This window comes from Streptomyces sp. NEAU-YJ-81 (assembly GCF_017592595.1).
Taxonomy (GTDB): Bacteria; Actinomycetota; Actinomycetes; order Streptomycetales; family Streptomycetaceae; genus Streptomyces; species Streptomyces hygroscopicus_B.
On sequence record NZ_JAGFNO010000005.1, the window covers coordinates 282217 to 338639 of the forward strand.

General features: G+C 70.7%; 52 protein-coding genes and 1 riboswitch (1 of these 53 running past the window's edge). Of the genes, 24 read left to right on the forward strand and 28 right to left on the reverse strand.

What is annotated here, in order from left to right; all coding sequences use genetic code 11:
- Positions 1-412, forward strand: partial view of a VOC family protein gene (locus J5X86_RS14875; RefSeq protein WP_208517257.1) — the 3' portion only. 503 nt of this gene lie to the left of the window's left edge; only the last 412 of its 915 coding nucleotides appear in the window; its start codon lies off the left edge, out of view; the stop codon is at positions 410-412.
- Between the two features lie 69 nt (positions 413-481).
- On the opposite strand, the gene J5X86_RS14880 is transcribed toward J5X86_RS14875, so the two are convergent.
- The 5 genes from J5X86_RS14880 to J5X86_RS14900 form a co-directional block, all read right to left on the reverse strand.
- The gene (locus J5X86_RS14880) at positions 482-2038 is read right to left on the reverse strand and encodes a HAMP domain-containing sensor histidine kinase (RefSeq protein ID WP_308124556.1); all 1557 of its coding nucleotides are present in this window, start codon (positions 2036-2038) and stop codon (positions 482-484) included.
- Positions 2035-2739, reverse strand: a complete 705-nt coding sequence (locus J5X86_RS14885) for a response regulator transcription factor (RefSeq protein WP_208517258.1) — start codon at positions 2737-2739, stop codon at positions 2035-2037. The genes J5X86_RS14880 and J5X86_RS14885 overlap by 4 nt, the downstream gene beginning before the upstream one ends.
- A gap of 53 nt (positions 2740-2792) precedes the next feature.
- On the reverse strand, positions 2793-3365 hold the full coding sequence (locus J5X86_RS14890) for an ABC transporter permease (protein ID WP_243980367.1): 573 nt from the start codon (positions 3363-3365) through the stop codon (positions 2793-2795).
- Between the two features lie 139 nt (positions 3366-3504).
- Positions 3505-4482, reverse strand: coding sequence for an ABC transporter ATP-binding protein (locus tag J5X86_RS14895; RefSeq protein WP_208517515.1), 978 nt, complete (start codon positions 4480-4482; stop codon positions 3505-3507).
- On the reverse strand, positions 4482-5858 hold the full coding sequence (locus J5X86_RS14900; protein WP_208517259.1) for an MFS transporter: 1377 nt from the start codon (positions 5856-5858) through the stop codon (positions 4482-4484). Before J5X86_RS14900 ends, J5X86_RS14895 begins: the two co-directional genes overlap by 1 nt.
- On the opposite strand from J5X86_RS14900, the gene J5X86_RS14905 reads away from it, so the two are divergent.
- Both J5X86_RS14905 and J5X86_RS14910 read left to right on the forward strand, forming a co-directional pair.
- On the forward strand, positions 5839-6111 hold the full coding sequence (locus tag J5X86_RS14905; protein ID WP_208517261.1) for a hypothetical protein: 273 nt from the start codon (positions 5839-5841) through the stop codon (positions 6109-6111). The genes J5X86_RS14900 and J5X86_RS14905 overlap by 20 nt on opposite strands.
- Positions 6112-6375: 264 nt before the next feature.
- Positions 6376-7689 carry a DHA2 family efflux MFS transporter permease subunit gene (locus J5X86_RS14910; RefSeq protein WP_208517263.1) on the forward strand — a complete coding sequence of 438 codons (1314 nt, stop codon included), beginning with the start codon at positions 6376-6378 and terminating at the stop codon, positions 7687-7689.
- Here J5X86_RS14910 and J5X86_RS50675 read toward each other — a convergent pair.
- The 6 genes from J5X86_RS50675 to J5X86_RS14940 all read right to left on the reverse strand — a co-directional run bounded on the left by J5X86_RS50675 (position 7605) and on the right by J5X86_RS14940 (position 13149).
- Positions 7605-8141 carry a MerR family transcriptional regulator gene (locus J5X86_RS50675; RefSeq protein ID WP_243980369.1) on the reverse strand — a complete coding sequence of 179 codons (537 nt, stop codon included), beginning with the start codon at positions 8139-8141 and terminating at the stop codon, positions 7605-7607. The two genes, J5X86_RS14910 and J5X86_RS50675, sit on opposite strands and share 85 nt — an antisense overlap.
- Before the next feature lie 88 nt (positions 8142-8229).
- The gene (locus J5X86_RS14920) at positions 8230-8694 is read right to left on the reverse strand and encodes an FmdB family zinc ribbon protein (protein ID WP_208517265.1); all 465 of its coding nucleotides are present in this window, start codon (positions 8692-8694) and stop codon (positions 8230-8232) included.
- A 13-nt stretch (positions 8695-8707) separates the two neighbouring features.
- Positions 8708-9997: a hydroxyacid-oxoacid transhydrogenase gene (locus J5X86_RS14925; protein WP_208517266.1), complete on the reverse strand. Its 1290-nt coding sequence runs from the start codon at positions 9995-9997 to the stop codon at positions 8708-8710.
- A 77-nt stretch (positions 9998-10074) separates the two neighbouring features.
- Positions 10075-10884, reverse strand: a complete 810-nt coding sequence (locus J5X86_RS14930) for an N-acyl homoserine lactonase family protein (protein WP_208517267.1) — start codon at positions 10882-10884, stop codon at positions 10075-10077.
- Between the two features lie 88 nt (positions 10885-10972).
- Positions 10973-12325: an MFS transporter gene (locus tag J5X86_RS14935; RefSeq protein ID WP_208517268.1), complete on the reverse strand. Its 1353-nt coding sequence runs from the start codon at positions 12323-12325 to the stop codon at positions 10973-10975.
- A gap of 50 nt (positions 12326-12375) precedes the next feature.
- Positions 12376-13149: an SDR family oxidoreductase gene (locus J5X86_RS14940; protein WP_208517269.1), complete on the reverse strand. Its 774-nt coding sequence runs from the start codon at positions 13147-13149 to the stop codon at positions 12376-12378.
- Between the two features lie 241 nt (positions 13150-13390).
- Here J5X86_RS14940 and J5X86_RS14945 point away from each other — a divergent pair, with 241 nt between their 5' ends.
- Positions 13391-14617, forward strand: coding sequence for an alpha-hydroxy acid oxidase (locus tag J5X86_RS14945; RefSeq protein WP_308124557.1), 1227 nt, complete (start codon positions 13391-13393; stop codon positions 14615-14617).
- 106 nt (positions 14618-14723) lie between these two features.
- Here J5X86_RS14945 and J5X86_RS14950 read toward each other — a convergent pair whose 3' ends face one another.
- A complete protein-coding gene (locus J5X86_RS14950; protein WP_208517270.1) occupies positions 14724-16160 on the reverse strand; it encodes an aldehyde dehydrogenase (NADP(+)) in 1437 nt (478 codons plus the stop codon).
- A gap of 195 nt (positions 16161-16355) precedes the next feature.
- Here J5X86_RS14950 and J5X86_RS14955 point away from each other — a divergent pair, with 195 nt between their 5' ends.
- Both J5X86_RS14955 and J5X86_RS14960 read left to right on the forward strand, forming a co-directional pair.
- The gene (locus J5X86_RS14955) at positions 16356-17465 is read left to right on the forward strand and encodes an alcohol dehydrogenase catalytic domain-containing protein (protein WP_208517272.1); all 1110 of its coding nucleotides are present in this window, start codon (positions 16356-16358) and stop codon (positions 17463-17465) included.
- 37 nt (positions 17466-17502) lie between these two features.
- A complete protein-coding gene (locus J5X86_RS14960) occupies positions 17503-18294 on the forward strand; it encodes a 2-keto-4-pentenoate hydratase (protein WP_208517274.1) in 792 nt (263 codons plus the stop codon).
- A 697-nt stretch (positions 18295-18991) separates the two neighbouring features.
- On the opposite strand, the gene J5X86_RS14965 is transcribed toward J5X86_RS14960, so the two are convergent.
- Positions 18992-19762, reverse strand: coding sequence for an NADPH-dependent F420 reductase (locus J5X86_RS14965; RefSeq protein WP_208517276.1), 771 nt, complete (start codon positions 19760-19762; stop codon positions 18992-18994).
- A gap of 187 nt (positions 19763-19949) precedes the next feature.
- Here J5X86_RS14965 and J5X86_RS14970 point away from each other — a divergent pair, with 187 nt between their 5' ends.
- Entirely contained in the window at positions 19950-20633 is a 684-nt protein-coding gene (locus tag J5X86_RS14970; RefSeq protein ID WP_208517277.1) for a TetR/AcrR family transcriptional regulator, read from the forward strand.
- Between the two features lie 77 nt (positions 20634-20710).
- Entirely contained in the window at positions 20711-21484 is a 774-nt protein-coding gene (locus tag J5X86_RS14975; protein WP_208517279.1) for an IclR family transcriptional regulator, read from the forward strand.
- Positions 21485-21540: 56 nt separating this feature from the next.
- Here J5X86_RS14975 and J5X86_RS14980 read toward each other — a convergent pair whose 3' ends face one another.
- Both J5X86_RS14980 and J5X86_RS14985 read right to left on the reverse strand, forming a co-directional pair.
- Complete coding sequence (locus tag J5X86_RS14980) at positions 21541-22518, reverse strand: aldo/keto reductase (RefSeq protein ID WP_208517280.1); 978 nt, start codon at positions 22516-22518, stop codon at positions 21541-21543.
- Positions 22519-22640: 122 nt separating this feature from the next.
- Positions 22641-23675: a zinc-binding dehydrogenase gene (locus tag J5X86_RS14985; RefSeq protein WP_208517282.1), complete on the reverse strand. Its 1035-nt coding sequence runs from the start codon at positions 23673-23675 to the stop codon at positions 22641-22643.
- Positions 23676-23907: 232 nt separating this feature from the next.
- Here J5X86_RS14985 and J5X86_RS14990 point away from each other — a divergent pair, with 232 nt between their 5' ends.
- Positions 23908-24801 carry a helix-turn-helix transcriptional regulator gene (locus J5X86_RS14990; protein WP_208517284.1) on the forward strand — a complete coding sequence of 298 codons (894 nt, stop codon included), beginning with the start codon at positions 23908-23910 and terminating at the stop codon, positions 24799-24801.
- A gap of 24 nt (positions 24802-24825) precedes the next feature.
- Here the strand turns inward: J5X86_RS14990 and J5X86_RS14995 are convergent, their stop codons facing one another.
- The gene (locus J5X86_RS14995) at positions 24826-25251 is read right to left on the reverse strand and encodes a hypothetical protein (protein ID WP_208517286.1); all 426 of its coding nucleotides are present in this window, start codon (positions 25249-25251) and stop codon (positions 24826-24828) included.
- Positions 25252-25556: 305 nt separating this feature from the next.
- Between J5X86_RS14995 and J5X86_RS15000 the strand changes: the two genes are divergently transcribed.
- The 3 genes from J5X86_RS15000 to J5X86_RS15010 all read left to right on the forward strand — a co-directional run bounded on the left by J5X86_RS15000 (position 25557) and on the right by J5X86_RS15010 (position 29556).
- Entirely contained in the window at positions 25557-26351 is a 795-nt protein-coding gene (locus J5X86_RS15000; RefSeq protein ID WP_093468442.1) for an FHA domain-containing protein, read from the forward strand.
- A 180-nt stretch (positions 26352-26531) separates the two neighbouring features.
- Entirely contained in the window at positions 26532-27314 is a 783-nt protein-coding gene (locus J5X86_RS15005; protein ID WP_243980373.1) for a polysaccharide lyase family 7 protein, read from the forward strand.
- A 349-nt stretch (positions 27315-27663) separates the two neighbouring features.
- Positions 27664-29556: a serine/threonine-protein kinase gene (locus tag J5X86_RS15010; protein WP_208517287.1), complete on the forward strand. Its 1893-nt coding sequence runs from the start codon at positions 27664-27666 to the stop codon at positions 29554-29556.
- On the opposite strand, the gene J5X86_RS15015 is transcribed toward J5X86_RS15010, so the two are convergent.
- The 3 genes from J5X86_RS15015 to J5X86_RS15025 form a co-directional block, all read right to left on the reverse strand.
- Positions 29542-30171 (reverse strand): DUF305 domain-containing protein, encoded by a 630-nt coding sequence (locus J5X86_RS15015; protein ID WP_208517288.1) that lies wholly within the window; start codon positions 30169-30171, stop codon positions 29542-29544. The genes J5X86_RS15010 and J5X86_RS15015 overlap by 15 nt on opposite strands.
- 107 nt (positions 30172-30278) lie before the next feature.
- Positions 30279-31229, reverse strand: coding sequence for a DUF1996 domain-containing protein (locus J5X86_RS15020; protein WP_208517289.1), 951 nt, complete (start codon positions 31227-31229; stop codon positions 30279-30281).
- Positions 31230-31427: 198 nt separating this feature from the next.
- The gene (locus tag J5X86_RS15025; protein ID WP_208517518.1) at positions 31428-31925 is read right to left on the reverse strand and encodes a DUF2165 domain-containing protein; all 498 of its coding nucleotides are present in this window, start codon (positions 31923-31925) and stop codon (positions 31428-31430) included.
- 256 nt (positions 31926-32181) lie between these two features.
- On the opposite strand from J5X86_RS15025, the gene J5X86_RS15030 reads away from it, so the two are divergent.
- From J5X86_RS15030 to J5X86_RS15055, 6 genes are all read left to right on the forward strand, one after another.
- Positions 32182-32658, forward strand: a complete 477-nt coding sequence (locus J5X86_RS15030; protein WP_208517290.1) for a carboxymuconolactone decarboxylase family protein — start codon at positions 32182-32184, stop codon at positions 32656-32658.
- Positions 32659-32701: 43 nt separating this feature from the next.
- The gene (locus J5X86_RS15035) at positions 32702-33625 is read left to right on the forward strand and encodes an RNA polymerase sigma-70 factor (RefSeq protein WP_208517291.1); all 924 of its coding nucleotides are present in this window, start codon (positions 32702-32704) and stop codon (positions 33623-33625) included.
- Positions 33626-33684: 59 nt separating this feature from the next.
- Positions 33685-33899, forward strand: a riboswitch (cobalamin riboswitch).
- A 54-nt stretch (positions 33900-33953) separates the two neighbouring features.
- Positions 33954-35000 carry an ABC transporter substrate-binding protein gene (locus J5X86_RS15040; protein ID WP_208517292.1) on the forward strand — a complete coding sequence of 349 codons (1047 nt, stop codon included), beginning with the start codon at positions 33954-33956 and terminating at the stop codon, positions 34998-35000.
- Positions 34997-36010, forward strand: a complete 1014-nt coding sequence (locus tag J5X86_RS15045; protein ID WP_208517293.1) for an iron ABC transporter permease — start codon at positions 34997-34999, stop codon at positions 36008-36010. The genes J5X86_RS15040 and J5X86_RS15045 overlap by 4 nt, the downstream gene beginning before the upstream one ends.
- A complete protein-coding gene (locus J5X86_RS15050; protein ID WP_208517294.1) occupies positions 36007-36816 on the forward strand; it encodes an ABC transporter ATP-binding protein in 810 nt (269 codons plus the stop codon). Before J5X86_RS15045 ends, J5X86_RS15050 begins: the two co-directional genes overlap by 4 nt.
- Positions 36817-36925: 109 nt before the next feature.
- Positions 36926-37612: a response regulator transcription factor gene (locus tag J5X86_RS15055; RefSeq protein WP_208517295.1), complete on the forward strand. Its 687-nt coding sequence runs from the start codon at positions 36926-36928 to the stop codon at positions 37610-37612.
- 73 nt (positions 37613-37685) lie between these two features.
- Here J5X86_RS15055 and J5X86_RS15060 read toward each other — a convergent pair whose 3' ends face one another.
- Positions 37686-39191 (reverse strand): M1 family metallopeptidase, encoded by a 1506-nt coding sequence (locus J5X86_RS15060; RefSeq protein WP_208517296.1) that lies wholly within the window; start codon positions 39189-39191, stop codon positions 37686-37688.
- A gap of 207 nt (positions 39192-39398) precedes the next feature.
- On the opposite strand from J5X86_RS15060, the gene J5X86_RS15065 reads away from it, so the two are divergent.
- The 3 genes from J5X86_RS15065 (at position 39399) to J5X86_RS15075 (ending at position 42897) form a co-directional block, all read left to right on the forward strand.
- Positions 39399-39884 (forward strand): hypothetical protein, encoded by a 486-nt coding sequence (locus J5X86_RS15065; protein ID WP_208517297.1) that lies wholly within the window; start codon positions 39399-39401, stop codon positions 39882-39884.
- A gap of 97 nt (positions 39885-39981) precedes the next feature.
- On the forward strand, positions 39982-40566 hold the full coding sequence (locus J5X86_RS15070) for a CGNR zinc finger domain-containing protein (RefSeq protein ID WP_208517298.1): 585 nt from the start codon (positions 39982-39984) through the stop codon (positions 40564-40566).
- 327 nt (positions 40567-40893) lie between these two features.
- Positions 40894-42897 carry an acyltransferase family protein gene (locus J5X86_RS15075; RefSeq protein WP_308124558.1) on the forward strand — a complete coding sequence of 668 codons (2004 nt, stop codon included), beginning with the start codon at positions 40894-40896 and terminating at the stop codon, positions 42895-42897.
- 65 nt (positions 42898-42962) lie between these two features.
- On the opposite strand, the gene J5X86_RS15080 is transcribed toward J5X86_RS15075, so the two are convergent.
- The gene (locus J5X86_RS15080) at positions 42963-43487 is read right to left on the reverse strand and encodes a hypothetical protein (RefSeq protein WP_208517299.1); all 525 of its coding nucleotides are present in this window, start codon (positions 43485-43487) and stop codon (positions 42963-42965) included.
- Between the two features lie 196 nt (positions 43488-43683).
- Between J5X86_RS15080 and J5X86_RS15085 the strand changes: the two genes are divergently transcribed.
- The gene (locus J5X86_RS15085; protein ID WP_208517300.1) at positions 43684-44859 is read left to right on the forward strand and encodes an epoxide hydrolase family protein; all 1176 of its coding nucleotides are present in this window, start codon (positions 43684-43686) and stop codon (positions 44857-44859) included.
- Positions 44860-44915: 56 nt separating this feature from the next.
- Here the strand turns inward: J5X86_RS15085 and J5X86_RS15090 are convergent, their stop codons facing one another.
- The 4 genes from J5X86_RS15090 to J5X86_RS15105 are packed head-to-tail and all read right to left on the reverse strand — an operon-like array spanning position 44916 to position 50416.
- Positions 44916-47297, reverse strand: a complete 2382-nt coding sequence (locus J5X86_RS15090) for a bifunctional salicylyl-CoA 5-hydroxylase/oxidoreductase (protein WP_208517301.1) — start codon at positions 47295-47297, stop codon at positions 44916-44918.
- 11 nt (positions 47298-47308) lie between these two features.
- Positions 47309-48991: an AMP-binding protein gene (locus J5X86_RS15095; RefSeq protein ID WP_208517302.1), complete on the reverse strand. Its 1683-nt coding sequence runs from the start codon at positions 48989-48991 to the stop codon at positions 47309-47311.
- A 40-nt stretch (positions 48992-49031) separates the two neighbouring features.
- Positions 49032-49934 (reverse strand): acyl-CoA thioesterase II, encoded by a 903-nt coding sequence (locus J5X86_RS15100; protein WP_208517303.1) that lies wholly within the window; start codon positions 49932-49934, stop codon positions 49032-49034.
- Positions 49934-50416: a cupin domain-containing protein gene (locus J5X86_RS15105; protein WP_059149298.1), complete on the reverse strand. Its 483-nt coding sequence runs from the start codon at positions 50414-50416 to the stop codon at positions 49934-49936. The genes J5X86_RS15100 and J5X86_RS15105 overlap by 1 nt, the downstream gene beginning before the upstream one ends.
- A 134-nt stretch (positions 50417-50550) precedes the next feature.
- Between J5X86_RS15105 and J5X86_RS15110 the strand changes: the two genes are divergently transcribed.
- Both J5X86_RS15110 and J5X86_RS15115 read left to right on the forward strand, forming a co-directional pair.
- Positions 50551-50976 (forward strand): RidA family protein, encoded by a 426-nt coding sequence (locus J5X86_RS15110; RefSeq protein WP_208517304.1) that lies wholly within the window; start codon positions 50551-50553, stop codon positions 50974-50976.
- Between the two features lie 113 nt (positions 50977-51089).
- Positions 51090-51944: a PaaX family transcriptional regulator C-terminal domain-containing protein gene (locus J5X86_RS15115; RefSeq protein WP_208517305.1), complete on the forward strand. Its 855-nt coding sequence runs from the start codon at positions 51090-51092 to the stop codon at positions 51942-51944.
- 45 nt (positions 51945-51989) lie between these two features.
- On the opposite strand, the gene J5X86_RS15120 is transcribed toward J5X86_RS15115, so the two are convergent.
- Genes J5X86_RS15120 through J5X86_RS15130 form a run of 3 tightly spaced genes read right to left on the reverse strand, consistent with a single transcriptional unit; the run spans position 51990 to position 56381 of the window.
- Positions 51990-52496, reverse strand: coding sequence for an inclusion body family protein (locus tag J5X86_RS15120; RefSeq protein WP_078645345.1), 507 nt, complete (start codon positions 52494-52496; stop codon positions 51990-51992).
- Positions 52497-52500: 4 nt separating this feature from the next.
- Positions 52501-54345 carry a thiamine pyrophosphate-binding protein gene (locus tag J5X86_RS15125; protein WP_208517306.1) on the reverse strand — a complete coding sequence of 615 codons (1845 nt, stop codon included), beginning with the start codon at positions 54343-54345 and terminating at the stop codon, positions 52501-52503.
- Positions 54342-56381, reverse strand: a complete 2040-nt coding sequence (locus J5X86_RS15130; protein ID WP_208517307.1) for an FAD-dependent oxidoreductase — start codon at positions 56379-56381, stop codon at positions 54342-54344. Before J5X86_RS15130 ends, J5X86_RS15125 begins: the two co-directional genes overlap by 4 nt.
- Positions 56382-56423 lie beyond the last annotated feature (42 nt).

The window sequence follows — 56423 nt, forward strand, 5'->3', positions numbered from 1 at the left end:
GCAGTTCTACGCCCGCACCCTGGGACTGCGGCTCTCCGACCGCGTCCGGTCCATGGCGACCTTCATGAACTCGGGCCCCGGCGATCACCACGTCTTCGGCTTCGTGTCCGGCACCCACCCCGGCCTGCACCACTCCAGCTGGGAGGTCGCCGACATCGACCAGATCGCGTTGGGCGCGCGGACCATGGCCGCCGCGGGCCACAGCCATGGCTGGGGCCTCGGTCGGCACACACTGGGCTCCAATTTCTTCCACTACGTCCAGGATCCGTGGGGCAGTTGGATCGAGTACTCCAGCGACATGGACTGCATCACCGAGAACTGGAAGGCGGGCGACTGGGACTGCCCGCCCGCTGTCTGGAGCCCCGAGATGCCTGCCGACTTCATCGTCAACCAGGAGCAGAAGCCCTCCTGACCTCGGTGTAGAGGGTGTAGAAGGTGTAGAGGGGTGTAGAGGGAGTCTTGTGGGATACCGGTGGGGCGCTCAGGTGTGCAGGGGGAGCAGAATGCGGAAAGTGGCGCCCTCGTCCGGGGCCGTGCGGATCTCCACCCGGCCGTGGTGGGCCGTCACCAGGGAGTCGACGATCGCGAGGCCGAGGCCCGCGCCTCCGCTCGCGGTGCGGCCACGGGCGTCGTCCGCGCGGTAGAAGCGGTCGAAGGCGCGGGCGGCCTGCTCCTGGGACATCCCCGGGCCCTCGTCGTGGAGTTCCAGCACCGCCAGGCCGTCCTCGGTGCCGACGCCGATCCGGATCGGGGTGCCGGGCGGGGTGTGGGCCACCGCGTTGCCGACGAGGTTGGAGGTCACCTGCCGCAGCCTCGCCTCGTCGCCGAGGACCGGCCCCGGCCCCGGCGGGCCGCCACCGGGGCCGGTGAGGGTGACGGGGCGCCCTGGATCGAGTGCGCGCAGATCGTGCAGGGCGTCGGCGGCCAGGGTGCGCAGGTCCATCGGGGTGAGACGGAGTGGGAGGTCCGCGGCGGCGGCGGACTCGTCGAGGCGGGCGAGCAGCAGCAGGTCCTCGACCAGCCGGACCAGCCGTGCCGCTTCCCGCTCGATGCGGCCCATCGCGGCGTCGACATCGGTACGCTCGGGCATGCCGCCCATCCCGTACAGCTCGGTGAACCCCTTGATGCCGAAGAGGGGCGTACGCAACTCATGGCTGGCATCCGCGATGAAGCGGCGCATCCGCTCCGCGGCGGCCGCCCGCGCGGCGTCACTCGCCTCGATCCGGTCCAGCATGCCGTTGAGCGCCGCGGCCAGACGGCCGAGCTCGGTGCGGGAAGCGGCCAACTCCGGGACGCGGCTGGACAGATCGCCGTCCGCGATCGCTGCCGCGGTGGTTTCGATACGGCGCAGCGGGCGCAGCCCGCCGCGCACGGCGAACCACCCGGCCACGCCGAGCAGTGCCAGCACCAGGGAGTCGATCAGCAACATCCGGGTGCCGAGCTGTCTGATCGTCCCGTTGACCTGCGCGAGCGAGCTGGCGACGACGACGCTGTGGCTGTCTGCGGCCCGCGCTTCCGGCCCCTTGTGCCGTCCACCCGGCGCGCTGAGCGGTACGTCGAGAGGCACGGCGATGACCCGCCATGCCTCGCCGCCGTCGACAGCCGGGACCTCGAAGGGGTGGCGGTCGCGTTCGCCGACCGCCGCCGCGTCGAGGCGGGGCAGGGCGGGAGCACTGTGCGCGGCGGGCCGGATGACCCGCCTCACACGGCCGTTCGAGCCGAGGTAGGCGAGATAGATATCTCCGGTCAGGTGCTGCTCCACGGTGTCGCGCACCTGAGGACTCTGATCGCCTGACACGTCGGACACGTCGGACAGGCGTGCGGTGGCCGTGGCGGCGGTGCGGAGCCGCTCGTCGAGCTGATGCACCAGGTCTCGCTGGAACAGGGCGATGAGCAGGGCGTTGCTGCCGAGCAGGGCGACCACGAGCAGCAACAGGGAGATCGCCAGCAGACGACCGCGCAGCGAGAACCGGCCGCGTATCCGTAGCGAGAGCCGGCCGAGCTTGCCGCGCGGCCCGGGCGCTGGGCTCCCGCTCACCGCCGGGGCCTGCGCAGCACATAGCCGGTGCCGCGCACCGTATGGATGAGTTTCGGTTCGTCCAGGTCCACCTTGCGCCGCAGATAGCTGATGTAGGAGGTGACAATGCTGTCGTCGCCCCCGAAGTCGTACTGCCAGACCAGCTCCAGGAGTTGCGACTTCGACAGCACCTGCCCGGCGTTCTCCATCAGCACGCGCAGCAGGCTGAACTCGGTCGGGGAGAGCTGCACGGGTCGCCCGTCCCGGGTCACCTGATGGCTGGCGGGGTCCAGCTCCAGATCACCGACGATCAGCCCGCCGTCCGCCTGCCGGCCGTTGGTACGGCGCAGAATGGCCCGGATGCGCAGGACCAGCTCCTCCAGGTTGAACGGCTTGGTGACATAGTCGTCACCGCCCGCCCTCAGCCCGCTGATCCTGTCCTCGGGTGCGTCGCGGGCGGTGAGGAACAGCACCGGCGGATGCCCTGCCGCGACGGAGGGATGCTGCCCGCGCAGTCGGCCGACGACCTCGAAGCCGTCGATGTCGGGCAGCATCACATCCAGCACGATCAGGTCGGGACGCTGCTCCCGCACCGCGGCCAGCGCCTGCGCGCCGGTCGCGACCGGGACCACGGCGAAGCCCGCCAGCCGCAGGCTCGCGGAGAGCAACTCGCGCAGCGTCGGCTCGTCTTCCACCACAAGCAGTCGTTCCGATGCCGTCATCCGCCGTCCCGTCCCGTCCCCGCCGATCGTCCGCCCCTTAGTTTTCCGGCCCGCTACGCATCGCGCTTGCGGAAGACGATGAACGCCGCGGTCAGCAGGACCGCGACACACCCTGCCATGACGGCGAGCCCGGACCAGGGCGCCAGTAGCGCCGGATCGCGGTAGCCGGTGATGATCTGTCCGCCCGCGAGCGGCGGCCAGTACTTCGCCACCCAGTCGCCGAGCGCCCCGGGCAGAGCCGGCGCGAACGCCTGCACGATGAGCAGCGCGCCGAACAGGGTCATCACTGTCGCCGTCGTACTGCGGATCACCGCGCCGATCGCCAGCCCGAACAGGCCGGCGAGCGTCAGATAGAGGCCACCGCCCAGAATTCCGCGCAGCGCCTGGGGATCGGATAGGCCGAGGTGCGGAGCGTCCGCACCCGCCAGCGCCGCCTGCCCGACGAGAAAGCCGCTGAACGACACCAGCAGCCCGACCGGCAGCGCGATCGCGACCAGGACCGTGGCTTTGGCGGCCAGTACGCGGGCCCGGTGCGGTACGGCGGTCAGCGTGCTGACGATGGTGCGGGCACCGTACTCGGAGGTGATCACCAGAGCGCCCAGCAGGCCGAGGGCGATCTGGGCCAACGGATCTTGATCCACTCGGCGCGCAGGCAGTGCGGGAACGTTGCCCGGCCCGCCGGTGCCGGGGGCATCCGGTGGCCGTGCGGTCGGTCCGGCGCCGACTCGTTCCCCACCGCCGTCCGGGTGTCCGTAGCGCTCCCGCTCATCGGCTCGTCTCCTTCTCGGCGCTCTCGGCGCTCTCGGCGCTCTCGGCGCTCTCGGTGTTATCCGCGGCCCCCGTGTTCTCGGCGTGGTATTCGAGGGCGTCCCGGGTCAGATCCATGAATGCCTGCTCCAAAGACGGTTGGCGAGGCATCAGTTCATGCAGCTCCAGCCCGGCCGACGCGGCCAGTGCGCCGATCTCGGCCGCGTCCATCCCGGTCACCACCAGACCGTCCGCGCCGTCCGCGCGCACCCCCGCCGCCGGTGACAGCATTCGGCGCAGCGATTCCGTCCGCGGACCGCGCACCAGGACCTCACGGCCGGAGTGCGCGTCGATGAACGCCTCCATGGCGGTGTCCGCGATCAGCCGTCCGCGGCCGATGACGATGAGGTGGTCGGCGGTGAGCTCCATCTCGCTCATCAGATGGCTGGACATCAGCACCGCGCGCCCCTCGGCGGCCATCCGCCGCATGAGCCCGCGGATCCAGACGATGCCTTCCGGGTCGAGACCGTTGAGCGGCTCGTCGAATACCAGCGCCGGTGGATCGCCCAGCAGCGCCGCGGCGATGCCGAGCCGCTGCCGCATGCCGAGCGAGAACGTCCCGGTTCTGCGGCGGGCCACGCTCTCGAGACCCACCTCCGCCAGCACCTTCGCCACCCGGCCGCGCGGGATTCCGTTGCTCGCCGCGAGAGCCAGCAGATGGTGGTAGGCCGTACGGCTGGGCAGCATCGCGCCCGCGTCCAGCAGTGCGCCGACGGCGTTCAGTGGCGCGGGCTGCGCGGAGTACGGGCGCCCGCCAATGGTGGCGGTCCCCGAAGTGGCGGCGTCCAAGTCCAGCATCATCCGCAGCGTGGTCGACTTCCCCGCGCCGTTGGGACCGAGGAACCCGGTCACTTCCCCCGGGCGGACGGCGAACGTCAGATCGTCGACGGCCAGGACGTCGCCGTAGCGCTTGGTGAGTCCGCGGACTTCGATCATCATGACTCCAGGACCGATGGTGTGCGGGATGCGCTCCGTCGTCGCGGACGGCCACGGCCGCCCTGCGTGCGCAGCAGGATGACGGCCACGACGGCGGCGGCCAGGAACGCGGTGGTCGCCGTGGCGATGTAACTGTGCACGCCCATGGCCGAGTTCAGGGTTTTTCCGTCGACGACCGTGTTGGTGGACTGGAGTACGGCCGAACCCACGAACTTCAGAATCACCGCCCCGGCCGCGACCATCACCATCACCATGCTGGACACGACGCCCTGTCGTTCCGGGGGTGCGAGCGTCGCTGCCATGTTGAAGCCGGAGGTCACGAGCGTTCCCGCGGTGAGACTCAGCAGGAAGGAGCACATGACCGCGAGGGGGAGCAGGGAGTCCCCGAAGAACATCCCGACGGTGCCCACCGTTCCGAGTGCTATTCCGCCGGCCAGTGTCGCGGCCGGCCCGAGGCGTGTCCCGAGCGCCCCGGCCAGGGTGCCGCCGAGCACGATGCCGATCGCCGGTATGCCGTACAGCATGGCCAGCGCCCCCGGGGCAGCGACTCCGTATCCGAGTTGCTGGTTCGGCGAGACCTTGGCGATGACGCCGAAGAGCGTCAGCATGCTCTGATACGCGCCGGTTCCGAAGGCGACCACGAGGAGCGTGAGCGCCAGGGGCCTGCCGAGGTTTCTGATGTCGATGACGGGCTCGGGCACCCGGCTCGCCACCAGGAACCACCTGGCCAGCGCCGTGGCGCCGCCGACGAGTAGGGCGAGCGGGCCCACGGCGAACCAGCCGAACTCCGCCCCGAGGCTGACGTAGCTGAGCACCGCCGCCAGACCTCCGCCGAGGAGAACGGCCCCGGCGATGTCGAGCCTGCCCGGTGTCTTGAGCGTGGACGGGGGAACGAGGCCGCGTACGAGGACGGCGGCGATGGCCGCGAACACCGCCGATGCCACGAACACACTCCGCCAGCCGAACTCCGCGGCCGTTACCTCGAAAAGGGACGGCATGACGATACTGAGGAGCGCGGAGCCGGAGGTCACAATGCCCGTGGCGATCATCGCCATATCCGGTGCGCACATGTCACGGATGAGGGCGACCGTGAGGAAGACCGCCCCCACGGCCGCTCCCTGCAGCAGGCGCCCGAGGATGAACACCCAGAGGCTGGGCGCGACGAGGCACACCAGGGCGCCCACCAATGCGGTCATCAACGTCATGATCAACACTCTGCGTTTGCCGTGGATGTCGGCGCCCTTTCCGAGCAGCGGCGCCCACATCGCTCCCGCCAGCAGCGAGCTGGCGTCAATCCACGCCGACTGATCGGTGCCGAAGTGGTCGAGCATCTCGGGGAGGACGAGGAGCGGCGCCGTGACCACTGTGTCCACCATGGTGTTCACCAAAATCAGGATGGCCACCTGGCCGATGAGCCGTCTGTTCCAACGCGTGTGTGGTGTGCTGTCGAGAAGTTCGGTGCCGGTACTGCCAATGCCGCTGTTCTGCATGAAGCACTCTTCGCCCTTTCTGGGCTGGTACTTTCCGGACTCGTATGGGGGCGAGCGTGTGTGCCGTGGTGGCGCGCACCACCTCACAGTGATCCGCTCTTCTGGGCCTGATCTGCGCGAATGTGAGTGCGCCATGTGAACCGGGAGTCCCGTACGACGGAAACCGGCAGGCCACGGCAGCCGGCCGGCCGGGAACTCTCAGAAAACTCACAGAAAGCGGCCACCGGCACCCAGCGGAGTTGCTTGCACTCAACCGCGGTTGAGCCAGCACGCTGATCGCGTCGTCGCCACATTCACCTTGGAGCGAGAGATGCGACCGCGCCCCGCACGGGCCACCCCCGAATCCTCACCAGAATCCCCATCTGAAGCACCCACCGGCGCCCGATCCCGCGCGGTCCTGGCCATGGCCTGCTCCGGATCGTTCGTGGTCATCCTGGATGCCACGATCGTGTCCGTCGCCCTCCCCGCCATCCGCGCCGATCTCGGCTTCGCACCGTCCTCGCTGAGCTGGGTGGTGAACGCCTACACGCTCGCCTTTGCCGGCTTCCTCCTCCTGGGCGGACGCCTGTGCGACCTGTTCGGGCAGCGCCGGATGTTCGTCGTCGGCATGAGCCTTTTCACCGTTTCCAGACTGGCCGCCGGGCTGACCGGCACGGCCGAGCTGCTGCTCGCCACTCGCGCTGTCCAGGGGCTGGGCGCGGCACTGCTGATGCCCGTGACGCTGTCACTGCTGAACACCACGTTCACCGAGCCGGCGCGGCGCGCCCGCGCGCTCGGCACCTGGAGCGCCATTGGCGCCCTCGGCGCCGCGTCCGGGCCGGTGATCGGCGGGCTGCTCACCCAATGGGCCGGCTGGCGCTGGGTCTTCTTCATCACCGTCCCGGTCGGCGTCCTGGCCGTCGTGTCCGCCGGTCCCGTCCTCCCGCCCCGGCGGGACACCCGACCCCGTCCGCGGCTGGACGTGGTCGGCGCGAGCACCGCCACCGCGGGACTGGCCGCCGTCGTGTACGCGGCGATGCGTCCCGCCGACACCGGCTGGACCGACCCCGCCGTGCTGCTGCCCCTTGTGGTGGGGCTCGCGTTGCTCGTGGTCTTCGTCCTGCACCAGGCCCGCTGGGCGCGCGAACCCCTCGTCCCGCTGGGCATCTTCCGGCTGCGTCAGGTCAGCGGCGGCAATGTGGTGATGTTCGTGCTCGGGCTCGGCTTCTTCGCCAGCCCCGTGCTGCTGTCGCTCTACTTGCAGGACGTGCACCACTACTCGCCACTGCGCGCGGGGCTGGCCTATCTGCCGGTCGGCGTGGCGATGTTCGCCGGCGCCCAGAGCGCCGGGCCCCTGTCGATACGGATCGGAGCCCGCCGCGCCGCCCTGCTGTGCTGCGCGCTGGGCGCCGTGGGCTTCGCCGGGGTGGCCGCGGGCACGGGCCTACACGCCTCGTACACGGTCTCGGTGCTGATCCCGGGCGCTGTCTTCGGGTTCGGGACGGCCGCGGCGTTCACTCCGATCACGGTGGCGGCCACCGGCGGCCTGCCGCCCGATCGCAGCGGCCTGGCCGCCGGGCTCCTGAACACCGTACGGCAGACCAGCGGGGCACTCGGGCTGGCTGTGCTGAGCACGCTGGCGCTGGCCGCCGGTTACACCGCCGCGTTCGCCGTGTCGGCCGGTTGCCTGGCGGTCGCGGCGGCTGCAGCACCGCTCCTGATCCCGCGCGGGTCCTGATCCTCCACACCGACGCTGGGCGTGGCGTCGCTGGACGCGCCGCCCGGCGGGGCGTCCTGGCCGGGCAGGCTGACGAGGGCGCGGAACCCCGGGCAGCGCTCGGGGCCACCCTCATGCCGGCAGCCGTGCAGACGGTTCAGGTAGTCGAGTGCCTCGTCCAGCTTCGCCCGCCGCCGCTCGCACTCGGCGATCAGGTCGGGCACGGCGTCCCGCCAGCCCGGCCCGTCGCCGAGCATCTCGGCGATGTGCTCCACGCCGATCAGCCCGGTCGTACGCCACAGCTTGATCAGCGCCACCCGGTAGAGCTGCTCGGTGTCGTACCACCGCTGCCCCGCCCGCCGGGTCGGCGCGACCAACTCCCGCCGCTCCCAGTAGTGGAGCGTCGAGAGCGGCAGGCCGAAGTGGTCGGCCACGTCACGGATCGGCGTCAGCCCGTCGTTCCCGCTGCCCATGAGACCTCCGTTGAACCCGACACGCATCGAAGTTAGGTAACCCTAACCGTATATCCGTGTCCGCACTCCGGATCGGGTCGCCGAGGGCTCAGTCGTCCGTTGCGGGGCGGCTCTTGGCGCTCCCATGCCCGTGCCCGTGCCCGTGTGCATGCGAGTGCCCGTGAGAGTGGCCGTGGCCGTGCCCCGCTCCTTCGGAGGGAGCGGGCACCGCGTCGCCCGCGCGCAGCGGCGCTGCCTCGTATCTGCCTTCGTGAGCGACGATCGGCCGCCGGTCGCCGGCGAGTTCGGGGTACTTGTCCTCCAGCTTCTGCCGGGATTCGGCCGTGCGCCGCAGGTCGGTGACGTACTCACGGTCGCCGCGGTACGTCCCCTTCCAGGTCTGCGGCATCCGCTCCGGCGGCGGTGGCACGGTGGCGGCGCCACCCAGGGCGAAGCTGCTGGGTATCTTGCGGGTGGCGCCGCCGCACTCCGGGCAGCTCGGCAGCGGTGCGGTGTACGACTGGATCACCTCGAAGCGGTGTCCGGTCTCGCAGGCGAGTTCATAGATGGCCATTGGTTCCCTCACATCACCAGAGCGTCAGAGAGCGGTCGAGGATGCCGGCCACGTCGTCCTCGGTGACCGTGCGCGGGGCGGTGGACAGCAGTCGCTGCTGCTTCATGGCGCCTTCCACCAGCGCCGGGATGTCTCCCTCGCCGTAGCCGACACCGCCGATGCCGTTGGGCATGCCGATGTCGCGCATCAACTGCTCGATCGCGGTGGGCAGATATTCGGCGGGGTCGGCGGGGCGTTCCATCCCCGGGGCGAGGAGTTCCGCGGCCCGCAGATGCCGCTCGGGCTGGGCGGAGAAGGTGAAGCGGAACGCCTCCGGCGCGGTGAGCGAGACGGCCATGCCGTGCGGCACCATCGGCTCGTGTGCGGGGTATCCGGCGGGGTGGAAGTCCTTCACCCGTCCGGCGATCGGGTAGGCGTTGGCGTGGGGGATGTGGACGCCCGCGTTGCCGAATCCGAGACCGGCGAAGGTTGCCGCCAGCGCCATGTCGGACCGCGCCTGGGGGTTGTCGCCGTCGCGGACCGCGGTGCGGAAGGACTGTGCGAGCAGGTGCAGCGCCCGTTCCGACCACGCGTCGGAGATGGGATTGGCGCCGCAGTACGGCACGCGCTGCTCGGGGCGCTTGTGTGGGTAGGTGTCGTACGGGCGGGCCGTGTAGCTCTCCAGCGCGTGGCACAGGATGTCCATGCCGCTGGCCGCGGTCACCCCGGCGGGCTGGGTGAAGGTCAGGTCCGGGTCGATGACCGCGAGCGTGGGCCGCAGGCGGGCGTGGCTGATGCCGGTCTTGACCTTCAGCTCCAGGACGTCCAGCACACAGATGGTGGTGCTCTCCGCGCCGGTTCCGGTGGTGGTGGGGACCGCGACCAGCGGCCCCAGCGGGTTCACGGGCGCCAGCGCCCTGCCCACCGGCGCGTTGATGTAGTCCATCAGCTCGCCGGGGTTGGTGCTGAGCAGGTTGACGGCCTTGGCGGTATCGATGCTGGAGCCGCCGCCCACCGCGACGAAGGCGTCCCACGGGCCCGACGCCAGGGCATGGTCGACCGCCTGCCGCAGGCTGACGTCGGTGGGCTCCACGTGTACGCCGTCGAAGACGTGGGCTTCGATGCCGAACGCGGCCATCCGCTCGGCGATGCGGTGCGGCGCGCCGGTGGCGGCCACCCCGGCGTCGGTGATCACGAGGACCCGGCGGGCCCCGTGCTGGGCGAGGTCGTAGCCGATCTCGTCGGATGCTCCCGGCCCGAACTTCAGCGCCGGGGCGCCGTAGGTGAAAACGGACTCGGGTCCGGCCGGAGCGGTGGTGCTCATACGCGTCCCTCCTGGGGATCGGTTGGGTCCCAGCGGCGCGGCGAACGGTACCGGAGCGCCGGCCGGGACCCGGACGATCAGGCGTAGAAGCCGCTGGGGGCGAGCCGCATCGAACGTAGCTGCTCGGCGTCGTGGCCGAAGACGACGGTGGCGTCCGACTGCTCGGCGATGCCGCGGATCTTCTCCACCGAGCCGTACCAGGCGGACAGATCGTTGACGATGGCGGCGGGGGTGGCCGGCGGACCGTAGGAGTCACCCATATAGACGGCGTCCGAGGTGAAGAGCATGGTCCCGGTCTCCGGCAGGTCGACCTTCATCGCCATGGTGCCGGGGGTGTGCCCGGGAGCCTCGATGAGGGTGACACCGGGCAGGATCTCGGTGTCGCCACTGACGGTGTCGAAGTCACACGCCGCGTAGTCCGCCTTGAGATGGGCCCCGTTGAAGGCACCGTCGAACCCGAAGGCGAACTCCTTCTCCTTCTCGTGGCACACCAGCTTCGCGCCGGTGCCGGTGAACATGCCGATGTTCCCGGCGTGGTCGAAGTGCAGATGGGACAGGACCAGGTAGTCGATGTCCTGGGGTTGGACGCCGAGCTGGCCGAGCCGCGCGTCGAGATACTCCTCGTCGCTCACCTGGTCGTAGGGGAAGTACTCCTGCAGACCGGTCGGGGCCCAGCGGGTCTCCCAGTCGCGGGGACAGCTGGTGTCCCACAGCAGGGTGCCCCCAGGGGTTTCCACGAGGACGCAGTGGGTGGTGCAGGAGTACCACTCGGGCGGCCGCTGGTGCTCGGTGCGCGTCCGCATCGTACGGCCGGCCTTGAGCAGCAGCCACGTCAGATCGCAGCTCATCGCTCCGCAGCTCAGTACGTGGACTTTGTTGGCGGTCATGGAGCTTCACCTCCGGTCGGGAAACATACGGGTCAGTCGGTGTGAGTTGGGAAGGGCAATGGGCGGGCGGGGGAGGGAATTCCCCGGCTCAGGTGTCGTGCTGGGGGTGCAGATCGCGGCCCCGGGATTCCCGGACGATCAGCGCGCAGACCAGCCCGACCAGCGCCGCTCCCGCCCAGATGGAGGCGATCGGCCACGAGGCGCCGTCGGCCGCGTTGACGAGTGCGCCCGCCACGAGCGGCACGAACCCGGCCACGACACCGCCGAGCTGATAGCCGATCGACGTACCGGTGTACCGGACGTTCGCGGGGAACAGCTCCGCGTACAGCGCCGCGGTGGGCGCGTACATCCCCGCGTGCGCCACGGCGAGCGCGAGCAGCATGGCCAGCCAGGCGAGCCCCGTCTGTCCGGTCGCCAGCAGCCAGAAGAACGGGAAGGCGAGAACGGCCGTGAACGCGGCGGCGCTCAGGAACACGGGCCGCCGACCCCATCGGTCCGACAGCGCGCCGAAGCAGGGCACCGTCAGCGCCTCGGCCACCGCCGCGATGAGCATCCCGGTCAGCAGCACGCTCCGCGACAGCCCGAGGTGGGACGAGCCGTAGGACAGCACGAAAACCGAGACGATGTAGAAGGGGACACCGGCCGAGACATACATGCCGACGGTGAGGGCGATCGCCTTCCCGTGATGGCGGAACGCCTCCATGGCCGGCATCTTGCGCGCCCGCCCCGACGCCTTCACCTGCACGAACGTCTGTGTCTCGGTGATGCGGGAGCGGAGGAACAGCCCGACCGCGATCAGCACGATGCTGAGCAGGAAGGGGATCCGCCAGCCCCAGGCGAGGAGGTCGTCATCGGGCAGTGTGGAGACCGCCGCGAACACGGTCGACGAGAGCACCAGCCCCAGCGGCACACCCATCTGCGGCAGGCTCCCGTAGAAGCCGCGCCGGTCCCGCGGCGAGGACTCCACGACCATGGTCACCGCACCGCCCCACTCGCCGCCGACGGCGAAGCCCTGGAGGAAGCGCAGCGTGACCAGCAGGATGGGCGCCCAGATGCCGATGGTCTGGTAGCCCGGCAGCAGGCCGACGATGACGGTCGCCGCGCCCATCAGGAACAGCGTGAGCATGAGCGCGTTTTTGCGCCCCACGCGGTCCCCGAAGTGACCGAAGATCACTCCGCCGAGCGGGCGGGCGATGAAGCCGACCGCGAAGGTGGCGAACGCGGCGAGCGTGCCGGCCGCCGGTGAGAAGTCGGGAAAGAACTCCGTGCCGAAGACCAGTGCCGCGGCGAGGCCGTAGATGTAGAAGTCGTACCACTCGATCGTGGTGCCGATCATGCCCGCCAGGGCCGTTCGGCGGATGGCGGAGACGGCCCGGGGAGCCTCGGGGGACTGGCCGGCTCTGGCATCGGTTGCTGTGTCGGTGACGGGAATATGGCTCATGCGGCTGCGCTGCTCTCGTCTGGGGGAGTCAGATGAACTTGTCGACCGCGTCAGAGAGTTGGCACCATGCCGCCGTCACACCGCAGGGCACTGCCCGTGACGTACGCGGCCTGGGTGCTGCACAGAAACGCGGCGACGGCGCCGAACTCATCGGGGTCGCCGTAGCGCCCGGCCGGGATCGTGGCCTTGGACGCGGCCTCGACCTCGTCGAGCGACTGGCCGGTGCGCTGGGCGGCGGCCTCGTCGATCTGCCGGGCGCGCGGGGTGGCGATGCGCCCGGGAAGCAGGGAGTTGACCGTCACGCCGTGGGCGGCGACTTCGGCGGCGAGGGTTTTCAGGTATCCGGCGAGCGCGGCCCGCCCGAGGTTGGACAGCGAAAGGTTCGCCAGGGGCGCCTGCACGCTCGTCGAGCTGATGCTCAGGATGCGGCCCCACCCCTTCTCGACCATGGCGGGCAGGGTGCCCTGCACCAGGATCTGCTGGGGTGTGACCAGCGTGGCGATGGCCTGCTCGACACCGGCGGTGTCGATGGCGCGGGCGGGTCCCGGCGCGGGCCCCGGCCCGTTCAGTACGAGGATGTCGAGGTCGCCGACGGCCTCGCGGGCCGCCGTGAGGAGCTGCTCCGCGCCGCCGTCCGCGACCAGGTCACAGCCCACGCCGACCGCGCCCGGCAGCTCGCCCGCCACCTCCTTGGCTCGCTCGCCGGAGCGGCCCGTGACCACGACGGTGACGCCTTCCTCCGCCAGAGCCCGGGCGGTCGCCCGGCCGAGACCGGAGGTGGACGCGCAGATGAGAGCGGTTTTGCCTGCCAGACCGAGTTGCATGGCACCCTTCCTATGTCTGAGATATAAGACGCTGTCTTATATGCAAACCAGATGGTGCCCACGTGTGTGGCGCACGTCAAGGCTTGACGCCCGCCGAAACCACGAGCGACACTCCGATTTCTCAGACAGTGTCTGATATCTCGTCGTTCGTCGAACGGCCTTCGACACCCGCACATCGAGAGGCATGACAGTGACCGGCACCCAGCCCCAAGCGGCATCCGCAGCCCCCAAGCGGCCTCGTGTGGCGCGGCAGCGACCCCGGTGGACCGAGCTCCGGGAGGTTCTGCAACTGCGCCGGCCGACCCTCAACCCGGTCGAGCGGCGGCTCGGGGCCGCGCTGACCATCGGCGATCTCCGCGCGGTGGCGGTGCGCACGACTCCGCGTGCGGTGTTCGACTACGTCGACGGCGCGGCCGACGCGGAGCTGACCGCGCGGCGCAACAGGGCGGCGTTCGCGGCGGCCGAACTCGTGCCGGAGTACCTGTCGCCGGTCGACCATCCGGACTTGTCCACGCGGCTGTTCGGCCGGGAGATCGCGATGCCGCTGATCTTCGCGCCGACCGGCTACACCCGGATGATGCACCACGAGGGTGAGGCGGCGGTCGCGCGCGTGGCCGCCCGCCACGGCCTGCCCTACACCCTGTCCACCGTGGGCACCTCGACCGTGGAGGACGTCGCCGCGGCGGCTCCCGGCGGCGAACACTGGTTCCAGCTCTACCTGACCCGGAACGAGCGCCTCAACGAGGAACTTCTCGACCGCGCGCTCGCGGCCGGGTTCACCACTGTGGTCCTCACCGTCGACACACCGGTGGCGGGCCGGCACCCGAAGGACATGCGCAACGGCCTCACGATCCCGCCCTCGCTCACCCTGCGGACGCTGTTCGGCATGGCCCGCTATCCGTCCTGGGCGCTGAACAAGCTGACCACGGCCCCGATCACGTTCGCGTCGCTGAGCGGCATGAGTGGCACGAGCGGCGACACGATCGACGCCGTGCGGGTGGCCGACGTCGTCTTCGAACCGACGCTGAGCTACGAGCACCTGGCATGGCTGCGCGCCCACTGGCCGCACCGGTTGCTGGTCAAGGGGATCCTCAGCCCGCGCGACGCCCGCCGCGTCGTCGAGGCGGGCGCGGACGGTGTGATCGTGTCCAACCACGGAGGGCGGCAGCTCGACCGCACACCGGCCACCCTCACAGTGCTGCCCGAGATACGCGAGGAGCTGGGCCCTGATGCCACGGTGATCCTCGACAGCGGTGTCACACACGGTCAGGACATCCTCGCCGCACGGGCGCTCGGGGCGGACGCGGTCATGATCGGCCGGGCCTATCTGTACGGGCTGATGGCCGGTGGCGAGCGGGGCGTGGAGCGTGCCGTCACGATCCTGCGCGAGGAGTACGCACGCAGCCTGCAACTGCTCGGCCTGAACGCGAGCGAAGCCATCGCGCGGCATCACCTCCGCATGCCGTGAGCGGTCGCATCCGTTGAACGGTCCGGGTACGGGAAAGGGCCCGCCGGGGGAAGCGGGCCCTTTCCCGCGCGCACAGCCCTGTTCCCGTGTGCGCCGCGGCCCTGCCTCAGGAGGCCCGCTGGGGGATCCCGAGCGGGTTCGCGTCGCGCAGGGCCGGGGGCAGGAGGTGCTGCGGCACGCCCTGATAGGCGACCGGCCGCAGGAACCGGGAGATGGCCTCGGTCCCCACCGAGGTCGTACCCGGCGCGGTGGTGGCCGGGTAGGGGCCGCCGTGCTGTTGGGCGTAGGTGACCGACACGCCCGTGGGCCACTGGTTCCAGAGCACACGTCCGGCCTTGGCGGCCAGGAGCCTGATCAACTCCGCTGCGATGGCATCGTCGTCCTCGCCCTGGATGGACGCGGTCAGCTGTCCGTCGATGACCTTCGCCACGTCGAGCAGTTCACTCTCCTCCGCGTACTCGACGACCAGCGCGGCCGGTCCGAACACCTCCCGGATGAGCGCCTCGGGGGCACCGAGCAGTTCCGCCGAGGTCGTGCACAGCACCGTCGGCGACGGATCGGCGGCGGCGTGGTCGCCACTCACCACGACGCGCACCCCTGCCGTGTCGCGCAACTCGCGCACCGTACTCGCATAGGAGGTCCGGATGCGATCGTTGAGCAACGTCAACGGGTTGCCCGGAACCGCGCCGGGAAGCCGGTCCACCAGCTTGGCCGAGGCCGGGACCAGCAGGATGCCGGGCTTGGTGCAGAACTGTCCGGCGCCGAGTGTGAACGAGCCGACGAACTCCGAGACGATCTCGGGCCCGCGCCGCTCGGCGGCGGCCTCCGTCACGAACACCGGGTTGACGCTGCCGAGTTCACCGAAGAACGGTATGGGCTCCGGACGGCCCGCGGCGAGGTCGAAAAGCGCTCGGCCCGCCTCGATCGATCCGGTGAACGCGCCCGCCTTCACCCGCGGGTCCACGATGGCGGCCCGGCCGGCCTCCGTACCGAAGATCACGTCGAAGAGCCCCTCGGGTGCGCCCGCGGACCGCAGTGCGTGGTGCACCACCTCCGCCGTGGCGGCCGAGAGCCTGGGGTGGCCGGAGTGGGCCTTGACCACGACCGGGCAGCCCGCCGCGAGTGCCGAGGCGGTGTCACCGCCCGCCACGCTGAACGCGAACGGGAAGTTGCTCGCGGCGAAGACGACCACGGGACCGAGCGGTTCGAGCACCCGGCGCAGATCGGGCCGCGGGCCCATCGGCCACGCGGGGTCGGCGCGGTCGATCGTGGCCCCGAGATACTCCCCCCGCGTCACCACTTCGGCGAAGAGCCGCAGCTGGAACACCGTCCGGACCATCTCGTTCTGCAGCCGGGTCCGCCCGAGGGACGTCTCCTCGTCCGCGATCGCCACGAGCTTCGGCGCGGCCTCTTCGAGCGCGGAGGCGATGCCCTCGAGGAACGGGGCACGGTCGGCCGGCTGGAGACGGCTCCACTGCTCGAACGCGCCTGCGGCGGCGTCGAGTTTATGCACCAGGACCTGCGCATTCGTCGCATCGGTCATCAGGGACGCTCCCTCAATTCGTCTTAAATATGAGACATGGTCTCAATCTCAAGACACAGTTGCATGCGTCGGCGTACTCGTCAACGCGCTTGACGGCGGCTGAGACCGGCTCACATACTCAACCCGCAAGACAACCTGTAAGACGGCGTCTGAAGTTTCGTACACGGTGATCCGTACACAGTGAGGCGTGGCTCAATGAAGGCAGCAGTACTGCACCGGCCCGGTGCGCCGTTGACCATCGAGGACGTCGATCTCGACGACCCCGGACCGGGCGAGGTCAGCCTCCGCGTGCTCGCCGCCGGCGTGTGCCACAGCGATCTGCACTACATGAACGGCGATCTCAACGTCCGCCTGCCCGCGGTGCTCGGGCACGAGGGGGCCGGAATCGTCGAGCGGGTGGGGGAGGGGGTGACCCGGGTCCGCCCCGGCGACACCGTCATCACCTTGTGGCGTCCGCGGTGCGGCGACTGCGAGTTCTGCACGACCGGCCGCCCCGCCCTGTGCCCGCTCGGCCGGGTACAGGCGGCCTCCAACGGCCTGCTCGACGGGACGCAGCGGCTGAACCTGAACGGCGAGAAGGTCCACCACCTCATGGGGGTCTCCTGCTTCGCCGAGCAGTGCGTCGTCTCGGAACGGTCGGTCCTCACGATCGACCCGGACATCCCGCCGGAGATCGCGGCGATCGCCGGATGCGCCGTGGTGACCGGGGCCGGTGCGGCGCTGAACGTCATGAAGGACGCCACCGGAGAGGGCGTCGTGGTCATCGGCGCCGGTGGCGTCGGGCTCAGCGCGGTCATGGGGCTGCGCCTCGTCGGCGCCGATCCGATCGTCGCGGTCGACACGGTGGACGCCAAGCTGGAGAAGGCGCTCGAGCTGGGCGCCACCCATGCGGTCAACGCCCGTACGCACCGCCTCACCGAGGAACTCACCAGGATCTCGCCGAAACCGATGTCCTGGTCGCTGGACGCGGTCGGCACGCCTCAGACACTCGCCCAGGCGGTCGAGGTCGTGGGCACGGGTGGCACCGCCGTCGCCGTCGGCCTCGGCAAGGTGGGCGCCACCGCGGCTGTGCCCATCAACCCCTTGGTGCAGCAGGAGAAGCGGCTGGTCGGCAGTCTCTACGGCTCGGCCAACACACCGGTCGACATCCCCAAGCTCGTCGAACTGTTCAAGACCGGCCGCCTGCCCCTCGACAAGCTGCTCGGGGAACAATACGAACTGTCGGCGATCAACGAGGCTTACGCCGCGCTGTCGCAGGGCGCCACCGGCCGTGCTGTGATCATCCCTGGTCACCAGCACTCGTAGGGCTCGAAGGGCTCGTAGAGCTCGTAGGGAGAGATCGATGAAGAAGGACCTGATCGCGGACCTGGGCCGACGGCTGTGGCAAGCCGGTAACGAGGCCACCGCGGACGAGGCCACCGCGGTCGACGCCGCCGCGGCCGATCAGCTCGATGACCTCGAAATGGCCTATGCCGTCGAGAGCGCGACCCGCGATCTGGCGGTGGCGGCCGGTGGTCGGGTGATCGGCTACAAGATCGGCCTCACGGCACAGCCCGTGCGGGACACGTTCGGCGCCGACGAGCCCGCCGCGGGCCACCTGCTCGCCGACCGGCTGCTGGAGGACGGCGAACCCCTCGCCACGGCCGGGCTGTTCGCCCCCATGGCAGAGGTGGAGATCGCGTTCACCCTGGGCGAGCCGCTGCCCGGCCCGCAGGTCACCGCGCAGGACGTCCGCAACGCCACCGCCGCGGTCGCACCGGCCTTCGAGATCGTCGACAGCAGGTGGCGCGGCGGCGCGCGGACGCTCCCCATGCTCGTCGCCGACAACACCAACGCCGCTCGCGCGCTGCTGGGGTCGCCGGTTGTCCCACCGGCGTCAGCGGACCTGGCGAAGATCACCGCCACGCTGTCGATCGGCTCCCGGACGGTGCCGGGGAGCGCGGCCGCCGTCATGGGCGACCCCGCCGAGGCGGTCGCATGGCTGGCCCGCCACCTGCTGCGCGGCGGACGGCGACTGGAGGCCGGGGACATCGTCCTGAGCGGCACCCTGTGCGCCCCGACAGCGATCAGCGCCGGTGACCGCCTGGTCGCCGACCTCGGCGAGCTGGGCCGAATCGCCCTCGACGTCAACTGACGAAGACCGCCTGGGCGGATGGCCGGTGCGTCCGGGCCGTCATCCGGTCGTCTCCAGGAGGCGTCCGGCGGACCATGACGCCTGCGGCGGGCTGCTCCCCTCCCCGCCCCTTCCCCAACCGGGGCTCCGCCCCGGACCCCGGAGCCCCCGGTATCGAGCAGAGGCGGGCAGGCCGCCCTCCTCCCTGCCCCGTCCGGCGGCATCGATATGCGGCTCCGCCGCGTGGTGGGGTTCTGTCCCAGGCCCCGGGTCCGGGGGCGAAGCCTCCGGTAGTGGGTGCGGGCAGGCGGGCTGCTCCCCTCCCCGCCCCTTCCCGCAACTGGGGCTCTGCCCCAGACTCCGGGTCCGGGGGCGAGGGCCCCTGGTAACGGGCGCGGGTGGGCGGGCTGCTCGTCTCCCCGCGCCTTCTCGCGGCATCGATGTGCGGCTCCGCCGCGTGGCGGGGTTCTGCCCTGGGCTCTGGGGTTCAGGGGCGAGGCTCCTGGTATCGGGCGTGGGTGGGCAGGTTGCTCTCCTCCCCGTCCCGTCCGGCGGCATCGATATGCGGCTCCGCCGCGTGGCAGGGTTCCGCCCCTGGACCCCGGGGTCCAGGGGCGGAACCCCAGGTATCGGGAAGGGGCGGGGTGGGGAAAGATCCGCCGGACACCCCGTAGCACCTTGGAGCCGACCGGTCTGTGCGCCGTCAGCGGGGCCGGGGTCAGCGCAGCACGCGGTCGGCGGGGAGGACGCGGGGCGTCTCGGCCAGCAGGGTGCGCAGCCGGTGTGCGGGCAGCGGGGTGCCCGGGTCCTTGGGGGGCCGGGTCTGTGCCGGGCCGCCGGACCTGATCTCCTCGCCCAACTTGGCCATGGCAACCCTCCACGTGTCAGTGTCGGCGCAGTAGGGCACCACGTAGGCGGCGGTCTCCGGCTCGAAGCGCCAGCTCTCGGCCAGGGGGCCCGCATCGACGGTGTCGAAGCCCAGCCGGTCGATCAGGGCGGAGGCGCTCGCCTTCGCATCCGGGTCGTCTCCGGCGATCGGCAGGGCCGAGCGGTCGGCGGCTCCCGAGGGACGGGCGAGCGCCGGGATGTGCTGGTCGCTGATGTTGTTGAACGCCTTGACGAGCTTCGCGCCGGCCAGGTGCTTCTGGACGAGTTCGCTCGTGGTGGTCTCGCCCGAGTTCAGCACCTCGAACTCCCCGTCGCGGAACGGGTAGTAGTTGATCGTGTCGAGCACGACCTTGCCCGCCAGCGCGGCGGCCGGAAGCTGCCGGTATGCGGCCAGCGGGATGCTCACCACCACCCAGTCCCCCGCTCGGGCCGCCTCCTCGGGCGTCGCGGCCCGGGCGCGCTCCCCGAGCTCCGCGATCGTCTCGGTCAGGCTCTGGGGCCCGCGGGAATTGGACAGGACGACGTCGATACCCGCCGCGATCGCGAGCCGGGCGATCTTCGTGCCGATGCTGCCGCTGCCGATGAAGCCGAGTGTTGCCATGGAAGGAGGTCTCCTCATCTGGCGGACCTCTGGTCCGCCGGCGGTTCTGTCCAGGAGCCGGGCTCCGGCGGGGACGGTCATGCGGAAGCCAGGGCCTCTCACGCCACCAAACCGGAGCGAGTGCTCCTCTTGAAGGTAACACAACCGGAGCGGGCGCTCCGTAAAGGCCGCTTGTACTCTGAATGCCGTGACCAGCACCGACCTGCCCGCACCCACGCAGCCCCCCGTCAAACGCGCCCGCCGTGCGGACGCCGAGCGCAACCGTGCCGCGATCATCGAGGCGGCCGGTACGGTCTTCGCCGAGCAGGGCGGCACGGTCGACGTCCGCGAGATCGCCCGGCGCAGCGGCGTCGGCATGGGCACGCTCTACCGCCACTTCCCGACCAAGGACGATCTGCTCGCCACCGTCCTGGAGCGGGAGTTCACCTCCTGGCTCACTGCCGCCCACCAGGCGGCGGAGGCGACCGAAGACCCCTGGGAGGCCCTGACCGGCTTCTTCGAACAGACTCTCGCCCACCAGGCAGGCAACCGCGCCCTGGTCGAGAGTTACACCGCCACCGGCGGTCCACCGCGTGTGTGCGCCGAGTACCGCGACGCCTTCATCGACGAACTGCGCACCCGCTGCCTGAACGCGGGCCTCCTGCGCGCCGGTGTCACCACCGCCGACCTGGTCCTGCTCAGCGCCTCCCTGAGCCAGGTCGTCCAGGCGACCGGCGACAGCCACCCCGGCCGGTGGCGCCGCCTGCTCCGTATCTCCCTCGACGGCCTCCGTGCCCGCAATACCGAGCCACTGCCCGAGCCTGAGCCCGAGCCTGAGTCCGGGCCTGAGCCCGAGCCGACACTCCACGGGGACGCACCCGCGAGCGACTGACCGGCCGCCTTGTCTCGCACACCCCGCCGTCTGATATTTTGGACGTCGTCTGTTGGTAGGTGTGCTGGGAGGACATCGTGGCGCGACTCACCGCTCCGGCCCTGCGCCGGGGCCTGGACATCCTGGAGCTGCTCGTCGACCAGGACGAGGGGCTGCGGGTTCCGGAGATCACCCAGCACCTCGGGCTGCCCCGTGCCACCACGCACGAGCTCGTCAACACACTGGCCGACCGGGGCTATGTGACCGTCTCCAAGGAGACCGGACGCGTCGCGATAGGGCTCAACGCACTGCGGCTCGGCGCCGGTTACGAGCGCGGGCTCGACCTCGCGACCGTGGGCCGGGAGTGTGCCGGCGAGGTGGCGCGGGCATGCGGCGAAACCGTCCAGGTGGTCGTACGGGACGGCAGATTCGCGGTGTTCATCGTGCGCATCGACAGCAAGTACTCGGTCCGGTTGGTGTCGCAGGTGGGCAGCCGGCTGCTCGCGTCCTGCACCGCGGGCGGAAAAGCGCTGCTGAGCGCCCTGCCGGCCCGGGAACTCGATGAGCTGTTCCCGAACGACAAGGCGCTGCAGCAGATGACGTCGAACAGCATCTCCACGCGGAAGCGGCTGCTGGCCGAGGTCGAAGAGGCCCGCGAGCGCGGCTGGACCGAGGAGTACTGCGAGTCCAATGACCACGCGGCCTGTGTCGCCGCGCCGGTGTACGACCGGCTCGGCAACTGCGTGGCGGCCATGAGCATCTCGGTGCCGACCCCGCGGTGGGGCGACGCGGAGAAGGAGCACTACGTCGAGTTGGTCCTGGATGGGGCACGGGCGATGGCCCAGCGCCTCGGAGCGAGCGTGCCGTCGTAAATCCCCCCGAGGTGGCGCGGTACTGACTCGTCACCCGGGGCGGTCACCGGGTGGGGTCAGCGTTCCAGCATTCGCATACCGGCCTCGGTGTGGGTGTCTCCGACGACCGGGGGCAGGCTGGAGAGCCTGGCCAGGACCTCCGCGCTCAGCCGGAGGCGATCGGCGGCGGTGTTCTCCTCCACGCGGGCCACGCGCTTGGTGCCGGGGATGGGCGCGATGTCGTCGCCCTGGGCGAGCAGCCAGGCGAGGGCGACCTGGGCCGGTGTGGCGCCCGCCTCGGCGGCGATGGCCTGGACCTCGTCCGCGAGACGCAGATTGCGCTGGAAGTTCTCGCCGGTGAAGCGCGGGTTGCCGCGCCGGAAGTCGCCCTCCTCGAAGTCGGCCTCGTCGCGGACGGTGCCGGTGAGGAAGCCGTGTCCCAGCGGTGAGAAGGGGACCAGGCCGATGCCCAGCTCACGCAGCACCGGCAGGACGCGCTCCTCCAGTCCCCGAGTCCACAGCGAGTACTCGGACTGCACCGCGGTGATGGGGTGGACGGCGTGGGCGCGGCGGATCGTGTCCGGCCCCGCCTCGGACAGGCCGATATGCCGCACCTTGCCCTCGGCGACCAGCTCGGCCACGGCCCCGACGGTCTCCTCGATGGGGGTGTCGGGGTCGACCCGGTGCTGGTAGTACAGGTCGATGTGATCGGTGCCCAGCCGTTTCAGCGACCCTTCCACGGAGGTGCGGATGTTGGCCGGGCTGGAGTCGAGGTTCCACGGGCCCGCCCCGGAGTGGGCGATCATGCCGAACTTGGTGGCCAGCACCACCTGATCGCGTCGGCCCTTCAGGGCCTGGCCGAGGAGTTCCTCGTTGATGTAGGGGCCGTAGATCTCCGCGGTGTCGATGAGGGTGACGCCCAGCTCCAGCGCCCGGTGGACGGTGCGGATGGACTCCGCGTCGTCCGTTCCGGCGCCGGTGAGGCCGTGGGACATGCCCATCGCACCCAGACCGATACGGGAAACCTCCAGGTCCCCCAGGTTGATGTACTTCATCGGTGGTCACTTCTCCTGATAGGTGTGGTCGGATCGGCCGGTCACCGCGGCCGAGTGCTGTGACCCGCCGGGTGTGGCTGTCGCCCTCGGGTGGCGGGTGTCCGCGAGGAGCGCCGGGAGGGTCACGGGCGGATGAGGACCTTCAGGGCCTCGCGGTCGTTCATCGCCCGGTAGCCGTCGGCGACGTCCTCCAGGCCCAGCGTGCGGTCGAAGACCCGGCCCGGCCGGATCGAGCCGTCGAGGATGTGCGGCATCAGCTCCTCGATGTAGGCGCGGGCCGGGGCGACGCCACCGGTGAGGGTGATGTTGCGCATGAAGTCGCCGAACCCGAACGCGACATCGCTGTACTGCGGTGCGCCGACACGGCTGATCGTGCCGCCGTCGCGGACCACGCCGAAGCTCTGCACCAGCGCGTCCCTCAGGCCCACGCATTCGAGGACCTTACGGGTGCCCTCGCCGCCGGTCAGGTCACGCACCCGGGCGATGCCCTCCTCGCCGCGCTCGGCCACCACATCGGTGGCTCCGAAGCCACGGCCCAGATCGGTGCGCCGGGTGTGCCGCCCCATCAGGATGATCTGCTCGGCGCCCTGCAGCTTGGCGGCGATCACGGCCGCCAGGCCCACGGCACCGTCGCCGACGACGGTGACGCTGTCGCCGCGCTCGACACCGGCGGTACGGGCCGCGTGGTAGCCGGTGCACAGGATGTCGGACAGGGTCAGCAGATCCGGCAGCAGCTCGGAGTCCTCGCCGACCGGCAGCTTCACCAGGGTGCCGTCGGCGTACGGGACACGAGCGATCTGCCCCTGGCCGCCGTCGACACCGTTCACGCCCCACGGCCCGCCGTGCACACAGGAGGGCTGCAAACCGTCGCGGCAGTACCCGCAGGTGTTGTCGGCCCACATGAACGGGGCCACCACCAGGTCACCGGGGACGAGGCCGCGCACCTCGGCGCCGGTCTCCTCGACGACGCCCAGGAACTCATGGCCCATGTGGCGGGGGGTGTCGGTCTGCGGCAGCGACTTGAAGGGCCACAGGTCGCTGCCGCAGATGCAGGACAGCACGATCCGAACGACCGCGTCGGTGGGGTTCTGGATCTTCGGGTCGGCGACGTTCTCGACGCGTACGTCGTCGGCCGCGTACAGCAGGGTGGCACGCATGGGCGCAGCTCCTCGATATGTGGGCGGGATGGTGGAAGGGGAGCCGCCAGTGGCGGCGCCGGACCGCTCGACCGTCTCCGGGCCCAGGAGGCCGGTCGGCGCGACACCATCGAGCCTGCCGCCTCGCGCCCGTGTCAGGCAGGCCGAGGTGTGCGGGGGAGCGGCCAGCGGGGGTGTGACAGAGCCCCCCTCACCGGGCGTGTTCCGGCGGAGGCGGGGAGACACTGGCCCTATGGCACCCGAGCAGCACAGCGGCGGCGAGGAACTGGGGCGCTTCCTGCGCGCCCGCCGCACCCAGACCAGCCCCCAGGCCGCCGGTCTCACCCCGGGGCCCGGCATCCGCCGCACCCCCGGCCTGCGCCGTGAGGAACTGGCCACCCTCGCCGGGGTCAGCATCGACTACTACACCCGCCTGGAACGCGGCAAGGAAACCCGCCCCAGCCCCGCCGTGGTCGATGCCCTCGGGCGCGCCCTGCAGCTCGACGACGCCGAGCACCAGCATCTGCGCGACCTGGCCGTCCGCGCCGCCCGCTACGCGCCCAAGCCCGCTCCGGCCCCCAGCCGCACCGTGCGCCCCCACCTGAAGCTGCTGCTGGAAACGGTGCGCCCGAATCCCGCGTACATCCTCAGCCGCAGTATGGACATCCTCGCGCACAACCCCGGCGGCCTCGCCCTCTACGCCGGCATCACCGACTGGCCCGTCAAGCAGCGCAACCTCGCCCGCTACCTCTTCCTCCACCCCGCCGCCCACGAGGTCTTCCCCGACTGGGAGAACCAGATCCGCGGCTGCGTCGCCCGCCTGCGCGCCCTGGCCGGCACCGACCCCGACGCCCCCGACCTCACCACGCTCGTCGGCGAACTGCTCCTCAAGAGCCCCGACTTCGCGGGCCTGTGGGAACGCTACGAGGTCACCGGCCGCAAGCACACCGCCAAGACCTTCCAGCACCCCCACGTAGGCAAGATCACCCTCGTCTTTCAGGGCATGGCGCTCGAAGGCACTCCCGGCCACCGCATGGGCGTCTACACGGCCGAACCCGGCACCCCGGACCACGACGCCATGCTCCTGCTCGACATGACCGCCACGCCCGCCGAGCCACGGCCCGCCGCCTCCGAACAGAAGCGCTGACCGGCCGAGCCGGGCGGCGAGGGGTCACCGGGCAGTGTGGTGGCCGCGCGCGCGAACGTACGCGCGGCTGGGCGGTGAGTAGAGGAGGCTTACGCCGGTGGCGGAGACGGCGATGGCGACGATGGCCCGCACCGCGTACTCCGGCTGGTACACCCCGCCCGGGTCCGACAGCCCCCGTATCGCGTGCGGGCCCAGATAGAGGAAGAACAGCGCGGCCGTCACCGACGCCGTGATACAGGCCGTGCGTCCGCCTTTGCGGATGCGGATGGCGGCACCGATGGTGACGAAGAGCAGCAGATACACGAACTGCGTCAGCTCCGGGTCGTTCACGGCGATCGTGGTACCGAGGAAGGCCGAGACGACCAGGAGCACGGCGGCCGCGGTGATCTGCCCGGGGCGCTGAGCCGGAGCCGGTTCCAGCCAGTTGTCCTCATCCGGTGAGCCGGTCATCGTGCCCTCCTGGTCCGCTGGTCCGCTGGTCCGCTGGTCGGCTGGGTCCACTGATCCGCCGGTCCGGTGGCCGGGGGTCGGCCATGCGGGGTCGTTTCCGTATCGTCCGTCCGAGGTTCCGGGACCCGTCCCGGACCGGGGCAACGCGACTCAACTCGTAGGCTTGCCGCAGCCGTTGAGCCTCGGCGCCGGGGCATGCTCCCCTTGCGCGGGCCTGCTTTTGGGGACGGGTCCCGGAGGAGGGCGTGGATCCTGGTGGGTGCCCATGCACGCGTCGAGAATCGCCCGAACCGAGGAGACCGCCGATGCCCCTCTCCGCCAGCCTCGCGCGCGGAGTCGCGCCCACCACCCCCGGCACTCTGCACGCCCGCACCGTGACCGGCGACCTCAGTGCCCCGCCCCGGCCGGGGCTGACGGTCTGCTTCGGGCGCGGCGAGAAGCCGGACGTGGACCTGGGTGTGGGCGTGGACGACCTCCGGGTGAGCCGGCGGCACGGCGAGCTGACCTACCGCCAGGGACAGTGGTGGCTGCGGAACACCGGGCGGCAGCTCGTCCGGCTGCCCCGCGGCACGATGATGCATCTCAGCACCGAGCCGATCCCGCTCGACACCGGCTACACCCCGCTGTTCGTCAAGGGCTCCGGCTACCGTGAGCACCTGGTCGAGCTGTATGTGGCGGGCCATGACGACCAGGGGCCGGTCTCGCGGCGGCGCGCAGAGACCCTTCGGCCGGAGATCTGGGCGCTGGACGACGACGAACGGCTGCTGCTGGTCGTCCTCGGTCAGCGGTATCTGCTGTACGAGGAGGATCCGAGACCTCTGACGTACGCCACGGCGGCCAAGCAGCTCAGCTACCTCCGCCCGGGCGCGGGCTGGAACGAGCGCAAGATCGAGTACCGGATCGAGGCCGTACGCCGCCGTCTGCGCAACACCGGCTTCAGATACCCGCTGATGCACGACAAGTCGCAGGGGCGCCCCGCGGACAACGGTCTGCTGCACAACCTGCTCAAGGGATTGGTGGAGTCCACCACGCTCGTACCGCCCGACCTGGACCTGATCGAGGATGACGACCTCTGGCCCGATCCCGCGCCGGAGTCGTAGCACAGGAGCGGGATTGCTCCCGTGCCCGTATCCGGGACCCGTCCCGGAAGTGGCGGCCAACCATGACCAGCCACAGGACGGGCTCGCCCGAACTCAGCAGGGCACCGAAATGGCATGACGACGTCTCCATGACCCGTGGGGATGACAGCCGCCTGTCCTCCGAAAAGGAAGGAACCCTCCATGAGGTGCATGCGCATCGTCGTTCTCGCGGGCATCACCGCGGCCGCCTCGACGGCCGCCCTCGCGCTCCCGGCGCAGGCCGACATCTCCACCCGCCACGACCGTACGGCCGCCGAGTGCACGTACCCCGCCGACGTCCTCGACCTCACCAACTGGAAGCTGACCCTGCCCACCGGCGAGGACGAGGACCCGACCGACATCACCCAGCCCGATCTCGCCACCTTCTCCGCCAAGCCCTGGTTCCAGGCCGATGCGGACTGCGACGCGGTCCAGTTCCGGTCCCCCGTCGACGGTGTGACGACGGGGGGCTCCAGCTATCCGCGCTCCGAGCTGCGGGAGATGACGGACGGCGGGGAGGACGAGGCCAGTTGGTCGACCACCGAGGGCACCCACACGCTCGTGGTCAAGGAGGCGTTCACGGCGCTCCCCAACGACAAGCCGCAGCTCGTCGGTGCCCAGATCCACGGCGGGGACGACGACGTCACGGTCTTCCGTCTCGAAGGCAGCAAGCTCTACATCACCGACGGCGACGACACCCACCACCATCTCGTCACCGACGACTACGAGCTGGGCACCGAGTTCGAGGCCAAGTTCGTGGCGCGGGACGGGAAGATCGACGCCTATTACAACGGGGAGCGTGAGACCACGATCTCCTCCGACGACGACAGCAACTACTTCAAGGCTGGGGCCTACACGCAGGCCAACTGCGAGAACTCGGACCCGTGCGACGGTGACAACTACGGCGAGGTCCATATATCCAGCATCAAGGTGAGCCACTCCTAGCCACTTCTGGCCGGGAGCGCGGTGCCGGGTCTGCCCGTGGCGGGAGGCCCGGCACCGCGGCGACTCCTGTGCGAGCGGTGGGCCGGTGGCTCGGTGGCATGTGACCGTGGCATCTGCCCCCGTCGCCTGCGCTTCCGGGCGCCACAACCTCCACAAAGGTGAAGATTTCTGGAGTGGCAGGTGAATTCCCTTCTCAACCGGCCAGGTCCCATCCGTCGCGGGCACGCGCCGCGCCCCGCGTTGTCCTCACGAGCTCCGCAAACGGTACGTGTCTCTACGTGTACGCAGTAAGTTCGATCTGCGTGTCCGTAACGGCAGGAGTTCTGGTCTCGTATGGGGGGAGTGCGTCGTGCGGCGGGGGGAGAAGGTGGGCAAGTACCGGCTCACAGAGGGGCCCGTCGAGGGAGGGCGGGGCGCGGTCTGGTTCGCCGTCGACACGGAGCTGGGCCGGTCCGTCGTCCTCAAGCGGGCCCTGCTCAAGGACAACAGCCAGGCCGACTTCGACGAGTTGCTGGCCGAAGCCCGCGCTCTGGCGAAGTTCAGCCATCCGAACGTGGTCACCCTCTACGACGCCGTCCGGGCGGGCAAGGGCAAGAAGGCCACGTTCTGGCTGGTGATGGAGCATGTGACCGGTGGCAGTCTGGACGTCCCGGTGAAGATGGCGCCGGAGCTCGCGGCGCATATCGGCGCGCAGATCGCGGGCGCGCTGGCGGCCCTGCACGACAAGGGCATCGTGCACTGCGACGTCAAGCCCGGCAATATCGTGATCACCCACGCCAGGGTCGCCAAGCTGACCGACTTCGGCGCCGCGTACCGGGTGGACGGCAGTGAGACGATCACGCCCAACGGCCCGGTCAGCCTGACCCCGTTCTTCGCCGCCCCCGAGGCGTTCCGCGGAGCACCCGAGCGCGCGTCCGATGTGTTCTCCCTCGGTGCCACGATGTACTGGCTGGTGACGGGGACTCCGCCGCTGCGCGGCGCCGGGCGGGTGGTCCGGATGGAGGCCCTCAGCCCCCGGGTCGGGCCGCTCGGCGGGGTGCTCACCGCGATGCTCCAGCGCGACCCCGGCGCCCGGCCCACCGCCGCCGAGGCGCTCGGCGCCCTCACGGAGATCGCGGGACCGCCGGACCGGTTCCCGACCCTCCCGCTGACCCCGGCGACCACGCCCTATACGGCCACCATCGCGCACAGCGAGGACCCGGCGGGAGGACAGTGGCGCCGGACGACGACCACCGTGGCCGCCCTCGTCCGGCGCCGCCCGCTACTCACGGCCGGCGCCGCCGCCGTCACGGCACTGGCCATCGCCGTTCCGTTCATCGTGATGAGCCTGGGTGGCGAATCCGGCGACAAAGCCGACCCGTCGCCGACCAGACCGACCAGTGCGGCCGGCGCGGGCTTCATCGGAGACCCCCGCACGGCCGACCCCTGCGCCTTGCTGAACGCCAGTGTGTTCGATCGGTACGGGGAGGCCCAACTGGACCGTGACTACGGCAATTTCAACCGTTGCGACGTCCTCCTGAAGGAGCGAAGCGAGGAGGTCGTGGACGTCAGGGTGGAGCTTGACGCCGATTCGCTGCCGGAGGGCGTGACGCGGAAGACCACGGGCAGGGTCACGGTCGTGGAGCGCGCCGCCGAGGGCGACGTGTGCGAGCGCGCCGTGGCGGTGACCGGCGCTCGCGACAACAGCCTCCGGGTGACCGCGGCCGCGAGACGGCCCGATGAGGTCAAGGAGCCGCTGTGCGACACCGCCGACCGTGCCACGGGACTCGCGGTCAAGGTGCTCAACCGCGGTGAGATTCCCCGGCGTTCGCCGGACTTTCCGGCCAGTTCGCTGGCGCACCTGGACGCGTGTACGTTGCTCGACGGCAAGGCGCTGGAGAAGGTGCCCGGTATCGACGCCCGGGAGCCGGACGTCGGATTCGGCCGCTGGGACTGCCAGTGGAAGAGCACCACCAACGAGTACGAGGTGGACTTGCGCTTCGACCAGGGTGACCTGCCGCGCGACAAGAACGCCCGGTCGACCAAGCTCGGCGACAATCGCCAGGCCATCGTTCTGCCGGGGGACGAGGGCCCAGGGAGCTGCCGCGTCGAGGTGGTCCATCGCGACTACACCGGCCTGGACCGGGTGAAGGGGACCGAGCGGGTGGCCCTGGTCATCAAGGGGGCGGGCCCCAAGGGCCGGCCCTGCGAACTGGCCACCGACCTCGCCGGCTCGGCCGCCGCCGCGCTACCGCCCGCCTGAACCCTTGGGGAGACGGGCGCGCCAGGTGAGCGAGGTCTTCTCCACGCTCGTGGCCAGCTTCTTGGCGGCCGGATCGGCGCCCGCCGAGCGCTGCGAGTGGGCGATCTTCGCGGCCTGGTCGAGGTGTTCGCGCATCGCCGCGAGGAAGAGCGTGTCGAAGGCGGCGCCCTTGGTTCCCTTGATGGTGCGCAGTTCGTCCTCGGTCACCATGCCGGGCATGTCGTGCCCCTGGTGCGGGTTGGTGTCGGGGACGCCCGCCCGGGCGAGTAGCTTGCGTAGCTGGACGAGTTCGTCGCGGTAGGCGGTGGCCACCGGTTTCGCCCACTTCTCCACCCCGGTGTCGGAAGAGTGGCCCGGGACCAGGTCCAGCAGGACCGTCGCCTGGTCGTCCATCGCGATCATTAGCTGGATCCAGCCGATATCGGTGGAGTTGAAGGTCCCCGACGTCGCCTGCCCGCTCGGGGACCGCGTGGCGGGGTGCCGCGCGGCCGACGTCGACCGCGCCTCGCGCGGCGGTTTCCCGCTGCCGTCCTCGCATCCAGCAGTGAGCAGCGTGGCGGTGGCGAGCAAGACCGCTACGGACACCGTGCGCAGTGTGACGGTTGCCGCTGTCATGTCGACTCCCCTCGTCTGGCGTGGGCGGAGCCCCGGTGACGGGACTCCGCCCACAGGCAAGGCGGTGTCGCCCTGCCGGGCCACTTGGCCTGCCCTCTGCTTCTCCGTCAGGGACGGCCGTCGGCACCGCACTTGATGATCACGTTGATGCAGTCACGCACCCGCCGGGCCATCTCGTCCTCGGGCCAGGCGTTGAAGAAGTCACCGTGCATGGTGTATCCGGCACCCGACGCCAGCTTGAAGCGCGAGGAGTCGCCGCTGACCGGGTAGCGGAGCACCTGGCGCAGCTTCGGCACGGCGACCGGGTGGGTGGCCGGGCACTGGCCGCCGACCGGGTAGGCCATGTGGCTCTTGTGGTCGGGGGAGTCCAGGTCCTTGCCGTTCCAGCACTGGGGGAAGTCGAGGTAGGACTCCAGCATTGAACCGGCCGGGCAGTTCACGAAGTCCTTGGAGGGGTTGACCTCTCCGTGGTGCAGGCAGGACCAGCGTGCGATGGACGTGGGGTCGCCGACCCCGGTGGCCTTGGCGTTGCCCGCCACGATCCGCAGCCCCAGGGGGAGCGGCTTGATGGTGGCGATCACGTCGTCGCGCACACCTTCACCGAGGTAGTAGAAGGTGGTGCCGGTGGGTTCGACCTCTTTGCCGTTGTCGTAGAGGGTCGGGGTCCAATACGACGACAGGTCGACGGTCGGACTGCAACTGGTCCTGCCCCTCTGCAGGGCGGCCAGATCGGTGCGCGCGTTGGTCGAGTCGTTCCCGAAGAAGCTGTGCATATGGGACGCGCCGGGGAGCCCCGGGAACACGATCGGGTCGTCCGGCAGCCGGTGGGTGAACGGGCACTCTGCGACGAACTCCGCGACGCGTACTGGTGCGTTGGCGCTCCGCGGGCTCGACGCCGCGCCCGCCTCGTCGGTGGCGCGCAGATCGGCACGCGCACTGGCCGGGCCGATGGAGAGCAGGGACAGGACGAGGCCGAGGGCGGCGAGGACGACGCCCGGACCTCGCCAGCGGCCGAGGACACGCCGTAAGGGCGGGAAGCGCGGGGGTGTACGGGACATGACTCTCCTTTCCGTGCACGCACGGAAGAGCGAAAAGAGCGGGAGAGAGCCCAGCGGTGTGGTCACACGGGGCTACCGAGAGAGCGCTCTCTCGGAGCGATGCTGCGGACGCTAGAGGTGGCCCAGGTCACTGTCAAGCGTCCGCGGCAAGGAGAGTCAAGAGCCTGCGGCAGCGGGGAGGCTGCGGCGTCCGCTCGGTCAGTCCTCGGAGCCCGGATCGGTTCGCTCGGCCGAGGGCAGCAGGTGAATGAGCAGCAGAACGATCCCGGAGATCATGAACACGCGCGTGGCGGCCTCCAGGCCATTCCACTTCTCCGACTGCCACATGGCGAACCATTCGCCGCCGATGCCGATGAACCCGGCGCCGAACAGCAGCATCAGCATCAACAGCCCCACGGTGCTGGCCTGACGGGCGCGGCGGACGCGGTCTCCGGGCGGCCCCGCGAACCACATGGCCGTCGCGGCGAGGAGGACGAGAGCGGCGAGGGTCTCCCAGGCGATGATGGCGACGTAGGCGGTGTCCTGGAGCGCGGTGGAGTCGATGGCCCGCCACATCAGGTCTTCGTCCTTGAACGTGGTGTCCATCGCCAGGACATGCCGCACGAACTGCTGGTTGCTGTCGAAGTCGGTGATGTTCCCGAAGGCGACGAGCGCGATGTACAACGCGATCGTCCCGGTGAGCACCCCCGAGGTCATCGAGTAGATACGGGGTGAACGTATTCTGCCGGTTCGCTCTGTCACGATGACCTCTGTCTCCCGTTGGATCCCGCTGACCATGAAGCGTGCGGGAGCCGTAGCGTACAACTGACCGGATCAGGGCGGTGATGGACGCCGTACTGTGCCGAGCCGAGCCGACGGCGGGGAGACGCGGGTCACATGCGTCCATGTCACAGGGGGTCGGGCTACCCCGTCTCAGGGGTGTAGCCACTGAACGACCACAGAGGAGCACACCATGGACGCGCGACTGAACTACTCCGCCGGCCAGACCGCCGGCAAGGTCCTGAGGCCCGTCATGGCGGCGGGCAGGGCGGTCAAGGAATCGCCGCTGCCGGCGGCGACGCAGGAGCTGGTGGCGATTCGCGTGAGTCAGATCAACGGCTGCGCCGTCTGCATCGACATGCACACCAAGGAAGCCGCCGCGGCCGGTGAGACCCCGGTGCGGTTGAACCTGATCGCGGTATGGCGGGAGGCCACCGTCTTCACCGATGCCGAGCGGGCCGCGCTGGAGCTGGCGGAGGAGGGGACCCGGGTCGCGGACGCGGCTCGTGGGGTCGGCGACGAGGTGTGGGCGAATGCCGCCAAGCACTATGACGAGGAGCAGCTCACCGCCCTGGTGATCCTGGTCTCCTTCATGAATATGGTGAACCGGCTGAACGTCATCACCCAGCAGCCGGCGGCCGGTGACTACGAGGCCGGGCAGTTCCACTGACCGGCAACGGTATCGGCAACGGGCCCAGGGGAGGGGAGTCGGCGTGAGCAAGGTCGAGGAGTTCGAGGAGCTGCGGCCGCTGCTGTTCTCGATCGCCTATCGGATCCTGGGCAGTGTGAGTGAGGCCGAGGACGCGGTGCAGGAGACCTGGCTGCGCTTCGACGGCTCGGCGACCCGGCCCACGTCGACCAAGGCATATCTGTCGGCCACGGTCACGCGCATCTCGATCGATGTGCTGCGCTCCGCGCGCGTGCGACGTGAGGAGTACGTGGGCCCGTGGTTCCCCGAGCCGCTGCTCAGCGATCCGTATCAGGACCCGGCCCGGGCGGTGGAGCTGGCCGACTCGGTGTCGATGGCGGCGCTGTTGCTGCTGGAGCGGCTCAGCCCGCTGGAGCGGGCGGTGTTCGTGCTGCGGGAGGTGTTCGCCTTCGGGTTCGACGAGGTCGCCACGGCGGTGGGACGGTCGGAGGCGGCATGTCGGCAGCTCCTGGTGCGGGCGCGGCGGCATATGGAGGCCGGGCGGCCGCGGTTCGAGGCGGACCGGCGGGAGCGGCAGGAGCTGGCCACGCGGTTCTTCGACGCGCTGAAGGACGGTGATGTGGGCGCGCTGCGGAATCTGCTGGCCGCCGATGTGCAACTGGTCGGGGACGGCGGCGGCAAGGCCCCGCGGCTGGCCAAGGCCGTCATGGGCGCGGAGAACGTGGCCCGGCTGCTGGGCACGGTCTTCCCCTGGCTGCTGCGGATCGACGTGTCGTTCGAGCTTCATGAGGTCAACGGCCAGCCCGGCGCGGTCTTCCGGGAGCGGGACGGCAAGGTGCTCCAGGCCCTGGTCCTCGATGTGCTCGACGGGCAGATTCAGGCCATCCGCGCGGTGATCAATCCCGACAAGCTCGGCCACCTCGGGCCGGTCGGCGACGCCTGGGCCGTCGACCGCGAGGTGCGGCAGGCCCGTCGGCGCTCGAACTGACCCCGGGACGTCGTCTGCCACCCCGTGACCGGTCCGACACCCTGATCGTTCGACGATCTTGATAGTCTCGGGGAGCCAGTCGTGCCACATCCGAGGCCAGGGAATCCGGTGGGAATCCGGAGCTGACGCGCAGCGGTGAGGGGGACGGGCGGGGCATGTGACACCACTGGGAGGAGTCCGCGACGGCCGCGAAGCCGCCGCGAACGAGCACCGGGAAGGGGCCCCGTCCGGACGAGCCCGAGTCCGAAGACCTGCTGGTATCTCCGCGCCCCGTGCGGGGAGTACGTCCGTAGGCCAGGCTCCGCGTTCGAGCCCCGACAACCGAGGCATGCCCGTGCTCTGCTCTGCCCGCCGTACCGCGGCCCTCCTGCTCGCGCCCGCCCTCCTGCTCACCGCGTGCGGTGGCTCCGGCCAGGACGGCGCGGACGCCACAAAGCCCGCCGGTGCGGGCTATCCGCGCACCATCGACAACTGCGGCCACAAGGTCACGGTGAAGTTCGCCCCGAAGCGGGCCCTGTCCCTCAACCAGGGCACCACGGAGATCCTGCTCTCCCTCGGCCTCGCCGACCGCATCGCGTCCACCGCCACCTGGACCGACCCGGTGATGAAGGGCCTGGAGAAGGCGAATGCGACGGTGCCGCGTCTGGCGGACAACGCGCCGTCCTTCGAGAAGGCCCTGGACGCCGAACCCGACTTCGTCACCGCCTCGTTCGTCTCCACCCTCGGCAAGGGCGGCGTGGCCACCCGCGAGCAGTTCGAGAAGCTGGGCGTGCCCACCTACGTTTCGCCGTCCGACTGCTCGGCGGGCCGGGACCCCGACAGCGGTGGCGATGGCTCCCGCAGCAAGCCACTCACCCTGGACACCGTCTACGGCGAGATACGCGACCTGGCCCACGCGTTCGGCGTCGACGAGCGTGGCGAGAAGCTCATCGCACGGTTGAAGCGGCGCGTGCGTACGGCCACCCAGGGAGTGGACGCCTCCGGCGTCTCCCTCATGTACTGGTTCGCCAACTCCCAGTCGCCCTACCTCGCCGGCTGCTGCGGCGCGCCGGGCGCCATCACCCGGGCCGTCGGAGCGAAGAACGCCTTCTCCGACACCCACGACGAGTGGCCGCAGATCAACTGGGAGACCGTGGCCGACCGCGACCCGGACGTCATCGTCCTCGGCGATCTCACGCGCAAGCAGCAGACCGCGGAGTCCGCCAAGGCCAAGATGCGCTTCCTGGAGACCAACGCCGCCACCCGCAATCTCACCGCCGTGAAGAAGAAGCGGTATGTCCTGCTGAGCGGGCAGGCCATGAACCCGTCCATCCGTACGGTCGAAGGGGTCGAGCAGGTCGCCGCCGGGCTGCGCGACTTCGGACTCGCCAAGTGACCACCCGCCTCCTGCTGCTGATCGCGGGAGGACCGGCCGCGCTGTTCGCGTCGATCGCCTTCGCCGTGACCATCGGCCCCGCCGACATCTCCACGGCCGACGTCTGGGCAGCGGTCACCGCCCATCTCGGCCTGGGCGAGAGCACGTTGCCACCGCTGCGCGACGGCATCGTGTGGAACCTGCGCATGCCCCGCACCCTGCTCGCCGCGGTGTGCGGGGCGGGGCTGGCCCTCTGCGGGGCCGTGATGCAGTCCCTGCTGCGCAATCCGCTGGCCGACCCCTTCGTCCTCGGAGTGTCCTCCGGCGCCTCCACAGGCGCCGTCGCCGTGGTCGTCCTCGGCGTGGGCGGCGGGGCCGTATCGCTGTCGGCGGGCGCGTTCATCGGCGCGCTGCTCTCCTTCGGCCTGGTCCTCATGCTCAGCCACAGCCTCGGCGGCAGCACCGATCGCGTGGTGCTGTCCGGGGTGGCGGCCATGCAACTGTTCTCCGCGCTGACCTCGTTCACCGTCCTCACCTCCGCGGACGCCGACACCACCCGCGCCGTGCTGTTCTGGCTCCTCGGCTCGCTCGCCGGCGCCGGCTGGACCGATGTGCTGCTGTGCGCCGTCGTCCTGGCCGCCGTCCTCCTGGTCTGTCTCGGACACGCCCGCACCCTGGACGCGTTCGCCTTCGGCGAGGAGGCCGCGGCAGCGCTCGGCGTCCGCGTGGCCCGCACCCGCCTCGTCCTGCTGTGCGCGACCGCGCTGCTCACCGCGACCCTGGTCAGCTCCGCCGGGGCCATCGGCTTCGTCGGCCTGGTCCTCCCGCATGCCACCCGCGCCCTCACCGGGTCCGGTCACGCCCGCCTTCTGCCGGTCACCGCACTGGCCGGAGCCATCTTCCTGGTGTGGGTGGACACCGCCGCCCGCACCGTGATCGACCCCCAGGAGGTCCCGGTGGGCGTGGTGACGTCCCTCATCGGCGTACCGGCCTTCGTCGCCGTGCTCTACCGCGGCCGGAGGAAGACATGAACGACTCCCTTCCCGCTGACACCGCGGATGCGGCACCCGGACTCCGCGCGGACCGCGTCAGCCGCCGCGCCGACGGCCGGCTCATCGTCGACGGCATCACCCTCACCCTGCGCCCCGGCGAGACGCTGGGCCTGCTCGGCCCCAACGGCTCCGGAAAATCAACCCTGCTGCGGCTGCTCGCCGGCATCCTCACCCCCTCCGCCGGAGTCGTCACCCTGGACGGCCGCGCACTGCCGCGGGTCGGCCGCCGCGCCACGGCCCGCCGTATCGCCACCGTCGAACAGCACGCCCATACCCAGACCGAACTGACCGTCCGCGAGGTCGTGGCCCTTGGCCGCATCCCGCACCGGCGCGCCTGGTCGTCGTCCACCGCCACGGACATCCGGGCCGTCGACGCGGCCCTGGAGCGCACCGCACTGACCGACCGGGCCGGCCAGTCGTGGCACACCCTCTCCGGTGGCGAGCGCCAGCGCGCCCAGATCGCCCGGGCCCTCGCCCAGGAACCGTACGAGCTGCTGCTCGACGAGCCGACCAACCACCTCGACATCCAGCACCAGCTCGACCTGCTCGACCTCGTCGTCGGTCTGCCGATCGCCACCGTGATCGCCCTCCACGACCTCAACCTCGCGGCGATGTACTGCGACCGCCTGCTCGTCCTCCGCGAGGGGCACGTCGTGGCCGAAGGCACCCCCAGCCAGGTGCTGACCCCGTCCCTGATCAAGCAGGTCTACGACGTCCAGGCCGATGTCACCCACGATCCGGGCCACCCGGTCATCCGCTTTCTGCGCCGCACACCGAAGCCGTGAGCCGGTGGACGGTATCCTGCCGAGCGGTTGCATGAACGACGGCGGCTGGACGGTTCTGGCGCGCTTTACCGCCAGAAGGGCCCTAGGCGGCTCTGGAAGGATCCACCACGTGAGCGATGCCGCGAACACACCGCCCCCCGAAGGCGCCCCGATCCGGGTGCTGATCGCGGATGACCAGGCGATGGTGCGCACCGGGTTCCGGCTGATTCTCGACTCCCAGCCCGGAATCGAGGTGGTGGGCGAGGCCGCCGATGGCTCCGAGTGCGTGGAGCTGGCCCGGCGGCACCGCCCCGATGTGTGCCTGGTCGACATCCGTATGCCGAAACTGGACGGTCTGGAGGCGACCCGGCTGCTGGCCGGGCCCGCAGTGGCGGAGCCGCTGCGGGTCGTCGTGGTCACCACCTTCGACCAGGACGAATACGTGCACACTGCGATCCGCAACGGCGCCTGTGGCTTCCTGCTCAAGGACGCCGGTCCCGAACTCCTGGTGGAGGCGGTGCGGTCGGCCGCCCGCGGTGGCGCGCTGGTGTCTCCCGCGATCACCGTGCGTCTGCTGCGGCAGTGGGCGAGCCGCCCCGGCGCCGCCACCGGGGCGAACCCCCTGACCGGCAGGGAGCTGGATGTCGCCCGGCTGGTGGCGGTGGGCCGGACCAATCAGGAGATCTGCGCCGAACTGCACCTGTCGCTGTCCACGGTGAAAACCCATCTGAGCAACATCCAGACCAAGCTCGCCGTCCGCAACCGCGTGGAGATCGCGGCCTGGGCCTGGGACACCGGAGCGGTGCGCAACCGCTAGCGCGGGCGAACGGACGGCCCGGGCCGTCGGGGCGTGTGCCCTTCAGGATGTGTGCCGTCAGCACGTCCGCCCGTCATGACGTGTGCCAGTCGGGGTGGCCGGGCATGGCCGGGAGCTTCGTGGAGTACAGCCAGGAGCGCAGAAAGGGCCCCAGGTCGCGGCCTGCGACGCGGCTTGCCAGGCGGATGAAGTCCGCGGTCCCCGCCGTGCTGTCGCGGTGCTCCGCCACCCAGGCGCGCTCGATGCGCTGGAACGTGGCCTCGCCGGCCTTCTGCCGCAGCGCGTACAACACCAGAGCACCACCCTCGTAGGCGCCCCAGCCGTAGGGAGCCATGTCCTTGGGCGTGAAGGCGCCGAGGCGGGGACCGGCGACCGGCCCCTGCTTGCGCAGTTGGGCGGTGGCGTCCTGGTAGGCGCTCTTCATGGCGTCGGCCGGATCGGTGCCGCGCGCCTCCTGGCTCCACAGGCCCTGGTAATAGACGGCGTGGCCCTCGTTGAGCCACAGATCGCTCCACCGGCGGGGCGAGACGCTGTTGCCGAAGTACTCGTGGGAGATCTCGTGCGCGACGATCGTGTCCGAGCCGTTGGCCTCCATACCCTCCTTGGTGAGCTCCTCCGTGGCGAGCAGGGTCAGGGACTGTGTCTCGAGCTCACCGCCCAGTGGCGTGGCGTAGATGCCGTACGTCCGCAGCGGGAACGGGCCCAGCCGTCGGGTCAGGAAACGCAGCGCCTTGGGCACGACCGTGTCGAGCTGCGGCATGAGGTCATTGACTTGGCCGGTGGGCAGGGCGTGGCGCAGCTTGATCCCGTCCGGTCCCTGCCGCTTGACCACGGTGAAGTGGCCGACGCCGATCTGGATCAGTTCGGGCGCGAGCTTTTGGCGGCTCTCGAACCGGCGGACGGTATACGCCCCTTCGCGCCGGGTGGCGGTGAGTTCGCCGTTCGCGATGGCGTTCACACGCGAGGGTGCGGCGATGGTGATGGTGGTCGGCGCCTTCTGAGCCGGATGGTCGGCGAACGCCGCGATCCGATGTGCGCCCGAGGGCTGGTTGATGGTCTGGACGACCCCCTTCGCCCGCACCATCCCGATCGCCGAGGTGCCGAGCTTCTCGGCCTCCTCAGGGCCCGCCACGGGCGCGTGCACCGTGACCTCCACCGAGAACCCCCGGCCGTCGGGCACCGGGTCCGCGGGAGTCACGCGCAGCTCCTGACCGGAGCGGGTCCAGGTCGCCTTGCGGCCGTCGACCGTCACCGAACGGACCGTGGTCCCGGTCAGGTCGAGGTCGAAACGGGACAGGGCGTGGGTGGCCCGGCCGCGTAGCGTGGTGGTCGCGGTGTACGTCTTGAGGTCCTCGGCGAAGCGCAGCGCCAGGTCGGTATGGCGCACGGTGTAGCCCCCGTTGCCGAGCCCGGGATGCAGCGTGTCCCCGATTCCGGCGGCTCCGGGCGTGGGGGTGGTACGGGTGCCGCTCTGGGCGGACGTCGCGTCGGGGGTGCAGCCGGCCACGCCCGTCAGGGCGGTGGCCAGCGCCGTGACGATCCACGGCGTGAGGTTCGAGTGTCGTGTGTGACGAGCCATGAGCCGAGGGTGGCCCGCGAGGCGGCCGTCGTGGATCCACCGGATAGCGGGTTCATGGCCACCGGCATCGGCCGAAAGAACGACCGGCGCGGAAGACCTTCTGACGAGCCTCGTCGGCCAGTCCTGGCGCCACCCACCGTCTGCTCTTGTGCGGCAGGGCGACACCTGCTAATCATTTAACAGGTGTCGATAGGAGAGGGGCGGGTCATGAGCGTGCGGCAGGGATCGGTCGTCCTTCGGCAGCCGCACCGTCCTCGGGCCATCAGCTTCCTCGGCCTGGAGACGATCGGCGGATGGGCCGTGAAGGTGTACGGCATCAGCGCGGCGGCCGATGCGCCCCGCCCCGCGCTGGTGGCCGCGACCGTGGAAACCGCGGCCTCGCTGCTGCCGAGCCCCGCTCGGACGGACAGCCGCTATGGCATCGGGTTCGCCATCGCGCACGACGCGGCCGACTACTGCTTCGCGCTGGTGGACTGGTGGCATGGTGAGCACGAGATTCATCAGCGACTGTTCTCGGCGCCCCGGGAGCGGCCGGAGGCGCTGAGACCGCATCCGGGTGAGGCCATCGGCTGCGTCTGGGAGTTGGCCGTCACCGACTTCGAGCGCCGGGCATGGTTGCGCCATGTGCTCGCCAACCCCGAGGGCCCGGACCCGGATGCCTATCTCAACGCACACTGCACAGGAAGGGTGTAGTCATGGAGATGACACTGGAGCGGCTGGATGTCTGAGTTCGACGGCGATCGGATCCGGGTGAAGGATGCCTACCGGCGGGTCCGCGGAGACATCGGTCGTGTTGCCGCCGAGTAGGGCCGAGGACGTCGACGGCCTCCCCGACGGCATCGTCCTGCTCCATCACTTCGCCAACACCGAGGACCTCCGCGGATTCGTCGCGCACGGCCGGCGCCTTACGGCTCACGACGATCTCACCATGCCCGGAGATCTGGAACGCTGGCTGCGGGAGCATGGCCTCCTCGACGGCGACACCCCGGACACCAGGGCTCACCAGGGCCACCTGACCAGAGCCCTCGCACTGCGCGCAGCCCTGCGTGCCGCGCTGCGCCAGGGTGGCGAGGATGGCCAGGACGGCGGCGCTGCCCCGGTCGGCTACTCCTTCGACGTCACACTGACCGCGGCTCACGGCGCCCGGCCGACCATCTCCGCCGACCCCGTGCACACCGCCCTCGCGCACCTCGTGATGGCCGCCCTGACCGCCACGGCGAACGGGACCTGGCACCGGCTCAGGATGTGCCCCGCCCCCGATTGCCAGTGGGTCTTCTACGACAACTCCCGCCCGGGCCGCGCCAAATGGTGCTCGCCACAGTTGTGCGGCAACCGCACGAAGACGCAGACCTACCGCCGCCGCCGATCGGGCTGAACCAAGCCGCCTTCACGCTGTGCCGGTATGCCGAGGAGGCGGCACGCGCGTCCGGCGCGGCGCGCTCCCCGTACAGGGCTCTGCCGTCGGCCTGGCCTCGTGTGCTCCGCATCACGGGAACACCCCCTGTGCTGCGGACAGTTCACGGTATGACGCACACTCCCACGGCCTCCCGCCCCCAGCGGGACACGGGGCCGGGCCAACGGGCCACGGGGCTGGCGCAGCGCCTGCGCGGCCACCACGTATCCCGCTCCGGCGGCCGTACGCCGAAGGCCGCGCTCCGGCGCGACATCCAGGGGGCTGCGCGGGCTGGCCGTCACCCTGGTCGTGCTCGCGCACGCGGGAGTCCCGTACGTCACCGGCGGATACGCCGGGGTCGATGTCTTCTTCGTGATCTCCGGATTCCTCATCACAGCGGGCCTGCTCAAGGAGGCCGAACACACCGGATCGCTGTCCCTGCGGCGCTTCTACGCCCGGCGCGCGGTGCGCATCCTCCCGCTCGCGACCCTGGTCGCGCTGGTCACCATGGCGGGCTGCCGGCTCTTCGCCTCGAAGATCCGCTACACCGAGTTCATGCACGACGCGCTGGCCGGCGCCCTGTACGTCATGAACATCGACCTGGCGGTCTCGGGCACCGACTACCTGAACGAGGGCAGCGCGCCGTCGCCCTTCCAGCACTTCTGGTCGCTGTCCGTGGAGGAGCAGTTCTACCTCCTGTGGCCCGTCCTCCTGCTCGCAAGCTGGAAACTGATCCGGCGGCCGGCGCTGCGGGCGCTGCCGCTGGGCGCCCTGTGCCTGGTGTCGTACGTCCAGGGCGTCCAGGTGGCCGAGACCTCGCCCTCGTGGGCGTACTTCGGCCCGCATACGCGGCTGTGGGAACTGGGCGCCGGAAGCCTGCTGGCCTTCGGCGCCGGGGCGCTGGCACGGCTTCCCCGCGGCCTTTCCGCCGCGGGCACCTGGCTGGGGCTGTCCGGCATCGCCGCGTCGGCGGTGCTGTACGACGACGACACCCCGTTCCCCGGCCACTTCGCGCTGCTGCCCGTGCTGGGTGCGGCCCTGGTGATCGCGGGTGGGTGCCGCACGTCTCCGTCCGCCGCCTCCCGGCTGCTCGCCGTGCGCCCCGCGACATGGGTGGGCGACCTGTCGTACGGCTGGTATCTGTGGCACTGGCCGCTGCTGATCATCGGCCCCACGGCGCTGGGACGGCCCGCCGGGACCTGGTTGAACCTCGCGCTGTGCGCCGCCGCCCTGCTGCTGGCATGGGTGAGCCTGCACGTCGTGGAGAACCCGGTCCGGTTCCGCGGACCGCTGCGCCGAAAGCCCACGGCCGCGGTGGCCTTCGGCCTCGGCCTGTCGGCGACCGTCGTGTCCGCCGCCCTCGTCGCCGCGTCCTTCCCGCCGCCGATCAGCTCCGCCGTCCGCGCCCCCGGGCTGAACGAGGCCCTCACCAGCGCACAGGACCCGCGGTCCCGGCTCACCGGCCTCATCGCCACGGCCGCCACCGGGCTGCCGCGCAACCTGACACCGCCGCTCACCGCCATCAAGAAGAAACGGTCGGCCGTCTACCGCGACGGCTGCCATGTCAACTACACCGCCACCCGGTCGCCCGACTGCGTGTACGGGGACCGGACCTCCGACAAGGTCGTCGTCCTCTACGGGGACTCCCACGCCGCCCAGTGGTTCCCGGCACTGGAGAAGCTGAGCCGCCGGTACGGCTGGAAGCTGGTGTCGCTGACCAAGTCGTCCTGCAAAACCGCCGACATCACCATCGTCAACAGCCGCCGGCCGTACGAGGCGTGCGACACCTGGCGCAAGGAGGCGCTGAAGCGGATCGAGGGGCTGCACCCGGCGCTGGTCGTGGCCTCCTCCTCCGAGGCGGGCACATCGGTGCGGCCGACGAGGGACCCGCTGCGGGAGTGGGCCGCGGGATACGAACGCGTCTACCGGCAACTGGCCCGCGCCACGGACCATGTGGCCGTACTGCTCGACAACCCATGGCCGAAGGACGATCCCGTCGAGTGCGCGGCGAGTCGACCCCTGCGGCTGCGGGGCTGCGAACCCGACCAGCGCGACGCCGTCAAGGACCCCACCCGCCGGGAGGCCAACCGGCAGGGCGCCCGCCACGCCGGTGCCGCCGTGGTCGATCCGAAGCCGTGGCTGTGCCCCCGGTCGGGCGGGTGCCCCGTGGCCGTGGGCGACACCTTCGTCTACCGTGACGAGAGCCACCTGGCGGAGTCCTACGTCGAGGCGCTGGCTCCGGTGCTGCGGCAGGAGCTGCGGAAACTGGGGGTGACCGGCGACCAGCCTCCCCGTTCCAGTGGGGTCGGCTGAGCTGGGCTGAGAGCAGCGCCGTTGGTCAGGCGGCCGGCCTCGGCAGGGCCGCGAGGCAGCCGCCGTCAGCCCACGGGCGAAGTGGCGAAGTCGTGCCAGGACGCGGCTGCGCCGCTGGTCTGCTTGAGCAGCCGGGCCGGTTCGGACGGGGCAGGCCAGAACTGCAGCAGATACCGGTCATCCGTCTGCGGCTCGTCGTCCTCCCGGACGTTCTTGCTCCGGCCGGCATCCATACCGGTGGCGGAGTACCGCACGCGGTAGTCGCGCACCTCCAGCCCCAACTCCCACGCGCTTTTCCCGTTCCACTGCCGCAGTTGCGTCTCCTCCGACACCGGCCGGAACGGGACCTCGACGATCTCCTCCCACGTCTCGTCCAGCGCGGGCCGGCTGTCATGCAACTCGGCGGTGAAGCCGACGCCGCCGATGCGCAGACCGGTCAGGAGCAACAGCGTCCCGTCCGTCCCGCCCCCGCAGAGCCCGACACCGTCTTGTCCGGCGAAGGCATCGTGCAGGTCGTATTCGTCCCCGCCGCTCCCTACAAAGATCTGGCCGTAGTCAACCTGCACCTCGTCACTGACAAGCACCTTCATTGATCCCGCCCTCACGTCGGCCGACTTGGTCTCCGATCCTGCCAGTCGGCACTGACAACGGGCGGGCAGGGACGGCTCCGACTGATGCCCGCTCCGTTCGATACGCAAGACTCGGACACCGCCGCACATGAAACGTGCGGGCCAGGCGCCCAGCGTGTCCGCGGAGGGGCGTGGCGCGGCTTGTAGGGTAGGTGCCATGCCGGATGCCCCGCCCCGCCCCGAGCCGTTCACCCCGCAGACCGCACCCGCGGCGCTCGAGGACCTCCGCGCGCGGCTGCGCGCGACCCGCTGGCCGGACGCGCCCGAGGACGCCGGGTGGTCGCTCGGGACCGACCTCGACTACCTCCGCGAACTCGTCGCCTACTGGGCGGAGGAGTTCGACTGGTCGGCGCAGGAGGCGGCGCTCGCCCGGCTGCCCCGCTTCCGCGTCCGGCTCGGCGGCCTCGGGATCCACTTCGCCCACGTCCGGGCCGCCGCCCCGGCCGGGCCCGCCCTGCCGCTGGTCCTCAGCCACGGCTGGCCGGACTCGTTCTGGCGCTATGCGAAGGTCATCCCGCTCCTCACCGACCCCGGCGCGCACGGCGCCGACCCCGCCGACGCGTTCGACGTGGTCGTCCCCGACCTGCCGGGCTACGGCTACTCCGACCGGCCCACCGGCCCGCCGCTGAACTCCATCGCAGTCGCCGGGCTGTGGGCCGAGCTGATGGACGTCCTCGGCTATCCGCGGTTCGGCGCGGCGGGTGGGGACATCGGCAGCCATGTGAGCCGCTACCTCGCGCTCGACCACCCCGACCGGGTGGTGGCCGTGCACCGCATGGACGGCGGCCTGCCCGTCTTCACCGGCGACCCGGCAGACCTCGCGCCCGAGGAGCGCGCCTGGTTCGAGGAGGTCGCGGCCTGGGGCGCGGCCGAGGGCGCCTACGCCGCCATGCACCGCACCAAGCCGCAGACCGCCGCCTTCGGGCTCACCGACTCACCGGTCGGGCTCGCCGCGTGGATCGTCGAGAAACTCCGTTCGTGGAGCGACTGCGACGGTGATATCGAGCGGTGCTTCACCAAGGACGAGATCCTTACGAACGTCACGCTGTACTGGCTCACGGGCACGATCGGCTCGTCGATGCGCATGTACCACGCCAACGCCGCGATCCCGCCCGAGCAGCACGCCCGCCGGGTCGAGGTGCCGTCCGGCTTCTCGCTCTTCCGCGGCGACATCGTCCGCCCGCCGCGGGAGTGGCTGGAGCGCATGACGAACGTCGTGCGCGTGACCGAGCCCGCGCGCGGCGGACACTTCGCGCCGTTCGAGGAGCCCGAGCTCTACGCGGAGGAGCTGCGCGCCTTCTTCCGCCCCTACCGGGCCGCGGCGACGGACTGAGCCCGGATTCCGCCACCGCGCCCGGCCACGCAACGCGTCAGGAGACACGTCACGCGTCAGGGGACGGGCGCCGGTTCCGGGGCCGGGGTCCAGCGCAGGTGGACGGCCTGGTCGGCGGGGTCGGACCGGAGCAGGGACAGCCGGGGCCGTACGGCGTCGGTGCGCGCGGCCGGGGGCTTGCGGCGGCCCGCGCCGAACGGCACCGGCCACTCGGCGCCCGGGCCCCGGTACTCCTGCTCGGCCGCCGCGTGCAGCGTCCAGTGCGGGTCGTACAGATGGGTGCGCCCCACGGCGCACAGATCGGCGCGGCCCGCCAGCAGGAGGGAGTTGACGTCGTCGTACGAGGCGATGGCGCCCACCGCGATGACGGCGGTGCCGGTGGCGGCGGCGACCTCATGGCGGATGCGGTCGGCGAACGGGGTCTGGTAGGAGCGGCCGAAGGCGGGGCGCTCGTCCTTGGTGACCTGCCCGGAGGACACGTCGATGGCGTCCGCCCCGTGGGCGATGAACGCGCGGGCGATCTCGACGGCGTCATGCTCGGTGTTGCCGTCCGGCACCCAGTCGGTGGCGGAGATGCGCACGATCATCGGCCGTTCCTCGGGCCACGCCTCCCGCACGGCGTCGAAGACCTCCAGGGGGAAACGCAGCCGGTTCTCCAGCGGGCCGCCGTATGCGTCGGTGCGGTGGTTGGCGACCGGTGAGAGGAAGGAGGACAGCAAGTAGCCGTGGGCGCAGTGCAGTTCGAGCAGGTCGAACCCGGCCTCGGCGCCCCGGCGGGCGGCGGCGACGAAGTCCGCGGCGATCCGGTCCATCTCGGCGCGGGTGACCTCGCGCGGAACCGCTGAGCCGGGGCCGTACGGCAGCGCGGACGGGCCGACGGTCTCCCAGTTGCCCTCCGGCAGCGGCTCGTCCATGCCCTCCCACATCAGCCGGGTGGAGCCCTTGCGGCCCGAGTGGCCGAGCTGGAGGCCGATGCGGGCGGTGCTCCGCTCATGGACGTAGGACACGATCCGCCGCCAGGAATCGCGCTGCTCGCCGTTCCACAGGCCCGTGCAGCCGGGTGTGATGCGGCCCTCGGGCGAGACGCACACCATCTCGGTCATCACCAGTCCGGCGCCGCCCATGGCCTTGGAGCCGAGGTGGACGAGGTGGAAGTCGCCGGGTACGCCGTCGACCGCGGAGTACATGTCCATCGGCGAGACGATCACCCGGTTCTTGAGCTCCAGCCGCCCCAGCCGGTACGGCTGGAACATCGCCGGTGCCACCCCGTCGAGGCCCTGCGCGGTGGCGAAGGCACTGTCCACCTGGTCGGCGAAGTCGGGGTCGCGGGTGCGCAGGTTGTCGTAGGTGATGCGGCGGGAGCGGGTCAGCAGGTTGAAGCAGAACTGGGTCGGCTCCTGGTGGGCGTACATCCCGATGTTCTCGAACCACTCCAGCGAGCCCTGCGCCGCCCGCTGGGTGGACTCCACGACCGGGCGCCGCTCGGTTTCGTACGCGGTCAACGCCCGTTCTGTGTCCGGGTGTTCGTGCAGGCAGGCCGCGAGGGCGAGCGCGTCCTCCATCGCCAGCTTGGTGCCCGAGCCGATGGAGAAGTGCGCGGTGTGAGCGGCGTCCCCGATGAGCACGAGGTTGCCGTGGTGCCAGCGCTCGTTGCGTACGGTGGTGAAGTTCAGCCACTTGGAGTTGTTGGCGAACAGCCGGTGGCCGTCCAGCGCGTCGGCGAAGAGCTCGCGGACGCGCGCGACGGCCCGCTCGTCGGAGGCGCCCGGTGCGCCGTCGGCCCGGTCGGTGGCGTCGAAGCCGGCCCGCCGCCAGACGTCCTCGTGCATCTCGACGATGAAGGTGGAGCCGGTGTCGGAGTAGGGGTAGCCGTGCACCTGCACGACCCCCCATTCGGTCTGCTCGACGAAGAACTGGAACGCCTCGAAGACCCGGTCCGTGCCGAGCCACATGTACTTGCTGTGCCGGCGGTCCAGCGAGGGGCGGAAGACATCCGCGTGGGCCGACCGCACCGAGGAGTTGACCCCGTCGGCCCCCACCACCAGGTCGTACGACGCGCGCAGCCACTCGGTGTCCGGCGCCACGGCCGAGAAGCGCAGGGTGACGCCGAGGTCGCGGCAGCGCTCCTGGAGCAGGCGGAGCAGCTCCTTGCGGCTCATTGCGGCGAAGCCCTGGCCGCCGACGGTGTGGCTCTCGCCCCGGTAGTGGATGTCGATGTCGGTCCAGCGGGCGAAGCGCCGGGCCATGGCCTCGGCGATGGTGGTATCGGCGTTCTCGATGCCGCCGAGCGTCTCGTCGGAGAACACGACGCCGAAACCGAACGTGTCGTCGGGGGCGTTGCGTTCCCAGACGGTGATCTCGTGGGCGGGGTCGAGCTGTTTCATCAGGGCCGCGAAGTACAGCCCGCCGGGACCGCCGCCGATGATCGCGATGTTCACGGGGGTTCCTCTCAACTCTCGGCGACGGCCTCGGTGGCCCGCTCGTCGTCATGGGCCCGGCGTACCTGGCGCAGCAGCTTGAAACGCTGCAGTTTGCCGCTGGTGTTGCGCGGCAGGGCGTCCTGGAACCGCACATCGCGCGGGTACTTGTAGGGCGCCAGGAGCCGCTTGACGTGGTCCTGTATCTCCTTCACCTTGGCCGCGTCGCCGGACACACCGTCCCGCAGCACCACGAAGGCGCACACGACCGAGCCGCGCTCCGGGTCGGGGCGGGCCACGACGGCGGATTCCACGACGTCGGGGTGAGTGTCGATGGCGGACTCGACCTCGGGGCCGCCGATGTTGTACCCGGAAGAGACGATCATGCTGTCGCTGCGGGCGTGGTAGTGGAAGTAGCCGTCCTCGTCCCGGTGGAAGATGTCACCGGTGATGTTCCAGCCCTCCAGGACGTAGTCCCGCTGTCGTTCGCCACCGAGGTAGCGGCAGCCGACCGGGCCGATGACACCGAGTCTGCCCGGCTCTCCGGGGCCGAGTTCCGTGCCGTCGGGGCCGAGGATCGTGGCGCGGAAGCCGGGGACCGCCTGTCCCGTGGCGCCAGGCCGGATGGCGTCCCCGGCGGCGGAGATGAAGATATGCAGCAGCTCGGTGGCCCCGATGCCGTCGACCACCTTCAGGCCGATGCGATTTCGCAGGTCCTCCCAGGTGGTGCGGGGTATGTGCTCGCCCGCCGAGACACCGATCCGCACCCCGGCGAGGTGTTGTTCCCGCCCCTCGCGCAGGATCGCCCGGTAGGCGGTGGGCGCGGTCGCCAGGACGGTGACGCCGTGCCGCCGCACGATATCCGCGAGCTGCAAAGGGGTGGCGGACTCCGTCAGCAGGGCGCAGGCACCGGCCCGCAGCGGGAAGACGACCAGCATGCCGAGGCCGAAGGTGAAGGCCAGGGGAGCGGTGCAGGCGACCAGATCGTCCGGTACCAGGCCCAGGGTGTGGCGGCCGAAGGTGTTGTCGATGGACAGGATGTCCCGGTGGAAGTGCATGGTGATCTTGGGGGCGCCGGTGGATCCCGAGGTGGGGCCGAGGAGCGCCACATCGTCGGCGGCGGTGTCCACGTGGGTGAACTCGCCGGACTTGACCGTGGCCCTGGCCACCAGATCCTCCGGGCCGCCACCGCCGTACCCGACCACCGTCAGCCCGGGCAGCACGGTGTCCCGGACGGTGCGGACCTCGTCGGTGAACCGGTGGTCCACCAGGGCGATCGACGGCCGGGTGCGTTCGGCGATCGGGGTGAGCTCCCGGGCGCGCAGGGCGGCCATCGTGGTCACCACGACGCCACCGGCCTTGAGGACGCCGAGCCAGGCCGCGACGGTCCAGGGGCTGTTGGGCGAGCGCAGCAGGACGCGCTGCCCCGGCACCAGACCGAGGTCCTCGGTGAGCACCTGGGCGACCTGATTGGCGCGGGTGCGCAGTTCGCCGTAGGTGCACAGTCCGCCGGCCGGGGTGCGCAGGGCGGGACGGCCGGGGCCGAACAGCGCGGTGGGGGTGTCGATGAGCTCGGTCGCCGCGTTGAGCCGGTCCGGGTAGCGCAGTTCCGGCGTCGTGAACTCGAACGTCGGCCACAGATGCGCGGGCGGCAGCCGGTCGCGCGTGAAGGTGTCGACGTGTGCGGAGGGTGAGAGGGGGAGCGGAAGAGTCACGGAAGAGTCCTTCCGGGAGCCCGCCGGGAAGCGCGGCGGGTCAGGTGGGGCGGATCAGGCCCTCCTGGACGACAGTTGCCAGGTGGCGGTGATCGCGTGTGAAGAAGCGGCCCGTGCCCAGGCCGCGGCCCGCGTCGGCGGCGACGGCTTCCTGGACGTAGAGCAGCCAGTCGCCCAGCGGCCCCGGACGGTGGAACCACATCGCGTGGTCGAGGCTGGCGGTGACCAGCCCGGGCCTGGCCCAGGACAGGTCGAGCACGCGCAGGACGGGTTCGAGGATCGTGTAGTCGCAGACGTACGCCAGGGCGGCCAGGTCCCGTTGGGCGTCGGTCAGCCCGTCGACCGGGCGGAGCGCGTCGAAGGGCCTCAGCCAGACCGCCTGGTGCGGAAGGCGTTCTCCCTCGACGGTGAGGTAGACCGGGCCGGGGACATGCCGCATGTCGAAGCCGCGACCCCCGGACCAGTACGCCTTGGACTCCTTGGTCATGGACCCGCCGTCGCGCTCCGCGAGGTACTCCGCCGAGCTGGGCAGGGTCTCCGGATCGGGCACGTCGTCGGCGAACGCGGCGTGGAAGGCCGCACCGGCCTCGCCCGCCGCGAAGCCGGCCAGGCACACATACAGCGGCTTGCCGTTCTGATAGCCGCGCACCTGCCGGGTGCTGTAGCCGCGCCCGTCGCGCACCACCTCCACCTCGTAGCGAACCTCGGCCCCGATGTCGGCGGGCCGCAGGAAGTAACTGTGCATCGAGTGCAGCGACTTGCCGTCGGTCACCGACCGCATGGCCGCCGCCGCGGCCTGGGCGACCAGATCGCCGCCGTATGCCTTGGGCCACGGGCAGGGCTGGGTCGTGGCGGTGAAGGCGAGGTCGAAGTGCTCGGGCTGGGCGGGCTTCAGGGTGACGGCGGCGGTGAAGACGGCCGAGGTGGGGGGCGTCCCGGACATCAGCGGTCCAGCCAGTCGCGCAGCTCGGCGTCGGCGACGTCGGGCAGGTTGACCACGATGTTCTCCGGCGTCCGGGTGGTCATCCAGGTCAGCGGCTTGGTGCGGGAGAGGTTGCACTCCACGTGCGGCATGAAGGGCGGCACGAAGACCCAGTCGCCCTCCTCCATGTCGACATAGTCCTCGAACCGCTCGCCGAAGTAGATGCGGGCCCGGCCGGAGAGGACATAGCCGCCGGTCTCGGCCTCGCCGTGGTGGTGGGTCACCGAGCGGTAGCCGGGTTCGTTGCTGACCTTGCCGAACCAGAGGCGGGTGGCCGGGGTGTGCTGGATGCTCACGCCCGAGACGCGGACGGCACCGCCCGAGTCGGCGGTGTTGCCGCTCTCCAGACCGCCGCGCGTCACCACGGGGGCGACGATGCCGCTGGGCAGCCGGTACATCGAATTGTCGCCTTCGAGGCGGTACTTGCTCAGGTCGGGCTCCATGGGGTCGGCTCCGTTCAGTCGGGGACCAGGATCCGATGTCTCGTGTTTCTCACGGTCGTCATTTAAAGTCAATACACCTGGATGGACCTGCCCGACCGTGGGACAGGACGGAACGCAACCGAGCCGGAGGCCCCATGACCCCCGTCCCCGTGAACCCGACCACCCTCCCGACACCCAGCGGCTACTCGCACGGAACACTCGCCGGCAACACGCTCCACCTGGGGGGACAGACGGCCCTCGACGCCGACATGAAGATCGTTCCGGGCGGCATCGTCGAACAGTTCCGGCAGGCGTTCGGCAACCTGCTCACCACGCTGCGCGAGGTCGGTGGCCACCCCGAGGATCTGGTGAGCGTGACCATCTACCTCACCGACATCCCCGACTATCAGGCGCACGGCAAGGAGATCGGCAAGGTCTGGCGGGAGCTCGCCGGGCCGGTCTACCCGGCCATGGCGGGCATCGGCTGCACGGCACTGTGGCAGCCCGAGGCCATGATCGAGATCCTCGGTGTGGCCGTGATCCCGGAGGAACGACTCGTGGCGCCGCACACCGGGGGCTGAGGCGGACCCGACTCGTACGGCCCCGAGGTCGGTCGCGGGGGTGCGGCGGCGCACCGGGCCTCGTCCGGGAGCAGGTGATCACTCCGCCGCGCCAGGCGTTAGGGTGCCGGTACATGACCGCGCAGACGACAACGGCCACCACCGCAGCGGGCGAGCGGGAGTCCCGCCACGCCCCGCTCATCCTCACGGTCTTCGGCCTCTACGCCCGGGGCGAGCACAACTGGCTCTCGGTCGCCTCGGTGATCAGCCTCATGGCGGACCTCGGCGTGGAGAGCCGGGCCGTGCGGTCCTCGGTCTCCCGGATGAAACGCCGCGATGTGCTGCGTGGCGAGCGCCACGAGGGTCTCGCCGGCTACTCGCTCGCCGACTCCACCCTGCAGACCCTCGCCGAGGGGGACGTACGCATCTTCCGGCAGGCCAGGGCGTCCCGCGAGGACGGCTGGGTCCTCGTCGTGTTCTCCGTGCCCGAATCCGAGCGCGAGAAGCGGCACGCGCTGCGGACGACCCTGACCCGGCTGGGCTTCGGCACCGCCGCGGCGGGCGTCTGGATCGCCCCCGGACACCTGGCGGCCGAGACCCGGCGCACCCTGGAACGCCGGGAGCTGTCCGCGTACGTCGACATCTTCACCGGTGACCACTTCGCCTTCGGGGACCTGCGGGAGAAGGTCCGCGACTGGTGGGATCTCGACGAACTCACCGCCCTGTACGCGGACTTCCTGGACCGGTACCGCCCCGTCCTGGACGCGGTGACACGGCGCGAACCACCTCCGCTGGAGGCGTTCCGCACCTATGCGCCGATGCTGACCCAGTGGCGCCGCATGCCCTACCGCGACCCGGGGCTTCCCCTGGAACTCCTTCCGCCGGACTGGAACGGCGTGGCCGCGGGCGAACTGTTCCACCGGCTCCACACCCTGCTGAGCGCCCCCGCGGCGGCACACGCCGCGGGGGTCCTCCACGCCCAGCGCTGACGCGGCACTCACCTACGTGCCGCTAGCCGACCGCGGCGAAGTCCGTCAGGAGCGTTTGCCGATGGTGATGAACGGGTCCCACTGGAAGTAGCCCACCAATTTCTGCTCGCTGTCCAGGAGCTGGAAGAAGAAGCGGTACGTGACCTGGCCGGTCTTCTTGACGTCCGCCTCCCAGTAGTGGTCCTCATAGTCCTGGGTCTCGAAATCCGGCTGGTCGGTGGCCCCGTCCTTCGGAATCGGGTAGGTGCCGTCGCCGATCACGATCCGCGGCTTGCTGATGAGCTGGTCGTTGCTCAGGTACCGGTACAGCAAGGCGCAGTATTCGCTGTTGAGCGACAGCGTCGTCTCGCGCCACCTGATGATGTCCCGGGGGTTGGCCCGGAAGTTCAGCTCGGCCCCGGAGGTGCCGATGACGCGGTCCTGACGCGTCGTCATGTAGATCAGGGCATGGTCGACCTGCGTGGGCGCGTCGGGGTTCCTCGATGCGTCGGGGTAGCGCTTGGCGATCGAGACCGCGTCGAACGCGATCATTACGTTGATGAATTCCGACATGTTCCTACTCCTCTTCCAGCTTGTATGCCATCGCCCGCGGATAGTCGTGCCGCTGCAGGCGGACGCGGACCAGCAGCGGTCCGGCGTTGACCGGGTCGGTGGGGTCGGTGAGGCGGGCCAACAGCTCGTCCAGGTCGGAGGCGTGCGCGATGCTGACCCCGTTCGCCGGGGTCTTCTTGCCGGAGAAGACCTCCGCGAGGCGGTCGTAGTGCCACGGGTGCAGGACGTTGTAGAAGTCCGCGCCGTTGGTGCCGTCCGCGTCGCGCGAGTCCCGGTCCGCGAAGTAGGACGGGTGCACCAGCATCTGCTCGATGCCGTAGAAGTGTCCGTTGTCCATGACGAACACCACCGACCGCAGCCCGAGCCTGGTGTGGGTGGAGATCTCCTGGCAGGTCTCCTGGAAGGCGCCGTCGCCGACGAACACCATCGGGCGGGCGTGGCCGCGCTCGGGGGCGAGCGCGGCGCCGGTGGCCGCGCCGACGGACCAGCCGATGGACAGCCAGCTGATCTGCGACAGGAACCCGCCCGCGGGCAGGGTCAGGTTCATCGAGCCGATGAGGGAGAACGCGGCGTCGGAGACGACCGTCCAGTCCTCCCGGGTCTCCCGGCCCAGGAAGTGGTTGATCCGGTCGAATACGCCGTCGTAGGTGAGCCGTTCGCCGGACCGGGACGACGAGCCGCCGGCGCGCAGCGTGGCGCGGTGGTCCTGGAGACTGGCGGGCCGGTCGTCGGGCGCGCCCTGGTGGGCGTGGGCCTCGGCGTAGTAGTCGGCGGTCAGGCCCCCGGAGCCGAAGCGCGCCACCAGCGCGTCCTGGAGGGCGGGGATCAGCCGGGTGAGCTGGACGTCGGGGAAGTACCGGGTGCCGACGCTGACGCCGCCCTGGGCGGCCATCACCCAGTCCGTGCCGACACACTGCTCCCCGTCGAGGTTCTTCGAGGTGGACCAGGCACCGAGGCCGATCCGGCAGGTGGCCCAGTCCTTGAAGATCCAGTGCACATCCGGGTGGCTGGCCTTGCCGTTGTACACGCCGTGGAACTGCGGCCCCCGCTCGTCGACGACGGCCTTGGCGCCGACGGTGGTGCAGAACGGCACCCCGGTGCCCTGTGTCAGGTCGGTGAGCTGCCCGTCGAGGCGGAACCGCTCGACCTCCTCGCCCGCCCATACGATCGGGCGGGGCCTGCCGTCCGGGCCGGGGTGCTCCTCGATCAGGGTCAGGATCGCGTCGACGGCGCCCGCCAGCATGGTCTGGTTGCGCGCGCTGAACGGCCGCTCGCGGCGCAGCAGCGGCTCCTCGGCCACCGCACAGGGCTCGTCCCACAGGTCCTCCATGACCTCCAGATAGACGGGCCTGCGCTCGGACAGGCAGGCGGTGAGCGCGGCGTCGATCTGGCCCGGGGCGAGGCCCGGGTTGGAGATGACCTGGGCTTCCACGGTGACCTGCCGGTAGACGTCCAGGTTGCTCTCCCGGCGGGGGCTCATATGCGAGGTGAGCAGGCCGAGGGCGCGGTAGTTCTGCCACTGCTCGTAGGGCGGGCAGGCGTTGATGGCGACGAGCGGGACGTGTTCCACATAGGCGCCGCCACAGGCATTGAGCAGATTGAACGCGCCGACGCTGTAGGTGACCGCGGCCGCGCCGATGCCGTGGAGACGGGCGTAGGAGTCGGCGGCCTGGCCCGCGCCGCCCTCGGTGGGGGTGCCGACCCACTCGATGTCGCCCTCGGCCCGCAGGACGGTGAGGAACGGGCCGAGGTGGTTGCCGGGCACGCCGAACAGGTGGGTGATGCCCAACTCGGCCAGCCGGCGGGCCAGATAGCGGGCGACCGTGCACTCGGGGGTGATCTCGGTCATGAGCGGCCCCCCTGGTCCGGGCCCGGGGTGGTGACGGGCGGGGCCTGGTGGACGGCGATGGCGGCGCGGACGGCGCTCTCCAGGGCGCCCTCGATCCAGGCGTGCTTGAGGGAGGTGTGCTCCCCGGCGAAGTGCACGGGGCCCTCGGGCCGGGAGGCGTCCAGGTGGAAGCTGGTCATCTGGTGCGCGGTGTACGTGGCGGCCTCGCCGAAGGCGTACGGATCGCGGGCCCAGCTCTTGGTGGCGCCCCGGCCGGTGAAGAACACCTCGATGCGGCGGCCGTGCAGGGCCTGGAGGTTCCGCAGGGCGTAGACATAGCGCTCCGCCTCCCGCATGGAGTCCCAGCGTGAGGCGTCGTCGGACCAGGAGTACGAGGCGAGCACCACGCCACCGGTGCTGCCCTCGACCCCGTGCGAGGGGTAGTACATGAACCGGTTGGGGTTGTCGGTGGCGGAGCCCCCGCCGAAGCAGTGGGTGGCGGGGCGGACGGCGGGGCCGCGCAGCGGCATGGTGCTGTTGAACTGCCGCACCTCGTCGGTGACACCGCTGTCCTTGACCGCGGCGCCGAGCAGATCGGCGATGCCGGCCCCGGCGAGCGCGGGGGCGGGAGCGGCGCCACTCTCGCCGCCTCGCTGGTAGTACTCGTAGAGGCCCGGTGAGATGCTCTCCAGCTCGTTGCGCCAGTCGTCCTCGGTGAACTCCCACCACCGGTGGCTGAACTCCAGCAGTACCTTGGTGGCCTGGTCGTAGTGGGTCTCGATGATGGCGCGGCGCTTCTTGTACGACATCGAGGGGACGATCTCCACGAAGCGCAGGGTGGAGAACGGGATGGTGACGATCGCCAGGTCGGCGGTCCACAGCTGGGTCGGACCCGCCGGATTGTCCTCGGCGACGGTCTGCACGGCCACGCCCCATCCGCCCGGTCCGACGGCGCCGGTGCCCTCGGGGACGGAGTCGCGGCTGGGGTCGTCGTACTCGAGGCGGATCATGCGGTGGCCGAACCGCACCTCGTCGCGCAGGCCCCGGTGGAGGGCGTCGGGCAGCCGCCAACTGCCGCCGGGTATCTCCCAGTAGCGCACGGTGGGGCTGATGTCGGTGTGGCTCAGGAAGCTGTGGAAGAAGGAGAGATGCAGCCGCGAGGACATGTTCTCCAGCGTTCCGACGGCCTCGATCGCCTCGTCGCTGAGCCCCGCGTAGTCGCGCAGGAAGCCGCCCATCGAATAGCCGTCGAAGTCGCGGATCACCCTGGCCCAGCCCTCGACCCACTGGTCGAGCGGCTTGTTGACGCGCTGCCCGTCCACGATGTCGGAGTAGTAGTCCCGCACGCTCTCCAGCGCGTCGTCGACCATCTGCACGGCGGGTGCGCGGACCTCGTCGTCGGTGAGGTGGAAGCCCTCGTTGATCCGTTCCGGGGTGGCGGCGTAGTCGGCGCGCCGCACCTGGACGCGGTTGGTGCGGATCCAGGTGTTGCCGCGCTTGTCGGGCTCGCGGAAGTCGGGGCTGTCGTCGCCGTAGCTCCAGGTGCGGCCGGTGAAGGAGGTGTACGTCACCGGGAGGGCGGGGACATCGGGGCCGCTGCCGGTGGTGGGGTCGACATCCACGTTGTAGAACTGCCGGCGGCCGAGCCCGAGTTTGTCGACGAGGGCGAGGACAAGCGGGTGGAAGTCGGGCAACCGCATGGCCCCGGCCTCGGCGTACTGGGCGGGGTCGTCGAACGGCTGATGGTGCTTGGTGGTGCGGAAGGTCTTGATGCGCCCGCCGACGCGGCCGGTGTTGGCCTCGAGGATGGTGACGTCGTGGCCCGCGTCCTTGAGCAGGCGGCCGGCCACGAGGCCGGTGATGCCGGCGCCGATGATGAGGATTTTCTTGCGGGGGTGGCGGGTGGGGCCGAGGCGGCCGGTGTCGATCAGGGTATGGAGATATTCGAGTTTGAGGTCGGAGTTGTCCGGCCCGATGAGGAGGAGTTCGCGGGCGAGCCTGAGACACGTCTGCCAGCGGGCACGGGTGGCGGAGTTGTCGTGGGGAGCGTCGGTCATAGCTTGCGATCGTAGATATGAAGAAACGATTTATCGATTCTC

Excerpts from the sequence above, each read along its gene's own strand:
- J5X86_RS14885 (WP_208517258.1), bottom strand. The coding sequence starts at position 2,739 with ATGACGGCATCGGAACGACTGCTTGTGGTGGAAGACGAGCCGACGCTG.
- J5X86_RS14895 (WP_208517515.1), bottom strand. The coding sequence starts at position 4,482 with ATGATCGAAGTCCGCGGACTCACCAAGCGCTACGGCGACGTCCTGGCC.
- J5X86_RS14900 (WP_208517259.1), bottom strand. The coding sequence starts at position 5,858 with ATGGTGGACACAGTGGTCACGGCGCCGCTCCTCGTCCTCCCCGAGATG.
- J5X86_RS14910 (WP_208517263.1), top strand. The coding sequence starts at position 6,376 with ATGGCCTGCTCCGGATCGTTCGTGGTCATCCTGGATGCCACGATCGTG.
- J5X86_RS50675 (WP_243980369.1), bottom strand. The coding sequence starts at position 8,141 with ATGGGCAGCGGGAACGACGGGCTGACGCCGATCCGTGACGTGGCCGAC.
- J5X86_RS14920 (WP_208517265.1), bottom strand. The coding sequence starts at position 8,694 with ATGGCCATCTATGAACTCGCCTGCGAGACCGGACACCGCTTCGAGGTG.
- J5X86_RS14925 (WP_208517266.1), bottom strand. The coding sequence starts at position 9,997 with ATGAGCACCACCGCTCCGGCCGGACCCGAGTCCGTTTTCACCTACGGC.
- J5X86_RS14930 (WP_208517267.1), bottom strand. The coding sequence starts at position 10,884 with ATGACCGCCAACAAAGTCCACGTACTGAGCTGCGGAGCGATGAGCTGC.
- J5X86_RS14935 (WP_208517268.1), bottom strand. The coding sequence starts at position 12,325 with ATGAGCCATATTCCCGTCACCGACACAGCAACCGATGCCAGAGCCGGC.
- J5X86_RS14940 (WP_208517269.1), bottom strand. The coding sequence starts at position 13,149 with ATGCAACTCGGTCTGGCAGGCAAAACCGCTCTCATCTGCGCGTCCACC.
- J5X86_RS14950 (WP_208517270.1), bottom strand. The coding sequence starts at position 16,160 with ATGACCGATGCGACGAATGCGCAGGTCCTGGTGCATAAACTCGACGCC.
- J5X86_RS14955 (WP_208517272.1), top strand. The coding sequence starts at position 16,356 with ATGAAGGCAGCAGTACTGCACCGGCCCGGTGCGCCGTTGACCATCGAG.
- J5X86_RS14960 (WP_208517274.1), top strand. The coding sequence starts at position 17,503 with ATGAAGAAGGACCTGATCGCGGACCTGGGCCGACGGCTGTGGCAAGCC.
- J5X86_RS14965 (WP_208517276.1), bottom strand. The coding sequence starts at position 19,762 with ATGGCAACACTCGGCTTCATCGGCAGCGGCAGCATCGGCACGAAGATC.
- J5X86_RS14980 (WP_208517280.1), bottom strand. The coding sequence starts at position 22,518 with ATGAAGTACATCAACCTGGGGGACCTGGAGGTTTCCCGTATCGGTCTG.
- J5X86_RS14985 (WP_208517282.1), bottom strand. The coding sequence starts at position 23,675 with ATGCGTGCCACCCTGCTGTACGCGGCCGACGACGTACGCGTCGAGAAC.
- J5X86_RS14990 (WP_208517284.1), top strand. The coding sequence starts at position 23,908 with ATGGCACCCGAGCAGCACAGCGGCGGCGAGGAACTGGGGCGCTTCCTG.
- J5X86_RS14995 (WP_208517286.1), bottom strand. The coding sequence starts at position 25,251 with ATGACCGGCTCACCGGATGAGGACAACTGGCTGGAACCGGCTCCGGCT.
- J5X86_RS15000 (WP_093468442.1), top strand. The coding sequence starts at position 25,557 with ATGCCCCTCTCCGCCAGCCTCGCGCGCGGAGTCGCGCCCACCACCCCC.
- J5X86_RS15005 (WP_243980373.1), top strand. The coding sequence starts at position 26,532 with ATGAGGTGCATGCGCATCGTCGTTCTCGCGGGCATCACCGCGGCCGCC.
- J5X86_RS15015 (WP_208517288.1), bottom strand. The coding sequence starts at position 30,171 with ATGACAGCGGCAACCGTCACACTGCGCACGGTGTCCGTAGCGGTCTTG.
- J5X86_RS15020 (WP_208517289.1), bottom strand. The coding sequence starts at position 31,229 with ATGTCCCGTACACCCCCGCGCTTCCCGCCCTTACGGCGTGTCCTCGGC.
- J5X86_RS15025 (WP_208517518.1), bottom strand. The coding sequence starts at position 31,925 with ATGACCTCGGGGGTGCTCACCGGGACGATCGCGTTGTACATCGCGCTC.
- J5X86_RS15030 (WP_208517290.1), top strand. The coding sequence starts at position 32,182 with ATGGACGCGCGACTGAACTACTCCGCCGGCCAGACCGCCGGCAAGGTC.
- J5X86_RS15040 (WP_208517292.1), top strand. The coding sequence starts at position 33,954 with ATGCCCGTGCTCTGCTCTGCCCGCCGTACCGCGGCCCTCCTGCTCGCG.
- J5X86_RS15050 (WP_208517294.1), top strand. The coding sequence starts at position 36,007 with ATGAACGACTCCCTTCCCGCTGACACCGCGGATGCGGCACCCGGACTC.
- J5X86_RS15060 (WP_208517296.1), bottom strand. The coding sequence starts at position 39,191 with ATGGCTCGTCACACACGACACTCGAACCTCACGCCGTGGATCGTCACG.
- J5X86_RS15065 (WP_208517297.1), top strand. The coding sequence starts at position 39,399 with ATGAGCGTGCGGCAGGGATCGGTCGTCCTTCGGCAGCCGCACCGTCCT.
- J5X86_RS15080 (WP_208517299.1), bottom strand. The coding sequence starts at position 43,487 with ATGAAGGTGCTTGTCAGTGACGAGGTGCAGGTTGACTACGGCCAGATC.
- J5X86_RS15085 (WP_208517300.1), top strand. The coding sequence starts at position 43,684 with ATGCCGGATGCCCCGCCCCGCCCCGAGCCGTTCACCCCGCAGACCGCA.
- J5X86_RS15100 (WP_208517303.1), bottom strand. The coding sequence starts at position 49,934 with ATGTCCGGGACGCCCCCCACCTCGGCCGTCTTCACCGCCGCCGTCACC.
- J5X86_RS15105 (WP_059149298.1), bottom strand. The coding sequence starts at position 50,416 with ATGGAGCCCGACCTGAGCAAGTACCGCCTCGAAGGCGACAATTCGATG.
- J5X86_RS15110 (WP_208517304.1), top strand. The coding sequence starts at position 50,551 with ATGACCCCCGTCCCCGTGAACCCGACCACCCTCCCGACACCCAGCGGC.
- J5X86_RS15115 (WP_208517305.1), top strand. The coding sequence starts at position 51,090 with ATGACCGCGCAGACGACAACGGCCACCACCGCAGCGGGCGAGCGGGAG.
- J5X86_RS15120 (WP_078645345.1), bottom strand. The coding sequence starts at position 52,496 with ATGTCGGAATTCATCAACGTAATGATCGCGTTCGACGCGGTCTCGATC.
- J5X86_RS15125 (WP_208517306.1), bottom strand. The coding sequence starts at position 54,345 with ATGACCGAGATCACCCCCGAGTGCACGGTCGCCCGCTATCTGGCCCGC.
- J5X86_RS15130 (WP_208517307.1), bottom strand. The coding sequence starts at position 56,381 with ATGACCGACGCTCCCCACGACAACTCCGCCACCCGTGCCCGCTGGCAG.